Here is a 47,953-nt window from a genome sequence, read left to right as displayed (position 1 = left end):
GAGTCGACGCGGGCGTCGGCGACCGACGACAACGCCGCAGATCGGCGTGCCGGACCCCGCGTCTGCGCCAAGATCCGCCGGACACCCCCTAGGCTCGCCTCCATGTCCGAGTCCGCCCCTGACCCTGGCCCGCACCGCGGGGAAGTCCGCGATCGGGACTGCGCGACCAACCCGCCCTTCGAGCCGTACCTCGACGCGAACGGCAGCCACCACACCTTGCCGGTCGTCCCGGCGCATCAGCCGCCGCGTCGTATCTCCCTTTGCGAGAACGAGCGGAAGCCGCGCGCGGGGCGACCGGCGAGCCGCTGAACGGTGCCGCGCGCGCGATACACCACCTGGGGAGGCACTTGGATTCGCATAGCCGTCGGCATTGTTCGTCCCCGCGTGCGGCACCTGACGAGCCCGCGCGGCCACGGCGACCTGGCCGGTAAGCCGGCCGGTGTCGTCGTCCCCACGGGCTTCCGATCGGGGTGTGCCGGGTCCAGTGTGAACAGGGTGCCGTCGTCAGTGTAGGCAGCTGGTCAGGTGTTACCCCGTTATTGCCCTACCGCCAGTCGGATGACGCGAGGAGCCCGGCGTGCCCGGATCGGTGACCGAATATGGGGTCAGTCAGCTCGGCAGTGCACCGCCGCTTTTCGGGCGGCAGCCCCTGAGGGAGAACCCCGCTCCGAGGGGTTCCGGAGCGGGGTTCACGGTGGGGCTGGGGGTCAGGACTCGGCGGAGGTCTTCGCCTTTCCGTAGCCGTTGCCGTGGCCGCCGTGCTGCTTGCAGCAGTCATCGTGCTTGCCGGCGGTCACCTGGATGGTGGCGGTGGCCTGGTTGCTGGTGACCCGGTTGCCGCCGGGGCCGGTCGCGGTGGCGTGGGCGGTGTTGGTGACCTGGCAGCACACGCCGTTGCCGTAGCCGCCGTCCTTGGCGGTCTTCTTGCAGGGGGCGAGGTGGGTCGTGGTGATCGTGTAGGTGCCGTGGCAGGTGGTGCTCGCCCCCGGGGCCAGGCTGGTCGTGTCGCAGGTGACCGTGGGGACGAGGTCGTCGGTCACGGTCACGTTGTGCAGGGTGGCGTCGCCGGTGTTGGTGACCGTGTACGCGTACTCGACCGTGTCCCCGACCTTGAACGGGCCGCGTGAGACGACCCGCTTGGCCAGGGTGAGTTCGGTGGTCGGCTGCTGTTGCTGGACGGTGATGGTGGCGGTGGCCTGCTCGCTGGCGACCTCCAGGCCGCTGGGCTCAACGGCCGTGGCCTGTGCCAGGTTGGTGAGGAGGCAGCCGCCGGTGGCGGGCTGGCAGGGGGTGATGTCGGCTTCGGTGATGGTGTGGCCGCCATGGCAGGTCGTGCTGTCACCGGGGGTCAGGGTGGCCGTGTCGCAGGTGACCGTGGGGACGAGGTCGTCGGTGACGGTCACGTTGTGCAGAGCGGTGTTGCCCGTGTTGGTGACGGTGTACCTGTACTGGACCGTGTCGCCGATCTGGAACGGTCCGGTGGACTCCACCGCCTTGGTCAGACCGAGGGACGGCTGCGGTACCTGCTCGATGACCACGACGACGGGCTCGGAGACCGAGGCCGGGCAGTCGGCGCTGCCCTGGTAGTGGGCGGTGATCTGGTGCGCGCCCAGGGCGAGGCTGGTGGTGGTGAGGGCGGCATCGCCATCGGGACCGAGCGTGCCGGTGCCGATCGGGGTGTCGCCGTCGCGGAAGACGACCTCACCGGTGGCGGTGGCCGTGTTGCAGGTGACGTGTGCGGTCAGGGTGACCGGCTGGCCGGGGGCGGCCGTGGTCGGGGACGCCGTCAGCGTGGTCGTGCTCGCCGCCCGTACGGCCAGCGCCAGGCTGTACTCGTAGCCGCCGGAGACGGCGGTGGCGTGGATACCGGCGGGAAGGTCCGCCTGGACCGGTGAGCTGTGGTTGGTGTCGGTGCCGTCGCCCAACTGTCCGAACTCGTTGCCGCCCCAGGCGAGGACGCGGCCGTCGGACGTCAGCGCCAGACTGTGGGAGAAGCCTCCGGCGACGGCGGTGGCGTGGACGCCGGGGGGCAGGTCCGTCTCGACCGGGGTGCTGCGGTTGGTGGTGGTGCCGTCCCCCACCTGCCCCAGGACGTTCCGCCCCCAGGCGAGGACGTGGCCGTCGGACGTCAGCGCCAGACTGTGGTAGCCGCCGGCGGCGATGGCGGTGACCTGGACGCCAGGGGGGAGGTCCGTCTCGACCGGGGTGCTGCTGTTGGTGGTGGTGCCGTTCCCCAGCTGCCCGTTGGCGTTGAAGCCCCAGGCGAGGACGCGGCCGTCGGAGGCCAACGCCAGGCTGTGGGCGCCACCCGCGGCGACGGTGGTGGCGTGGACGCCGGGGGGAAGGTGCACCTCGACCGGGGTGCTGCGGTTGGTGTCGGTGCCGTCTCCCAGCTGCCCGGAGTTGTTGATGCCCCAGGCGAAAACACGGCCGTCGGACGTCGCCGCCAGGCTGTAGAAGCCGCCCGTGCTGCCGGCGATGGCGGTGGCCCGGGTACCGGCGGGGAGGTGCGCCTCGACCGGCGTGCTGCGATTGTCGGTGGTGCCGTCCCCCAACTGCCCGTAGAGGTTCTCACCCCAGGCCAGGACCCGGCCGTCGGATGTCAGCGCCAGGCTGTGGTTGATGCCGGCGGCGATGGCTGTGACGTGGGTGCCCATGGGAAGGCGCACCTCGACCGGTGTGCTGCTGCTGGTGGTGGTGCCGTCCCCCAGCTCCCCGAAGCTGTTCCGCCCCCAGGCGAGGACGTGGCCGTCGGACGTCAGCGCCAGACCGTGGTAGCCGCCGGCGGCGATGGCGGTGGCCCGGGTGCCGACGGGCAGGTGCACCCCGACCGGCGTACTGCTGTCGGCGGTGGTTCCGTCCCCCAACTGCCCGTACTGGTTACGGCCCCACGCGAAGGCGATGTCGGTCGGCGGCGACGGCTGCGCGCTCGCGGGCGGGGCGGCGAGCCCGGTCAGGCAGAGTGCGGCGACCAGCGTGGCCAGCACGGCCGTCAGGGCGGCGCGCGCACGGTCCCCCAACTGTGACCCCATGGGATACGAAGAAGCTTTCACGATCCCCGTGTCTACGGGCTGCCCACGGCCCCTGCCGGACGACACCCCGGACCGCAACCCGAGAGCCCCCGGTCGGAGGCCCGCCATACCGCTGCTTGGCCACCGCCCCTACGGACACCAAGCACAACAGCGGGAAGATGGGCAGGTTCAGCCTTCGTACGACTCCCGCGTGGAGGCCCACCGGGCCGGCGCGGCCTGGACCTCACTGGTGACGGTGAGCCGGCGGGGCTCGGGACGCCTGCCCGTGGCCGGACTGATCGCCGTGCGGCCCAGCTCGCGTACCCGGCTGTGCCACCGCGCACCCATGCCTCGGGCGAGGACTGGCGCGGGCGGGTGCCGCGGCATGGACGAGCGCGACGTCATGGTGCTGATCGACGGCACTCATCAGCTCGTCAAGGCGCCGATCACGCTGGTGTGGGACCGCCGGAACACCCATGCCTCCCCGCCCCAAAGTGACTTGACCGCCGAACGGACCCGGCTGACGGTCTTCGCCCAGACCGACCGAGGCTCCCGTCCGGCGTCGCCGCAGCCGCGCGCCACCAGAACAGGCGTCAGCCCGGGAGGGTGGATTGTGAAGGCGATCAGACAGCGCCCCGCGCGTCACGGCGATCTGGGTGTTCTGCGCATGAACACTCAAACCCTCCATTTTTCTCCCGTTGGAGTGGACTCGGATGAAATCCAGCCAGTACGTCGCGGATGCGGCCGTCCCCTGGAAACGACGGCTCGGCAGGGTCGTAAGCTCTGCCGTGGCCTTGACGCTCGTGCCTCTCGGATTGTCGCTGGTCGCGGCGCCGGCGGCGCAGGCCGCCACTCTCCCGGGCGGTCTGGGACCGTGTCTCGGTGATCAGTGTCCGGAGACCTTCCCGCCCGTCAACAACGGTCCCATCGCAGGCCGTGACGCCAACGTCAACATTTTCGTCGGCGGCGACTTCCACCTCAGAGGCACGGCCGCGGAGGCCGAGGGACGCGTGGTGACCCTCGGCAACTTCGACATGAACAAGTCCGGCGGCACCAACGTCTACAACGTCGGCATCGCCGGCGTCGGCTCGCGGGTACCTCCGCCGGAGGGAGCCGACTTCCTCGCCACGGGCGGCGACGTCACTGTCGCCCCCGGGCAGAGACTCATCGCCTACGGCGGTGTCGTACGCCACGCCGGAACGGCCTCGGGAAACATCGCCGGAACGGTCATCCAGGACGACCAGGCGGTCGCCGCGTACACCCCGCTGCGGCGCGAGTTGCAGGAGGCGAGCGAGTGCTACGCCGGGATCGGCACGCCCCGCCCGGCCACCGGAACGGTGGTCAACCTGGGGTACCGGACCCTGTTCAGGGGGGACGGCACCTCGGCGCTACAGGTTTTCAACGTCGACTTCAACCTCACTGCCCCCGGGGGCGGCATCCAGGAACTCGCCTTCGCGGACATCCCCAGGAACGCGACGGTGCTCGTCAACGTGGCGGGCAGTGGCGCACGCACGATCAACACCTGGAGCGGGAGTCACGACCCCGACTACCCGTGGGCCCAGATGCGCGATCACATGCTGTGGAACTTCCCGAAGGCGTCGTCCGTCACGCTCACCGGCCTCGGGCACTTCCAGGGCAGTGTGCTGGTCGGCAACCCGGACAGTTCCGCCCTCGTGAACAAGCCCGGCGTGAACGGGAGGTTCTTCACCACCGGATCACTGACACACTCGTCGGGAGGTACCGGGGGCGAGGGCACCGAGTTCCACAGCTATCCCTTCATCGGTGACCTCCCGGACTGCGGCGAGCCGCCGGGCAGCGAGGGCCCCACCGCGTCCACCAGCGTCACGAAGGTCGACGCCGACACCGGGCATCGCCTGGCCGGAGCCGTCTTCCAGCTGTGGCGCGAGACCAATGGCGTCGCGGGCCTCCAGACCACCGGTGCCAACCCGGACACCACGGTCGGCTCCCGCTGCACCACCCCGGCCAGCGGCGTCTGCTCCGCCGCCGACCTCCCGACCGGCACGTACTACTGGCAGGAGGTCTCGGCGCCCGACGGCTACGAACTCTCCGACCCCGGCGTGATCACCGTCGTGCTGGACACCGACGGGCAGCACGTCGCGGTCACCCGCGAGGACACCAGAATCCCCGGGCCAAACCCGTACCCGCCGGGGCCGGGCAACCCGTATCCGCCGGGTCCGGGCAACCCGTATCCGCCGGGTCCGGGCAACCCGTACCCGCCGGGTCCGGGCACCCCGAATCCGCCGGGGCCGTGCCCACCCAAGCCGGGCAAGCCGAAGCCGGAGCTCCCGACCCACAACCCCCAAGCCGTCTCCTACGGCGCCGCCGGCCGGCCTCCGAGACCACTCGGCGAAACACGGGGCACGAGGAGGAACTGAACACCTGATTCGTTGCCAGCGGATCCAGCACCATCCACCGCCAAGGTGGTTCTGCTGGGTCTGTTCGAGCACGAGGACCGTGACATCTGCTGCCACTCCGGCTGATGAAAAGCTCCGGATAGACCGGTGTACGTCCTGGTGCTTGTGGTGGTGGCGGTTGTGTGGGCGTCGAGCGGAAGTCTTCACGCGACTTGGTCGATACGAGACCTCCCCAGAGAGCGGCAGCGCTCGGCGTCCTCACAACCGCCACCACCAGACGTTGGCGGGCCTGTCGCCTGCTGGTGGATGCCTTGTCAGGACCGGGCAACGATGCCTCTTCGAAGACTGGCAGCGCCTACGGCCGCAGGCCCGTCAACAACCATCGACTTGATCCCTCGTTGGAGTTGGTGGTGCGAGCCCCCCGCACGGTGACCTCTTGATACAACCGAGCCGGTTCCAGCTCCCAAGTAGACCGAGGCCCGTGAGGTGAGCTGGTGGCACGAACACGGCTGATGAGGTGTCGGACCAGCCCCGGCGGCTGAGTCCTGGAATTAGGTCGCTGCGTGGCCCGCATGCGCTCGTGACCAGTGCATGCTGCCGGTTACCAGCTACTGATGGACCTGCTCGTCGAGCATGGCGACACGGAGGAAGCCCCGATCCCGATCGCGATCGAGACCTCCCGCGGCCTGCTGGTCGCGGTGCTGCGGACCGGCAAGCGGCAGGTCTTCGCGATCAACCCGATGGCCGCCGCCCGCCATCGCGACCGCTACTCCGTCTCCCGCAAGAAGTCAGACCCGGGCGACGCCCTGGTCCTGGCCAACATCCTGCGCACCGACATGCACGCCCACTGGCCCCTGCCCCAGGACAGCGGCCTGGCCCGGGCGATCGCCGTCCTCGCCCGGGCTCAGCAGGACGCCACCTGGAACCGGCAGCAGAACTCCAATCAGCTCCGGTCTCTTCTGCGCGAGTACTACCCGTCCGCCCTGGAGGCCTTCGCCACCTGGCAGAACGGCCTCTGCCGCCCCGAGGCGCGAGAGCTGCTCAAGCTCGCCCCGACGCCTTCCCAGGCCGCGCGGCTGAGCCGCACACAGATTCAGGCCGCGCTCAAGCGGGCCGGCCGCAAGCGGGGCATCGAGGCTGAGGCCGACCGACTCCGCGAGGTGTTCCGGGCAGAGTGTGCCCACCAGCCGCCGTTGGTCGAGGACGAGCTCGGCAAGCGGATGCTCGCCCTCCTCATACAGCTCGACGCCGCCTGCACGGCCGCCGACGACCTCGCGAGGGCGGTGGAAGAGGCTTTCCCTCAGCACCCGGACGCGGAGGTCACCCTCAGCTTCCCCGGCCTTGGCGTCCAACTCGGCGCCCGGGTTGGGTGCTGGCCGAGATCGGCGATGACCGAAGCCGGTTCGCAGACACCCGTGGTCTGAAGGCTTATGCCGACGCCTCGCCGATCACCAGGGCTGCCGGCAAGAAGTCGAGCATCATCCGACGGCGAGTGAAGAACGACCGGCTCAACCCGGAGCCAAGGCCCACTACCGTCGCCGACGCGATGTCCACGGAGACTGGCACGCGGCCGCCCTGCGCAACCTCTTCAACCGGATGCTCGGCCAGCGGCGGGGAAGGCAGCAGCCTGATCTCCAAGGGTCGAGAACTCCTTCTGTCAGTACGAGATGGCATGCTCCCCGCCATGAACAAGGAGCAGTTCTGGGAGCTCATCGCGGAGGCCCGCGACCGGGCGATCACCCCACACGACAGCGACGCGGTCGCGCGCGCGAAGCGACCTCGCTGCTGGCCCCCCGGCCGGTCGAGGAGATCATTACTGCGGAGCAGGCGCTGTGGGACCTGATGTCGCTCAGGGCCGTGAAGTCTTCGAGCGCGTCGTCGCTGATCCTGACGCCCTGGCGAAACTGCCCATAGTCCAAGCCGCCGCAGCCGCCGGCAGCGACCTGGAGGGCGAAGACATGCGCACCATCTGCTACCCGCAGCTGGACCCTGCCTGGAACTTCGACTTCTCGGACTCAGACGAGATGGCTCGCCGACTGCCGCGTCTGGTCTTTTTCGCGGCTCCGTCTCAGCCGGGGGAGGTGGGCTTGGGCTGCCACTCGATCAGCAGGATGGTGGCGTCGTCGGTCAGCTTGTTGTTGTGGTGGTCGAGGATGTCGTGGATGAGCAGCCGCAGGATCTCCGCGGGCCGCTGGCCGCCGGCGGCGGAACGGATGATGAAGTCGGCGAACCGGTCGAGACCGAACTCGTCGCCGCCCCGCCGGGCCTCGATGACGCCGTCCGTGTACAGCAGCACCCGGTCGCCGGGCTCCAGGGCCGTCTCGTGCACCGCGCGGGCGACTCCGGGGCCGAGCAAGGCACGCAGACCCATGGGCGGCTCCGGGGGACTGTCCAGCGCCTTGTCCAGGACACGCTGGCCGCGGATCAGCAGGGGAGCGGGATGGCCGCAGTTGCTCCAGCGCAGCACACCGGTGTCGGCGTCCAGTTGGCACACGACGCCGGTGCAGAACTGGTCGGGGAGCCACTGGGCGAGGGCCCGGTCGACGGTCTCGACCATCTCGGGCAGGTCGGCGCGGGAGCGGCGCGCGTTGCGGCAGCATGCCAACGCCACCGCCGTCGTCAGGCCGGAGGCCAGGTTGTGGCCCATGGAGTCGAAGATGCCTGCGTGCAGGACATTGCGGGTCAACGAGTGGTCGAAGGCGTCTCCGCCCAGGTCATAGGCCGGCTCCAGCACCCCGGTGGAGATCACCGACGTGGTGCCGATACTTCGGGGCGGCAGGAAGGCGCGCAGCATCTCGGTACGCGCGTGCATGGTGCGGGTACGGGTGCGGGCCACGAACCAGTCGCTGTAGGTCCGCTTGGTGGTGACCACCATCGAGAGCGTGTGGGCCAGCAGCCGGCAGCGGCGCAGCCGCCCGGCGTCCATCGACCCCGACCGCATGCCCAGCACGCCGAGGCGTTCCGCTCCGTCGACGAGGGGCACCCAGACGACCAGATCGCCCTGGTCCTCCTCGATCCGCACCGAGACGGTGCGGTAGGCCCATCCGGCCATGCTGTCGTCCACCGGCAGCCGGGCGTCCTGCTCGTCGAGCGGGACCAGGATGCGCTGCTGCAGATCGATGAGGTAGATGGCCGCGCCGGTCAGCCCCATCGCCCGGGCGCAGCGGTTCACCAGTCCGGGCAGCTGGTAGGGGGCGATCGCGTGGACGTCGGCGAGCATCCTCTCCAGCAGTTGCTCGTCCATGCCGGGGGCCGCCGCATGGTCGGGTCCGTCCGTCACGACATCACCTCACTCCGTCAGCTCCACTCTCACACCGTTCCGGGCCGCGGGCCCACCGGTCCCGCCACAGACGGTGCAACCATTCCCTCCCCGGGACGGACAAGCTGATGACCCGCCGATGAGTCCCGCGCCCGCCTCATCCACAACACCGCCTACAGACCTCACGACCGCAGCTGATCTTGGCTGCTACGGGGTGGTGATCGCCGACCCAGACGGCCGATTGGCCCGGAGCTCCGGGACGACCAAGCGGCAGCGTGGTGCCCCATGAACCCGAACCAGCTGCGTCATTCGCCTGGACAGCGCCGATGCGGCCATCAGCCCGAACACGATCGAGCTCGAACCGCCGCCGTGCTCCCGCTCCCAGATACGGAATCCGACCAGCAGGACAACGACCCCGAACAGCACGACCTGTATCCACCTGATGGCCACGGCCCGCTGGCCGAGGCCATCAGCGTTGCTGTCTTTTTCGCGCACCGGGATTCCCCTGCTCCTTCAGTTCACCGACTGTACGGCGCAGGGAGCCATCGTTACGGCCCAACCCGGTGAAGATTCACGGTCACAGCACTGGCTGCGGGAAGGTGAGGACGGGGACCGCCACTTCACAGGGGCGGCCCCCGCACAGCCGCTCGGGCCAACACTCGGGGCGGGCGACCATGACCGCGCCGTGCGTCGTCGTCGAAGTCCGCTCCTGCGCCGCATTTGTCCGTTTCGGCCGGCCTGCCTGAGCGGGGCGCCTCACCGAACGCTGGCCGAGAGGGCGGCGGCGTCGAACCGTGGGATCACGCGTTGACCGGGATGCACAGGTTGTAGGTGTTGAAGCCGAGGGGAATGGAGAGCTGGTTGTAGACCGTGACCGTCCAGCCGTTCACGCTCGGGTCCGGGGCGCTGGTGAGGATCCGCATCCTGGAGGCACTGGGCCCTCCCCCGGTCACCGCTGTTCCGGCCGGGCAGTGGGCCGTGACCGTGCTCTCCTCGCCTGGCGCGACCAGCACGACGCCGGAGCTCCCTCTGAAGGTGTAGGTCGGCAGACCCGTCGGTCCCTGCGGGCCCGTCGGCCCTGCCGGTCCCTCAGATCCGCGCGCCCCGGCGGGCCCAGCCTCTCCGAGAGGCCCGGTGGGCCCAGCGGGACCGATCGGCCCGGGCAGGCCCTGGGCGCCTGCGGGGCCCTGTGGTCCGGGTGGTCCTGTCTCGCCCTTGGACCCCGCAGGGCCGTCGGCGCCGGTCGGGCCGTCGGGTCCCTGGGGCCCGGCCGGGCCCGTGGGTCCTTGGGGTCCGGGAGGCCCCGGAGGGCCGGGCCGTCCGGACTCGCAGCCGTAGTCGCAGCCGGTGTTCGGGGGCGTGGGACCGGCGTGGGCCTGAGGCCCGGCCAGCGCGGTGACCAGGACCGCCGCCGCGGTTGTCAGGCCACCGCGGTACATGCGTCGAAGGGGGCGTGTCACGGGTTCTCCTCGTGGAGTGACGGGCGGAGGCGGTCGAAGCGGCTCAGGAGACCGGGATGCAGCGGGCGTACACCGTGAAGGTGATGGGCGTGGTCGCCGGCACGTCCGAATGGACGGAGCCCAGCCATCTGATGTTCGGGGGGTTCTCCGAGAATCCGGCGCTCACGTGCACTGCGGGTCCGGCGCCGCTTGTGACATAGGTGCCGCCATCGGTGAGCACCGTACCGGCGGGACACGTCGCCCCCGTGTAGAACGTGGTGGGGTCCTGTGACCCGACGGGAATGTAGTTGTCCGCGGTGGCCGTGACGGGGGACACGGTGGGTCCGGACGGCCCCTGTTCCCCTGTCGGGCCCTGAGGGCCCGTCTCGCCCATCGGGCCAGGGGGCCCCGTCTCGCCCTGCGGGCCTGCCGGGCCCATGGGGCCGGGTTCGCCCCTCTCGCCCTCTGGCCCGGCGGGTCCTGCCGGTCCGGTGTCGCCCGTGGGACCGGCGGGTCCCTCGGCGCCGGTGGGGCCCTGATTGCCCGGGGGACCGTCAGGCCCGGTAGGCCCGACCGGGCCCTGCGGTCCTGGGGGGCCGGGGATGCCCTGGCAGTGCTGCTTGCAGTGGCCGCCGGCCATGGACAGGGGTGATGCCTGGGCGGGGGACGTCGAGAGGGCGCCGATCAGGGCCACGGCGGGCAGAACGGCGTGCCGGAGGGGGGATGCGGAGCGTTTCAAGGTCTCACCTCGGGGAGGAGGAGGAAACGGGGCGTGGGAACGGGCCGGAGTGTGACGCGCCCCGCCACCGGGCGCTGTGAGGAGTCGTGTGCCGAGGAGCGGCAGGGCCGCCCGGCGACGGCGGCGGTCCGGGAACGCGGCACAGAAACCAAGACCCGGTGACCGGCCCTCGCCGGCGGGCGCTCGACGGGCGGACCGGCAGGAGCCGTCGCGCCGCGGGGTTCGCCCGCTCCGGGCGGCGGGTGGCGCGTCGGAAGCGTCAGCCGGTGGGCGTCACTCGACCCGAAGGCAGACGACCGAGATCTCCACGGCCAGCGGGTCCGTGGCCGTGCTGCTCGCCAGAAACTCCCAGCCGTTGTCGATCGGGCGGTCGCCCTGGTATAGGAAATTCGCAGCGCCGCTTTCGGTGAGCAGGTGAATCCCGCCCCCGGCGGGAGAGGTGCCGGCAGGACAGAGCACCTGGCCGGTGGCCGAGCCGCCGGGCGGAACAGTGAACTGGGTGAACCGGTACAGCGGTGCGCTGGGCCCGGGGAGCCCTTGGGGGCCGGGCAGGCCGGGCAGGCCCTCGGGGCCGTCCGGCCCGGCGGGCCCGGTCTCGCCCTGCGGTCCCATGGGGCCCTGGGGTCCTTCGGGGCCCTGCGGTCCGTCGGGGCCCGCAGGGCCCGTGGGGCCCTCGGGCCCGGTCTCGCCCCGCGGCCCGGCGGGGCCCGTCTCACCGGGAGGCCCGGCCGGGCCGGGAGCGCCCTGCGGACCGGCGGGCCCGGGCAGCCCGGGGGGACCTGGCGGGCCGGGCTTGGCCGAGCAGTGGCTGTAGTGGTGGCACACGGGCCGGGCGACCGCGCCGAGCGGTGCCGTCGCGGCCCGGGCCGGGACCGCCTGCGTGACGGCCGCCGCGATCAGAGCGGCCGTCACCGCCGGCAGACCGGCGGCTCCGAGGGAACATACGCGGCTCTTCAACAGCACCTCCAGTGCGGGAAGTCGACCGGACCGACGACGCCTCGGGTAACTTGGCCGCCGCCCGTGCCCGGACTCGGGCCGATCACAGCATGCCGATACCACCCCGACCGCCGAAGCGCGCCGCGAGCCGGGGGATCGTCGCTCGGACGGTGGGCGTTCCGAGGGCCGAACGCCTCCGCCGCGCCCCCTGCCCGTATGCGCGGGTCCCTGACCTGTCCAGCCGTCGGCCACGACGAACCGGGATCCGTGTGCTGCCGCGGCCGGGAAGCGGACGGCGGAGACCTGGCGCACCCGGCACGGCGTACCCCTTGCCGGAACCACCGCTCTCCGACGATGCCGGTCAACCATCAACGAGCCGACGGCGGGGCCGACTTCCGCCTGCCCGGCCCACCGGTGAAGCGGCGCCCCGGCCGGGATGCCGGCTTGAGAAGTTCCGCCGGGCCGCCTGGTGAGACACCGTGCCGAGTCCTTATCGGCCCTGGGCGGGGGCGCCCGGCGCGGCGACCACGTCGTCTGGCCTGCCGAAACCCTCGGCGTGCCTACGGGCTTGCAGATCATTGACACATCGTCTTGATCTTGTCGTTGGGTTCGCTGATGAGGGCGATGACCTGTGCCTGGAGGGTGGCGAGGGCGACAGGCGACGTGGTCGCCGGTAGGACGCCGATGTCGTGGGCGTCGAGCAGTTTCCTGATCTTCAGCAGGGTGCGGTGCATGGCCGAGCGGCTGCTGCCGAACAAGATGGCGAGGGGCTCCGCTGCCAGGTTGACGCGCAGGTGAAGCACGGTGGCGAGGACCTGGTCGGAGAAAGAGAGCCGGGGCGGACGGCCGCGTCCGGTATCACCGTCCAAGGCCAGGGCCCGAGTCAGCTCGTCCAGTTGGTGCGGGGACAGTCCGGTCATTGCGGGATCGGTCAGCTGAGCCCGGTCCCATGTCGGCGTCGGCATCGGCGGCTGCGGGGCTCCGGCCGCCGGGACTGCCGGGGCCGACTGGGGGTGCAGGACGTAGTTCCGCTCGCCGTGGAAGGCATGGCGGGTCAGCGGCAGCGCTGCCATCCCGCGTCGCTGATGGCGACTCCGGTCGGACAGGTTCCGGTGTCCAGTCGGGCCGTGACGTGCGGTCCGATGCGGGTGGTGGTCGCGGCGATGGACTGGACGATGACTTCGTGGCTGGTCAGCGGGCGGCCGCGCCAGTTCATGGTGATGTGCGAGAAGAGCCGGTGCTCGATCTTGTTCCACTTCGATGTGCCGGGCGGCAGGTGGCAGACGGTGATGGTCAGGCCGGTCTGGGCGGCGAGACGGGCCAGTTCCAGTTTCCAGGCCCGGGTGCGGTAGTTGTTGGAGCCGCCCGCGTCGGCAGTGATCAGCAGCCGTGTCGCCTGCGGGTAGGCGGCATGGCCCCTGACCGTGCCACCGGCGGCGGATCGATTCCACCGCGAACGCTGCGGTGTCGTGGTCGGTGCCGACGTTGACCCAGCCGGTGTTCGCTGCCAAGTCGTAGATGCCGACCGGGAATGGGTATGTGACAAGGCTGCTCACTATGCTCGGCCGGCCACCGACCCGCCGTCCGCATGTCCCTGCATGTTTATGCAGTGGTCATCGGGGTCGGTGCCGGTGTTCGCGAGGGCCTCTCTGCCGGGTCTTGTCGGCGGTCGTGGTGTCGGCCACGAGGTGCCGTCACCCGAAGCCGGCCTGATCCGGAAGAAAGGCCCTCGCTCGGTGCGTCAGACGTTGCGCCGGTACTGGCCGCCCACCTCGAAGAACGCCTCGGTGATCTGCTCCAGGGTGCACACCCGGGCGGCGTCCATGAGCACCGCGAAGACGTTGTCGCCGCCGACCGCCGCCGCCTTGAGGGCGGCCAGCGCGGCGTGCGCCTCCTGCTGGTGCCGGGACTGGAAGTCCCGCACCCGCTCCAGCTGGGAGCGCTTCTCCTCCTCGGTGGCCCGGGCCAGCTCGATGGCGCCCGGCTCGGCACTCTCCGCGTGCGGATTGCGGAAGGTGTTGACACCGATGATCGGCAGCGAACCGTCGTGCTTGCGCTGCTCGTAGAGCATCGACTCGTCCTGGATACGGCCGCGCTGGTAACCGGTCTCCATCGCGCCGAGCACGCCCCCGCGCTCGCTGATCCGCTCGAACTCCAGCAGCACCGCCTCCTCGACCAGGTCGGTCAGCTCGTCGATGACGTACGACCCCTGGAGCGGGTTCTCGTTCATCGCGAGGCCCCACTCCCGGTTGATGATCAGCTGGATGGCCAGGGCCCGGCGGACCGATTCCTCGGTCGGGGTGGTGACCGCCTCGTCGTACGCGTTGGTGTGCAGGCTGTTGCAGTTGTCGTAGATGGCGATGAGCGCCTGCAACGTGGTGCGGATGTCGTTGAAGTCCATCTCCTGGGCGTGCAGGGAGCGGCCCGAGGTCTGCACGTGGTACTTGAGCTTCTGGGAACGCTCGTTGGCGCCGTACTTCCGCTTCATCGCGACCGCCCAGATGCGGCGGGCCACGCGGCCGAGCACCGAGTACTCGGGGTCCATGCCGTTGGAGAAGAAGAACGACAGGTTCGGCGCGAAGTCGTCCACGTCCATGCCGCGCGCCAGGTACGCCTCCACGTAGGTGAAGCCGTTGGCGAGGGTGAAGGCCAGCTGGCTGATCGGGTTCGCGCCCGCCTCCGCGATGTGGTAGCCGGAGATGGACACCGAGTAGAAGTTGCGCACCTTGTGCGCGATGAACCACTCCTGGATGTCGGCCATCATCCGCAGCGAGAACTCGGTGGAGAACAGGCAGGTGTTCTGGCCCTGGTCCTCCTTGAGGATGTCGGCCTGCACCGTGCCCCGCACGCTCGCCAGCGCGTTGGCGCGCAGCCGCTCCGCCTCCTCGGCCGAGGGGTCGCGGCCCTCGGCGGCGCGGAACCGCTCTATCTGCTGGTCGATCGCGGTGTTGAGGAAGAACGCCAGCACGGTGGGCGCCGGGCCGTTGATCGTCATCGAGACCGAGGTCGTCGGCGCGATCAGGTCGAAGCCGTCGTACAGCGCCTTCATGTCGTCCAGGTTCGCGACCGAGACGCCGGAGGTGCCGACCTTGCCGTAGATGTCGGGGCGCTCGCCGGGGTCACGGCCGTAGAGGGTGACCGAGTCGAAGGCGGTGGACAGCCGGGTGGCGGGCTGCCCCTCCGAGAGCAGCTTGAAGCGCCGGTTGGTGCGGAACGGGTCGCCCTCGCCGGCGAACATCCGCGCCGGGTCCTCGCCGTCGCGCTTGAAGGGGAACACCCCGGCGGTGAACGGGAAGTAGCCGGGCAGGTTCTCCCGCCGCCAGAACCGCACCAGCTCACCGTGGTCGGTGAACCGGGGCAGCGCCACCCGGGGCACCTTGTTGCCCGACAGCGACTCGCGGGTCAGCTTGGTGCGGATCTCCCGGTCGCGGATCCGCACGACCTGCTCGTCGCCGGAGTACGACGCCACGACGGCGGGCCAGTTCTCGATCTGCTCGGTGACCTCGTGCGGGAGCTGCCTGCGGGCGTCCGTGAGCAGCGCCGCCACGTTGTCCGCGGTGGAACCGGCCGCGGCGAGTTCGCCCATGACCGCGTCGAGGCGCTGCACCCGCCGGGCCGCCTCGGCGAGCGCCTCGGTCTCGGCGTGGTACGCGCAGACCGTCTCGGTGATCTCGGCGAGGTAGCGCACCCGGTCGGCGGGCACCACCTGGCGGATGCCGGAGGAGTGGCGCACGGCCACCGGCGCGAGGGTGCCCTCCGTCAGCCGCAGTCCCTTCTCGTCCAGGGCCGACTTCAGGTGCTGGAAGAGCGCGGTGACCCCGTCGTCGTGGAACGTGGCGGCCGAGGTGCCGTACACCGGCATGTCCTCGGGCTTCTTGTCGAACGCCTCGCGGTTGCGCACCAGTTGGCGGCTCACGTCGCGCAGCGCGTCCTTGGCGCCGCGCCGCTCGAACTTGTTGACCGCGACCACGTCGGCGAAGTCGAGCATGTCGATCTTCTCCAACTGGGACGCGGCGCCGAACTCCGGCGTCATCACGTACAGGGAGGTGTCGACGAACGGCACGATCGCCGCGTCGCCCTGGCCGATGCCCGGGGTCTCCACGATCACCAGGTCGTACCCGGCGGCCTTGACCACGTCGATCACGTCGGTGAGGTGTTCGGGCAGCTCGTGGCTGCCGCGTGTGGCCAGGCTGCGGAAGAACACCCGGTTCCCGTCCAGGGAGTTCATCCGGATCCGGTCGCCGAGCAGCGCGCCGCCGCCGCGCCGGCGGGTCGGGTCGACCGCGATCACCGCGATGCGCAGCTTGTCCTGCTGGTCCACCCGGAAGCGGCGCACCAGCTCGTCGGTCAGCGAGGACTTGCCGGAGCCGCCGGTGCCCGTGATGCCGAGCACCGGAACCACCCGTCCGGCCGCGGCGGCCCGCAGGCGGGCGAGGAACTCCGGCGGCAGCTTGCCGAGTTCGGCGCCCGTGATGGCGCGGGCGGTGGCGAACCGGTCGCCCGCGAGCACCGCCTCCACGTCGGCGGGCTTGCCCTCCCACAGGTCGAAGTCGCAGTCGCGCACCACCGAGTTGATCATCCCGGCGAGGCCCATCCGCTGTCCGTCCTCGGGCGAGAAGATGGTCACCCCGTGCGTGCGCAGCCGGGTGATCTCCTCGGGCACGATCACCCCGCCCCCGCCGCCGACCACCCGGATGTGCTCCGCGCCTCGCTCGCGCAGCGACTCGACCAGGTACTCGAAGTACTCGACATGGCCGCCCTGGTACGAGGAGACGGCCACACCGTGCGCGTCCTCCTCCAGCGCCGCGTTCACGACCTCCTGCACCGATCGGTTGTGCCCGAGGTGGATCACTTCGGCACCCTGGGACTGGAAGATCCGCCGCATGATGTTGATCGACGCGTCGTGCCCGTCGAACAGGGCGGATGCGGTGACCAGGCGGACGGGGTGCACGGGGGAGTGCAGTTCGCTCATCGGGGGCCTTCCGGGGCAGGTCGAGGGGACGCCGATCAGATAAATAGTAGGACGTCCTAGTAAAACGCAGTAGTCGGACCGGATGTGACCAGGGGCACAGTGGCCGACGTGGCTTTGTGAACCGGGATCAGTGTGCGGGTCGGGCGCGACGCGTCGCTCCGCCCTGCTCCACCCGCCGCCACGCCCCTACTTTCGCCTCAAGTGAATCCCGAGTAGTCTCCGCTGGCGCATTCGGTCGCACGACGGCACCGCCGCGGTTCACGATCCCTCCAAGAAAGATGATCATGAAGCGAACCCTTTTCGAAGCCGAGCACGAGGACTACCGCGAGAGCGTGCGGGCCTTCATCGCCAAGCACGTCGTGCCGCACTACGCGGACTGGGACAAGGCGGGCATCGTGCCCCGTGAGCTGTTCACCGGTCTGGGTGCCCTCGGCGCGCTCGGCATCGCGGTGCCCGAGGAGTTCGGCGGCGCGGGGATCCAGGACTTCCGCTACAACACGATCCTGCACGAGGAGGGCGCGCGGGTGGGGGCCATCCCGGCGATCCTCGGCCCCACGCTGCACGCGGACGTGTGTCTGCCCTACTTCCTCGACCAGACCAACGACGAGCAGAAGGCGCGCTGGCTGCCCGGCATCGCCTCCGGCGAGCTGATCACCGCGGTCGCCATGACCGAGCCCGGCACCGGTTCCGACCTGTCCGGCATCCGCACCAAGGCCGTACGCGACGGCGACCACTACGTCATCGACGGCGCGAAGACGTTCATCACCAACGGCATCAACGCGGACCTGGTCGTCGTCGCCGTGCGCACGGGCGAGCACCCGCACCGCGGGCTCAGCCTGATCGTCGTGGAGCGCGGCACCCCGGGCTTCGAGCGAGGCCGCAAGCTGGAGAAGGTCGGCCTGCACGCCCAGGACACCGCCGAACTGGTCTTCACCGGCGCCAGGGTGCCGGCGGCCAACCTGCTCGGCGAGGAGGGCGAGGGCTTCTTCGCCCTGACGCGCAACCTCGCCCAGGAGCGGATGTCGGTCGCGATCGCCGGTCTGGCCCAGGCGACGGCGGCCTTCGAGTGGACCGTCGAGTACGTGCGCGAGCGCAAGGCGTTCGGCAAGCCGATCGGCTCCCTCCAGGTGATCCGGCACCGGCTCGCCGAGCTGTCCACCGAGATCGAGGTGGCCCAGCACTACCTCGACCGCTGCGTACTGGCCCTGAACTCGGGCGAGTTGACGGTCGTCGACGCGGCCAAGGCCAAGTGGTGGTGCACCGAGCTCCAGGGCCGGGTCATGGACGCCTGCGTCCAGCTGCACGGCGGGTACGGCTACATGCTGGAGTACCCGATCGCGCGGGCCTGGCAGGACAGTAGGGTGAGCCGGATCTACGCGGGCACGACCGAGATCATGAAGGAGATCATCGGCCGTTCGCTGGAACTCGGCTAGGACGCCGGTCCAGGAGGAGCCCGGTCGCCTGCCAGGAGGAGACGGTGAGGGTCGAGGTCGGGACGGAGACGCCGGGCGTCCGCGCGGGGGCGGGCGTCCCCGAGGTCTGTGCGGAGGCGGGCGTCCCCGCGGTCCGTGCGGAGGCGGGCGTCCCCGCGGTCCGTGCGGAGGCGGCGGGCTCCGGTGCGGAGCCGGTCGCCCCGCTCGCGCGGGCCACGCGCCCGCGCAACCGCCGGGAGCTGATCATCGCCGCCGCCCGGGAGCTGTTCTCCCGCGACGGCTACGCCAACGCGGCGATGAGTGACATCGCGGCGGCCGTGGGCATCGGCCCGTCGGCCCTGTACCGGCACTTCGGCGGCAAGCAGGAGCTGCTGCACGCCGTCGTCGCCGAGGCCCTCGACTCCTGTCTGGCCGGTCTGTACCCCGCCGGGCCCGGCCAACTCGACGTCTTTGTACAGGACTTCGCCGCTTCCGCCCTGGCCCGGCGCGAGCTGGGGGTGCTCTGGCAGCGCGAGGCCCGGCATCTGCCCGCCGAGCAGTACGCGGAACTCGCCCGGCGGTTGCACGCGGCCCGGCGCGCCCTCGCCGGACAGCTCACCGCCGCCCGGCCGGGGCTGGATCCCGCCCACACCGAGCTGCTGTCCTGGGCGACGCTCGGCGTGGCGGCCAGCCTCGCCTACCAGCGCGTGGCACTGACGACGCCGGACCTCGTAGCGCGGCTGATGCACCGCGTCGCCACGGCCACCCCGCCCCCGCTCGGTGAACCCCGGCTCGGCGCCCCCCGGGGCACGCTGCGGCACCGCTCCCGGCGGGAGGCCCTGCTCGCCGCCGCGACCGAACTGTTCGCCGAGCGCGGCTACGCCTCGGTCAGCCTGGAGGACACCGGCGCGGCCGTAGGGATCGCCGGGCAGAGCATCTACCACCACTTCGCCAGCAAGCACGAACTCCTCGCCACCGCCGTGCACCGCGGCGTCGAGCGGTTGTGGGTCGACCTGGCCGAGGTGCTCGCCTCGGCGCCGGACCACACCGGAGCGCTGCGCCGCCTGGTGTGGTGCTACACCCGCAACGCGCTGGTCTCCCGGCACCTGGTGACGGTGATCGCCACCGAGGCCGAGCACCTCCAGGAGGCGGACCGGCTGCGCACCCGGCAGTTCCAGCGGGACTACATCGCGGAGTGGCTGCAACTGCTGCACGCGGTCCACCCGGCGATGACGCCGCCCGAGGCACGCGTCCGGGTGCAGACCGTCCTCACCGTCGTCAACGACGTGGCCCGCACCCCCCGGCTCGCCACCCGCCCCGGGATAGACCGAGCCCTGCACGAACTGGGGTGCGAGCTGCTGGAGTTGGAGGCCGGTCCGTTGACGGAGTGACGTCTCCGGGCTGCGGTCACTGCCACGGGGAGCCGGCCGGTGGCCGGACCCGAGCGGGCCCGGCGTCAGGCTCGTGGCAGGATCTGCCGCCATGGAATTCTCCGAGGTGATCCGCCGCAGGCGCATGGTCAGGCACTACTCCGACAAGCCGCTGGCGCCCGAGGTGGTGGAGCGGATCCTCGCCTCCGCCCTGCGCGCCCCTTCGGCCGGCTTCTCCCAGGGCTGGGCCTTCCTCGCCCTGACCGAGCCCGCGGACCGCGCCCGCTTCTGGCCCTTCGTGCCCGTCCGGGTCGAGAAGACGCCGACCATGCAGGACGCCCCGCTCGTCGTGGTGCCGCTGGCCCACAAAGAGGCCTACCTGGACCGCTACGCCCAGCCGGGCAAGGGCTGGGAGGACCGCTCAGAGGCCCGCTGGCCCGCACCGTACTGGTACATCGACACCGGCATGGCCTCCCTGCTCATGCTGCTGACCGCCGTCGACGAGGGCCTCGGCGCCTGCTTCTTCGGCATCATGCCCGAACACATCCAGCCGTTCCGCGAGGAGTTCGGCGTCCCCGACGAGTACGACCCCATCGGCGCCCTCACCATCGGCTACCGCGCCACCGACCTGCCCCCGCAGAGCCCCCGCGTCGAACAGCAGCGCCGGGACGCGATCGAGGTCGTGCACCGGGGAAACTGGGGGCGGCACGGCTGAGCCCGGAGGAATCCGCCACCAAGGAATGTGTACGAGGCCCGAATTCTCGTGCTGATGCAGGGAGTTCCGAACGCGCGGAAACGGGCCCGTCATATTTCCCCGGCATTTCCTGTGAAGATCCTTTGTTCTCGCTGTCGATGACATGCGGGCGGGATGCGAGAATACCAGTAATTTACCTTCACAAAACCTTTCTTTTGGGTGGCCGGAAGGCGCCTTGCTGCGTCAACTCGCCCTGCCTCACAGTGGATTCGTCTACGAGCATCAGGAGTCACAAGCATTGCTTGGCCTGGCCGGCCGACCGCCGCCCGGGCATTGGCGGGGGAATCTGATGCGGGTGCACGTCCAGCGTTGACCGGCCGGTTGCGTGAGGTCGTCTGCCGCGCCGAACCGGAACCTGTCTCTTTGCCGCCTGCCTCTTGGTGCCTTTGTCCGGTGTCCGAGACAGGGACAGGAGGGGGAATGCCGATGAGCGCGGTGAGCGCCGCCAAGCCGACGTATCCCGGCGTCTACGTCGAAGAGCTTCCCAGCAGCACCCGCACCATCTCGACCTTGACCACGTCGGTGACCGCCTTCGTCGGCCACACCCGCCGCGGCCCGCTCAACGAGCCGGTGCGCGTCACCAGCTTCGCGGAGTTCGAACGCCGTTTCGGCGGCCTCAGCGCACACAGCGCGGTCGGCTACGCGGTCCACCAGTTCTTCGGCAACGGCGGCACCGTCGCCGTCGTCGTCCGCGTCACCAGGGCGGGCAGCGGAAAGGCCGCCCACGTCACCCTCAAGTCCACCGAGGGGCACAGCGACAGCGACGTCCTGGCGGTGCACGCCAGGGAACCCGGCCTGTGGGGCAACGGCCTGCGCGTCGCCGTCGACCAGGACACGCCGCACCCCGACGACACCTTCAACCTGCGCGTCCACGACGCCCGGGGCGCGGCCCGCGAGAGCTTCACCGGCCTGTCCATGGACGCCGCCAGCGGACGCTACGCCCCCGCCATCGTCAACGCCGGCTCCCGGCTGATCCGCGTCGACGCGGTCGGCGAGGGCCGCCCCGACCCGTCCGGCACCGTCTCCAAGCCGTTCGGCCACCGGCTGCCCGACCTCGCCGTCGACCTCACCGTCAAGATCGGCGACGTGGAGCGCGAATTCACCCTCTACGACCCCGACACCGACGGCGAGGCCCCCTGCTCCGTCGCCGAGTTGGCGCTGCTGCTCGAACGCAAGCTGCGCGCGCTGCCCGACGCCCCCGGCAAGCACGCCTTCGCCGGCACCGAGGTCACCGTCTTCGGCCGCCGCATCCAGGTGGTCGCCGGCTCCACCGACCCCGAGGACGTCGTCCGCTTCCTCGGCGAGTGCGCCAACGACCTCGGCCTGGAGGCCTCCGTCAACCCGCCCGTCCTCCCCCTGGCGGGCGGCGAGGACGGCGAGGCGCCCGGCCCCCGCGACCTGATCGGCTCCGAGGCCGACAAGACCGGCATCCAGGCGCTGCGCCAGGCCGCCGACGTCAACCTCCTGGTGCTGCCCGAACTCGCCGCCTACGAGAAGACCGAGGACGCCCTCACGGTCGTCTCGGCCGCCCAGCGCCTGTGCGAGGAGCGGCGGATCTTCCTGCTCGTGGACGCCCCCTGCGCCTGGGTCGGCGTGGACAGCGCGCGCGCCGGCGTCGCCGCCTTCGACGCCGTCCGCGGCAACCACGCGGGCCTGTACTTCCCGCACCTCCAGCTCACCGACCCGCTCACCGGACGGCTGCGCGCCTTCCCGCCCTCCGGCGCGGTCGCGGGCGTCATCGCGCGCACCGACTCCGAGCGCGGCGTGTGGAAGGCCCCGGCCGGCACCGAGGCACGGCTCGCGGGCGTGCACTCCCTCACCGTCGACCTGACCGACCGGGAGACCGGACTGCTCAACCCGCTCGGCGTCAACTGCCTGCGCACCTTCCCGCTGACGGGTCCGACCGTCTGGGGCGCCCGCACCCTGGAGGGCACCGACGCCCTCGACAGCGAGTGGAAGTACGTGCCGGTACGCCGGCTCGCCCTGCACGTCGAGGAAAGCCTCCAACGCGGCCTGCAATGGGTGGTGTTCGAGCCCAACGACGAGAACCTGTGGCAGCAGATCAGGCTCGCCGCCTCCTCGTACCTGAACACCCTCTTCCGGCAGGGCGCCTTCAAGGGCGGCACCCCGCGCGAGGCGTACTTCGTCAAGTGCGACCGCGACACCACCACCGACGAGGACATCGCGAACGGCATCGTGAACGTCCTGGTCGGCATCGCGCCGGTCCGCCCCGCCGAGTTCGTGATCGTGAGGATCCAGCAGACGTCCGGCCAGTTCGAGCTGTAGACCCGCGGGAATTCTGGAGAGCTGAAGGAATCCGATGGCAGAGTTCACCGTCAACGCCCATCGTTTCGACCCCTACAAGAACTTCAAGTTCCTGGTCCTGTGGGACGGTCGCACGGTCGCCGGCATCAGCAAGATCAGCCCGCTCAAGCGCACCACCGAGGTCGTCAAGCACCGCCACGGCGGCGACCCCAGCTCCCCGCGCAAGTCGCCGGGGCGCTCCGAGTTCGACGGCATCACGCTGGAGCGCGGCGTCACGCACGACCCCGAGTTCGACCGCTGGGCCAACAAGGTGTGGCAGGTGGGCGCGGGCCTCGGCGCGGAGGTCTCCCTCGCCGACTTCCGCAAGGACATCGTCATCCAGGTCCTCAACGAGGCCGGCCAGGTCGCCGTCTCGCACAAGCTGTACCGGACCTGGCCCAGCGAGTACCAGGTCCTCGGCGAAATGGACGCCAACGCCAACGCGGTGGCCATCCAGTCCCTGAAGCTCGAGTGCGAGGGCTGGGAGCGGGACTACGAGGTGCCCGAGCCGGAGGAGCCCTCCTTCGTCAACCCGGCCTGACGCGACGCGCGGTGAGGTGAGAGGAGCCGGGGGGAACATGGCGAACACCGGGGTGGCCGCGCTGCTGGCCACCTGGGAGGCGGGCCTTGCCGAGGCGTCCGCCGGGCGCGCCCTGCTGCTGCACGGCACGGCGCGCCCGGACCTCGACGCCGCGGCCCTGCCCGCCGTGCCGCTGGGCGAGCGCGAGTACGACCTGCTCGCCCTGCGCCGCGCCCTGTTCGGGGAGCGGATGCAGGTACGGCTGGACTGCCACGCGTGCGGCGCCGACATGGAATTCGAGCTGGACGCCGGGGAGTTCGCCCGGTCCCTGGATCGACCCGGCAGACCGGTCGTACAACTGACCGTGGACGGCTGGGACATCGCCTTCCGGCTGCCCGCCGCGGCCGACCTCACGGCCGCGGCCCGCGCCGCCGACCCGCGCTCGGCGCTGCTCGCCCGCTGTCTGGTCTCGGCGGTCCACGACGGGGCGCCCCGCCCCGCCGACGCCCTCCCGACGGCGGTGCAGCGGCGGATCGCCGAGGCAGTCGAGGCCGCCGACCCGGGCGCCGACGTCACGCTCAGCGTCGGCTGCCCCGAGTGCGGGGCGCCCACCCGCGCGGAGCTGGACATCGCCTCGTACCTGTGGACCGAACTCGACTCCTGGGCACGGGACATGCTGCTCGACGTCCATCTGCTCGCCACCGCCTACGGCTGGAGCGAGCCGGAGATCCTGGCGCTGAGCCCGCTGCGCCGCCGCTACTACCTGGAGCTGTGTGCGGATGTCTGACCCCTCCGTGCCCGACCCCTCCGCGCCCGGCCCCTCCCGGACGCCCGACTTCCTCGACCGGCTGATCGCCCGGCACACCGCCACGGCACCGGACACCGTCCGGGTGCGGCCGCGGCTGCCCGGACCGTTCGAACGCGTCGAGGCCGTCAGGGCCCGCGACGCCGGGCCGGACACCGACGGCGTCGCGGCCCCGCCGCCCGCCACGCCCGCGACCGAGCCGCTTCGGGACGGGCCGCCGTCCGCCACCGAGATCCGCCGGCACACCGAACACGTGCGGACCGTCGTCCCCGCCGAACGCCCCGTCGCGGAGCCCGGGCCGACGCGCCCCGCCCCCGCCGAGGCGCCGCTGCTGCGGCCCGCGGCCCCCCTGACCGCCGGGCCGCACCCGGCGCCCCGCGGACCGGCGCGGGGCACCGGGCGGCCGGGCCCCGACCCCGGTGGGGACCGGGCCGCGGTGTCCGTCCCCGCCCCCCTGGGGACGGGCGCCGCACCGGCCGCCGTCGTGCCCATGGCAGCGCGCCCCAGCGCCGCGGACACGACGGCGGCCCGCACCGCGGCACGGCAGTCCGCCGCGCGCCGCACCGCGCGGGCACCGGAACAGGTGGTGCGAGTGCAGATCGGCCGCCTGGAGGTGACGGCCGCGCGGCCGCCCGCGCCCGGCGGGACCCGGCAGGGTGCCCGCGCCGCCGAGCGAGCGGGGACGACCCTCAGCCTGGCGGAGTACCTGGCACGGGGGCGCGAGTGAACACGAGGGGTGCGAGTGAACGCCGGGCGCGAGTGAGCCGCGCGACGACGACCGGGACAGGGAACTGACGCCATGAGCAACGCACTCGCCATCGCCCATGTCAGCCAGGCCCTCGCCCTGCTGATCGAGTCGCACCTCCAGCCGGAGATCGACATGGCGGTGAAGGTGGAGCCGCGCAAGCCGCCCGCCGAACCGCCGGCCGAGCCCACCATCTCCGTCTTCCTCTACCAGGTCGCCCCCAACCCCTCGCGGCGCAACGACGACCTGCCCACCCGCGCCCCTGACGGCACGCTGGTGCGCCGGGCGAGCGCGGCACTCGACCTGAGCTACGTGATCAGCGCCTACGGCGACGAGAGCGAACTGGTCGGGCAGCGTCTCCTCGGCTCGGTCGTGCGCACCCTGCACGAGATCCCGGTGCTGCCCCAGGACGTCATCGAACTCGCGGGAGAGAAGCCCTACTTGGCGGGCAGCGACCTCGCCCGGGCGGCCCAGCGGGTGCGGTTCACACCGAACGTGATGGACGTGGACGAGACGTCGAAGCTGTGGGGGATGCTCTACCAGACCCCCTACGCCCTGTCCGTCGTCTACCAGGCGTCCCTGGTCTTCATCGACGGCCTGGAGACCCCGACGCCGGCCAGGCCGGTCGAGCGGCCGGAGGTCCGGGTCCTGCCGTTCGGCGCGCCGGGAGCGCCGGTTCCGCCGCGGGCCGGGACACGCGGGCAGGACGGGGCCCCGGCCGAGGATCCCGCGCCGCCGACGGCCCGCGCCGAAGCCGCGGGCAAGCCACCGGCCAAGGCGCCCGCGAAGCCTCCCGCGAAGGCCCCCACGAAGGCCCTCGCCAAGGCGCCGTCGAAGACCCCCGCCCGCTCCCGCAAGAGCACTCCCCGGGCACCCAGGACGGGCCGGCCACCCGCGCGCGGGACGGACGGCGACGCCGGCACCAAGGACGACTGATCAGGCATGGGCGACACGACGGGGGCGGGTGAACACATGGGCACGCACGACGAGCGGCACGCGGAGGGCGCGGACGGCGGCGACTCCGCGCTGACCGACGGGATCAGGCGCGTCCTGGCCCGCGTCGACGCCCACGCGGCCCGGGTCACCGGCCAGGCGACCTCGGAGGGCCGGGCCGCCGCCGTCGTACCCGTGCCCCGGACCCCGGCCCCGCTCGACGCCCTCGTCGCCCTCTTCGGACTCACCCCCTTCGAACGCGACATCGTCCTGCTCACCGCCGCCGACGAACTCGACCCCACCACGGCGGCCCGGTGCGCCGCGGCCGCGGGCGATCCCCAGCGGTCCTACCCCACCTTCTCGCTCGCCCTCGCCGCCCTCGGCGAACCGCACTGGAGCGCCCTGACCCCGGTGGCCCCGCTGCGGCGCTGGCGGATCGTGGAGCCGGCGGACGAGACCCGGCTCACCCTCTCCCGGCTCCGGCTGGACGAGCGCATCCTGCACTTCCTGCTCGACTCGCCCTACCTCGACGCCCGGCTGCACGGCCGGCTCCGCCGCACCACGGCACCGGCGTCCCTGCCGCCCTCCTACGACCTCGCCGCGAGCCGCCTCGCCGAGGGCTGGACCGAGCAGGGCCGGGGCCCCGACGCGCCGCCGGTGGTCGAGGTGACCGGCGGGGACCAGCGCAGCCGCGCCGAGATCGCCGCCGCCGCGGCCGTGCGCCGCGGGCTCGGGCTGTACGCCATGAGCGCCGAGGACGTGCCGGCCGACCCCGCCGAGCGGGACCGGCTCGCCCGGCTGTGGCAGCGGGAGGCGATCCTGCTGCCCGCCGTGCTGCTGGTGGAGGCCGGGGACCTGGACCGCGACCAGCGCGCGGCCACCGAGGCGTTCCTCGGCGGGGCCGCCGTACCCGTCGTCGTCTCCAGCGAGGACCCCCTGCCCACGGGACGCCCGCACGGTACCCGGGTGACGGTGCCGCGCCTGGACGACGACGAGCAACTCGCCCTGTGGACAGGCGCGTTCGAGGACATCGCCGATCTCGGCGACCGCGAACTGCGCTCCCTGGTAGCGCAGTTCCAGCTCCCGCCGCACGTCGTGCGCGCCGCCGCGGCCGCCGTGGGCCGTCGGCTGCCCCACGAGGACGAGGCGGATGCCGCCGAACTCGCCTGGCGGGCCGGGCTCGACGAGGCCCGCATCGGCATGGACGAGCTGGGCCGCCGGATCGAACCGCGGGCCGGCTGGGACGACCTCGTGCTGCACGAGCGCCAGACGGCCGTACTGCGCGAGATCGTCGCGCACGTGCGGCAGCGGCCGACCGTCCACCAGGAGTGGGGCTTCGCCGCGACCCTGCGCCGCGGGCTCGGCGTCACCGCCCTGTTCGCGGGCGGCTCGGGCACCGGAAAGACCCTCGCCGCCGAGGTCATGGCCGGGGAACTCGGCCTGGACCTGTTCGTCGTGGACCTCTCCCAGGTCGTGAGCAAGTACATCGGCGAGACCGAGAAGAACCTGCGGCGCGTCTTCGACGCCGCCGAACGCGGCGGCGCCCTCCTGCTGTTCGACGAGGCCGACGCCCTCTTCGGCAAGCGCAGCGAGGTCAAGGACAGCCACGACCGGTACGCCAACCTGGAGGTCAGCTACCTGCTGATGCGGATGGAGGCCTACCGGGGCCTCGCCGTCCTCACCACCAACATGAAGCAGGCCCTCGACACGGCCTTCCTGCGCCGCATCCGCTTCGTGGTCGACTTCCCCTTCCCGGCCGAGCACGAACGCGCCGCGATCTGGCGCCGCGTGCTGCCCCCGCAGGCCCCCCTCAAGGACATCGACCCGGACCTGCTGGCCCGGCTCACCGTCGCCGGCGGCTCGATCCGCAATATCGCCCTGTCCGGCGCCTTCCTCGCCGCCGAGGAGGGCGACCGGCTCCAGATGCGGCACATGCTCGCCGCCGCCCGCACCGAATACCTCAAGCTGGAGCGCTCACTGACCCCCGCGGAGGTGCGCGGATGGGTGTGAACAAGCCGCCCTCGGCGATCCGCGTGGAGATCGGCGAACTGGTGCTGGACGGCTTCCGCGCGGACCCCGCCCGCGTCCGTGCCGCCTTCGAACGCGAACTCGCCCGCCTGGTACGGCTGCACGGCGTGCCGCTGGCGTCACACGGCCCCCTCGCCGTCGACACCCTGTCCGGCCTCGCCCCGCTGCCTTCCGGACTCTCCGCTCGCCGGCTCGGCCAGGAACTGGCCCGCGCCGTCCACGAGGGGCTCAGCGGCCACGGGGAGGTGACCCCATGACCGCCCACACCCAGGACCCCGGCGCGCGGCAGTCAGCCGAACAGCGCCGCCGCAAACGCAGGGAACGCGCCGCCAGGTCCCGTACCCCCGAACCGAAGAACATCGTCAGCGGCGCCGGGCAGCCCCTCGACCCCGGGGTCCGCCGGGAACTGGAGGAGCAGCTCGGCCACGACCTGAGCCGCGTGCGTCTGCACACCGACCGCGACGCCGCCCGGCTGACCGAAGTCCTCGGCGCCGACGCCGTGGCCGTCGGCCAGGACATCCTCTTCCGCTCGGGCGCCTTCCGACCCGGCACCGACGCAGGCCGCCGCCTCCTCGCCCACGAACTCCTGCACACCGTCCAGAACCCGCACGGCCTGGGCACCCTGCGGGCCGGCCGCGAACCGGGCGCGGTCAGCCTTCCCCAGCAGGCCATCGAGCAGGAGGCCGAGTCCGCCGCCCGCGACCTCGCCCGCCCCGCCACCGGGGAAGCCGCGCCCCAGATCACGGAGAACCAGGCGACTCCGGGCTGGCTGCGGTACGCCACGGCGGACGCCGACCGGATGCGCGCCGAGGCCATCGACCCGGCGACCCTCGTGGACCGGATCGCGGGCAACGTGCTGCGCAGCCTGCGCGGCGACCCGACCGACGCCACCGGCCGCGTACGGCTGCAACTGGCCAGGCTTTCCGACGAGTTGGAGGACGCGGTCGTCGAGCGGCTGGAGAACCGGCTCCTCACCCCCGAATACGACCGGCTCCTGGAGATCGCCGACCAGGCGCGCCCCGGCCCCGTCGGACTCCAGCCCGGCGAAGCCCCGTTGCCGGAGACCGACCTCTTCGAAGAACTCGGTGTCGAACGCATCCGGTGGCAGACGAAGCAGGAGTCCGACCGCCGTTCCGCCGACCAGCGGGCCGCCGACACGCGCGAGGAACAGCGGGACGCCACGGAGCGCGACACCAAGAGCAGCGGCGACCGCAGCCGGGCCCGCGCGGACGCGGCCACCGAGGATGAGGACGCCGCCCAGCGCACGGAGCAGGAGGACGCGCGCGACGCCTCCCGGCAGCGGGCCAGGGAGGAGGAGCAGCAGAAGGACGAGCAGGCGGCCACCGACCGCGAGCGCACCGACCGGACCGCCGACGAACGCGCCCAGGGCCGGCAGGAGGGCACCGAACAGGCGAAGGAGGAGCGCAAGGAGCAGCGCGAGCGTGAGGAGGCCGACCCGCGGCAGGCCACCGAGCCCGGAGCCGACAAGCGCAAGCGCCAGGACGACCAGACCCAGCCGGCCGCCGGTTCCCGGCACGAGGAACCGGATCCCCGCCAGAAGCCCCAGCCCGGCCCGGTACGCCCGGAGAAGGTCGACGAACGGGCCGAGCGTCCCGACTCCGCGCTGTCCGAACACGGCCTCGACGAGAAGGACGAGGACGGCGGCGCCGAGGCCGAACCCCGCGAGGAGGAACGGCCGCTCGGCCTCGAAGCGGGCGCCGACCACGAGATCGGGGGCGGCCAGGACGAGGGCGCCGCGGCGCCGGGCGAGCGGGACGAGCCCTCGCTCAAGCCCGAGGACTACCTGCCCGAGACCGACCTCGACCTGTCCGCCGTACCCACCGCGGACACGACCGGGCCGGGGACGGCCCCGCCGCCGGCGCCCGTCTTCCCCGCCCCGCCGCCGACGAAGGCGGAGAAGGCCGAGCAGGAGCGGGAGCGCGACGAACAGGAGCAGGACGAGGACGACGCCCGGCCCGAGCCCAAGGCCCCCGGGCAGGACGAGGGGCCCGTCGAGGGCGAGGCGGCACAGCCCGAGAACGGGCCCGTCGCACAGGCCCAGGACCAGGGCGCCAAGGACCTGAGGGAGACCGGCAAACCGCTCGACCAGGAGGTCGGCCCCGACCCCGCCACCCAGGACAGGGAACGCCCCGAGCCGGAGAGCGAGCTGCCCGACCCGGAACAGCGGCAGGAGCGCGAGCAGGCCGGGGACGCCGACGACTCCGGCGCCGACGGGCCGGACGACGACGAGCGGCCGGACGCCCGGGACGGGCAGGAGGAGAGGGACCAGCGGCGGGAGCGCCCGGCCGCCGGGTTCCGTACGACCGCCAGGTCCCCGGCGACGGCGACCGCGCCCACCGGGGCGGGCCCGGTCGCGGCCGCCGTGTCCCGGCCCGCCGGCGCACAGACCCCGCGGACCCCGGTCGAGGACCGCGATCCCTCGCCCGCCGCCCGGCGTGACGCCGAACCGCCCCGCTCCGAGCGCGAGGCGCCCCAGGCCAGGAGCCGGGTGCCCAAGGAGTCCGGCCCCGGCGCGGCACCGCGCGGACCGGTCGGCGCCGCGGAGAAGACCGGCCCCGCGGTCGGCGCCGGCCCCGGTGCGGCACCGTCCGTCGCGCAGGCGGCGGTGAGCCCGGCCGCCGAGCAGACCGACGGGCCCGGCCAGAGCGCGGCGACGGACGCGCCCCGGCCCGAGGCCTCGCTGGAGAAGGGCGGCGGAGGCTGCGCGCCGCCCGCGCCCGCGCCCGAGCAGGACGGGGGCGGCCAGGGCGGTTGCGGAGGGGGCGGCGAGGCCGCGCCGGAACAGAAGCCGGAGGAACCGCCGGACGTCTCGGGGCAGGACCCCAAGACCGCCGTGGGGACCGTCGGCAAGCTGGCGCCCGACCAGGCGGCCGCCGCCATGCCCGGGGTGGACAAGGCCGCGGACAAGAAGATCGCCGACGAGCAGAGGCGGCTCGACGCGGCCCCGCCGACGCGTGAACGCCCCTCGGGAGCGCCGCAGACGCGGTCCGCCCCGCCCCAGGCCGCGCCCGCGGCCCCTCAGGTCACCGGCAAGGTGGAGCGGGTCGGGCCCGAGGAGCAGGGCGACGAGCAGAAGGCCAAGGGCGGGGTGAAGGCCGAGGGCAGGCAGCCCGCCGCGAACGTGCCCGCGCCGCCGCCACCGGCCGCGCCCGACAAGGGGCTCAGCGAGGCCGAGGCGAAGCACGTCGAGGCGACGGCCGACTCGATCCCGACGACCGATCCCGCGCTGGAGAACAAGACCGTCGGTCCGGCGCCCCGGATCCGGCTGGAGGGCGCCAGCGATCCGACCCGCACCGACGACCAGGCGAAGGCGCTCAAGGACAAGCAGTCCGACCTGATGACGACGGGCCGCGCGGACGCGGCCACGCCCATGGGCGAGGACCAGATCTTCCCCGACGTGCCGCGGGAGAAGCTCACCGGCAAGGCGTCCGGCGGTGCCGGGGGCGGCAAGGGCGGCGCGCTGGAGGCGACGCCGGCGCCCAAGGCCGGTGTCGGCGCCGTCGCCAAGCAGGAGAAGGGCGCCGAGATCACCGGTGCCGCGGGCAGGGCGCAGGGCGATCTCGGTGCCAGGGAGAAGGAGCACCAGCGGGGCGAGCAGAAGGCCAAGCAGGACAAGCAGGCGGAGATCGACCGCGAGGTCGAGCGCGACACCGCGCAGCAGGCCGCCGAGCGCGGCAGGGTGGCCCAGGAGACGCGCAAACAGCGCGAGGACTGGCGGACCGAGCAGGACAAGACGATCGAGGACGCGGACAAGCGGTCCGGCGACGAGCACGACAAGAAGAACAAGGAGATCGTCCAGGCGCGCGACGACAAGGACAAGGAGATCGGCGCGCGCAAGGACAAGGACAACGCGCGGATCGACACCGAGCGCGAGAAAGCCGAGAAGGACGCCAAGAAGAAGAAGGAGGAGAAGAAGCCCTCCGGAGGCCTGCTCGGCTGGGTCGCCGGCAAGGTCGCCGACTTCTTCAAGGGCCTGCTGGCGGCGGTCACCGCCATCTTCGACGCCGCCCGCAAGGCGGTCAACGGCATCATCGACACGTTCAAGGAGTGGGCCGACCAGGCCATCGACTTCGTACGGGATCTGGCCGTCAAGGCGATCAACGCGCTGGCGGACGTCCTGATCGCGCTCGGGGACACGCTCCTCGCGGCCTTCCCCGCCCTGCGCGACCGCTTCCGCAAGGCGATCGAGGGACTGCGGGACGCGGCCGTCGCGACGGTCAACCGGCTGGCGGACGGCCTGAAGAAGGCGGTCAACGCCCTGCTGGACACCCTGGCCGCCGGCCTGAACAAACTGCTCGACGTCCTGGAGGCGGGCGTCAAGGCGGTCATCAAGGCCTACCAGTCCGTCATCGTGGGCGCGATCAAGTTCGCGCAGGCGGCCATCGAGGCGCTCGGAAAGTTCGCGGCACTGGTCGCCGACATCGCGCCGGACCCGGGCGGCTGGATCTCGAAGGCCGGCAGCTCCGCGAAGACCGGTATCACCGACCACCTCTGGGGCGCCGTCAAGGTGGCGGTCAAGCAGTGGTTCGACACCAAGGTCGAGGGCATCCTCGGGCTCGGCAAGGCGGTCATCGACGTCCTGGTCAAGGGCTGCGTGTCGATCAAGCAGATCGGCAAGATGGCGTGGGACGCGGTCATCGCCTCGCTGCCGATGATGATCGCGTCGCTCGTCATCGAGAAGGTCGTCTCGATGATCGTGCCCGCCGCCGGGGCGATCCTGACGATCGTCCAGGGCCTCATGTCGGCCTGGCAGACGGTCAGTTCGATCCTGTCGGCGTTCAGCAAGTTCTGGGCCTACCTGAAGGCCGTGAAGGCGGGTCCCGCGGCGTGCCTGTTCGCGGAGGCGGTCGCGGCGGGGGTCGTGGCCCTGCTCGACTTCATCACCAACTTCCTGCTCCAGCGCCTGTCCTCGGCGACGAAGGGCGTGGGCAAGCGGCTCAAGGCCATGGCCCAGAAGATCATGGACGGGCTGAAGAAGGTCGGCGGCGGAGCGAAGAAGGCGGCGGGTGCCGCGGTGAACTCCGCCCGGGGCGCGCTGCGCAAGGCCCGGCAGGCGCTGTCCCGCCCCGCCACCGGACACCGGCCGAAGGGCGAGCCGTCCCCCGGACCGAAGTCCCCGGTGAAGCCGAAGGACCACGCGACCCCGAAGGCGCCGGCCAGGAAACCGGACGGGGCGGAGACGAGGCCGAAGGACGCGGAGCCGCGGGCCGGGAGGGAACGGGCACCGGACAAAGAGCCCACGGCCGCTCCGAAGAAGAAACAGAAGGAGATCGAGGGCCCCAAACCGACCAAGCCGAAGAAGCCCAGGTCTCCGGTCGCCAAGGCCCTCTCGAAGGCCAAGGGCGCCGTCAGGTCCGCCCTGAGGAAGGCCCGCAACGCGGCCAGGACCCTCGGCCGGAAGCTGAAGAAGTCCAAGGTCGGCAAGGCACTCAAGAACGGCGCGTCCAAGCTCCGCACCTTCTTCAAGAAGAAGAAGGACCAGCTGCGGGACCACAAGAAGCGCCAGCAGGAACAGAAGAGACGGAAACAGGACCAGCGGAAGAAGGACGAGAAGTCGAAGGAGTCGAAGGAGGCGCGCCTCCAGAAGATCGTCGAGCGTATTCGCCCGCGGCTCCAGAACATGCTCGGGAAGGGCGTGGGCCGGCTGGCTTCAAAGGCGGTGCTCCTCGGGCTTCGCACCTGGTACCGGCTCACGGAGCTCGGCGACACTCCCAGCAGTCCCTTCAAGGTCAATGCCACGCTGAACCCGACCGAAAGCGCCGGCGAGGGGGATCGCGCCAAGGTCGAACTCTCGGACAGACTGGACGAATTCCTCAACAAGGATCCTGAACGGCGGGAGCGACTTGAACGGGCGCTGAACATCTCGACGGTCCACGACTGGCTCATGTTCAAGGGAGCGGAGAACGCCGATCAGTTCATGATGAAGATCCGCAGGATTCTCAAGGATCTGGACAAAGGGGAGCAGCGCAACACCCGGGACAAAGTGCTCGGCACCATCAGGGTGGCGGAGAGTGACACAAGGAAGAAGTTGCGTGCCCAGGATGCCGATAACGGGAGATGGCAGCCGGACAACGGCGAGGTTCCGGACGATGTGGTCAGCCAGGAGGAGGACGCCTTCCACCGCGTACACATGAGCGACGCGATCCAGCGGGCCAAGCCCCCCATCGTGGGCGACCCTCAACTGCCGCGTGGGGTCGCCCGGGTGACTTGGACGCCGGAGAAGATGGCGGACAAGGTGGAGTTCGCACGGAAGGCCCTCGCCCTCAAGAAGGCCGGCGAACGAGGGCAAATCTCCAAGTTCAAGAGCAGTGCGGAGGAAATGTTCCTCGACGACATCGACCGTGAGATGTTGATCGCCCAGTTCGGGGAGACCGCGAAAAGGCTGAGGGGGTCGCAGAAGAAGGGGCCGTCACGAGATCCGGCCCTGGCCACGAGGATCAACGACCTGAGTTTCAGGTTCAGGCAACTGGTCATTATCCGTGCGGACCAGCTGGCCAAGCCCAGGGGCCGGCCGTTTCAGAACGACGTCAAGGAGCGCCTGAATAACATGCAGGCCGATCATACGGTCGAACTGCAGACGGGTGGCCGTGACATCTATGACAATCTGCGGCTTATCGACAAGGGTATGAACCAGAAGATGGGGAAGCAGATCAAGGATTCGGTGAATCATCTGCAATACGGCGCCCTGTATACTTTCGATATTCAAATGTACTGATTGGACAAAGGGTTTCATGGCTTCCCATGCCGAGCTCGCCGAGATCTTCGGCGAACAGAACATAGAGACGATGGATTACAGGGATGCCCTGCGGATCGGCCTCACCGAAGAGGATGCGCTCGTCCTCTCGCACGTGGGTCTCCCACGAAATTGCGGTGCTCTCTTCACGGCCGAAGTGGAGGGGAGCCCCCCGCTGTTCGCCGTCCGGAACTTCTCGGACGACGGCGCCAACCGGGCGGTGATTCTCGGTGGGCCGCGCGATGATCCGAAGATGCGGTACTTCCTCAATGTCCGGGATGGCTTCGTCGGCCTGATCGCCTTTCACGACGAGCCTCGCGGAGAGGTGGTCAACAGTACTCTCGGCGATTTCGTGGAATTCCTGTATCACATTGCCCGGCGTGACGTGTCGCCGGCACCCGGATCGAGCGCCGAAGGGGTGCGGGACGCGGATCGGCTCGCGGAGATCCTCATCGACCGGGACCCGCACGCCTTCCGTGAGCCGGATACCTGGTGGTCGATCGCCATCGCGCAGATCAGAGAGCATGAAGAGGGCTCATGACCCGCTACGCCGACATCCCCAAACCCATCCGCTCCGGTCTCGTCGTCGTCGACCCCGACCACGGCACCCCCCAGCGCGTCATCGTGCTCCAGTTCAACCCGGACACCCTGGAACGCAGCATCGCGCCCCAGGCGGCCGGGGACGGTGGGGATGCCGGTGGTGGGGGGAGTGGGAGCGGGGACCGGAACGAGGCGTTGCGGCTCAAGGGGCCCGCGCAGGAGACCTGGAAGTTCACCGCCGAGATCGACGCCACCGACCAGCTGGAGATCGCCGCGCCGGACGGGATCCATCCGCAGCTCGCCGTGCTGGAGATGCTGGTGCAGCCGACCACCGCGCAGCTCCGGGCGGCGAGCAGGCTGACGCAGCAGGGCAGCATCGAGATCAGCCCGATCGAGATGCCGTTGACGCTGTTCACCTGGGGGAGCAAGCGGGTCATGCCCGTCCGGCTCACCGAACTGTCCGTCAACGAGTCGGCGTTCGACGTCAACCTCAACCCGATCCGGGCCTCGCTCGGCATCGGGATGAAGATCCTGACCGTCAGCGACCTGCCGGCGGGGCACCGGGGCGCGGATCTGTACATGGCACACCTGGCGCAGAAGGAACGGCTCGCCGCCGCCGCGCGGAGCGGGGGCCTCGGCGCGCTGGGCCTCGGCGGCGCCGACCTCGTGACCGGAAGGGGATGAGTGACACCACCATGGCCGACACCGAGCCCTACGAGAGCGCCCTGGACGCGATACCGGGCGCCCACCCCTACCCGCGCACCAGCCGGTACCACGACGCCGAGATCGGCGTGCACCGCAGGGCCGACGGCAGCGAAGTCCGGTACACCAAGCGCCGGTTACTGCCCCCGCTGGACGACGACGCCGAACCGCACGTCGTCGGCGCCGGCGAGCGTCCCGATCTGCTCGGGCAGCGCTACCTCGGCGACCCCGGCCAGTGGTGGCGGATCGCCGACGCCAACCCGGTGCTCGATCCACGGGAGTTGACGGACGAGCCGGGTCGCGTCATCGCCATCCCGCTCGCCGGCGGGTTCCCGCGGGGAGAACGGCGTGTCTGAACAGCCCGTGGGGCAGGGCCCCGTGCACGTGCAGCTCCTCATGGGGCCCAGGCTGGCCCGCCCGGTCCCCCTGGAGGTCGCCGAGGCGCTGCTGTCCGCCCAGATCACCGCCACGGCGGGGGAGCGCAGCGGATTCCAGTTCGCCTTCGACCTCACCAAGAACGGCCTGCTCACCCAACGGCTGCTGCCCGACGGCTACTTCGACCCGAAGACCCGCGTCATCCTCAGCGTCAGCGTCCGCGGCACCCCCGAGGTGCTGTTCGACGGGCTGATCGTGCGGCAGGAGGTCGGGTCCAGCAACGTCCCCGGCCACTCCACCCTCACCGTCACCGGCGAGGACCTGACCCTCCTCATGGACCTGGAGGAGCGCACCGCCCGCTACCCCAACCTGCCGCCGTCCGAGCGGGTGCTGGCCATCCTGCGCCGCTACTCGGACTACGGCATCCGCCCGGACGTCTACCGGGAGCAGATCGCCCAGCCCCCGCACCAGGACCTCCGCGTCCATTACCAGACCGGCACCGACCTCCAGTACGTCACCGAACTCGCCCGCGCCAACGGCTACACCTTCTACCTGGAACCCGGCCCCGGCCCGGGCCGCTCGTCCGCCCGCTGGGGCCCCGAGGTGCGGCTCGGACTGCGCCAGCACGCCCTCAACGTCAACATGGACGCCCAGTCCACCGTCGACCAGCTGACCTTCGCCTACGACGGCACCGCACGCGAGGAGCCGCAGGCACGCTGGCAGGACCCGGGCACCCGCCAGTCCACCCTCCTGCCCCAGCCGCCGATCAGCCCCCTGCGCCCACCGCTCGGCCGCCGGGCCAGCCCCGCGCTCAAACGCAAGACCCTCTCCGGCACCGCCAAACAGCAGCGCGAGCAGGCCGAGGCCGAACTCCTCGCCCGCGCCGCCGTCTCCGCCGACGTCATCTCCGGCTCCGGCTCGCTCGACGTCAACCGGCACGGCTACCTCCTCCAGCCGCGTCGGCTCGTCGGCGTCCGCGGCGCCGGACGGGCGTACGACGGCGACTACTACGTCAAGTCCGTCACCCACAACCTGCGTCCCGGCTCCTTCCAGCAGAACTTCACCCTCTCCAGGGAGGGCCTGGAAGCACGCGGCGACCGCGTCCGGCCGTAGGACAGCCGCGGAGCACCCGACCGACCAACCAGGAGCACCCTCATCATGGCGGCACCCAGCAATCGCTACCTCGGCAAGTTCCGTGGCCGGGTGGTCAGCAACGACGACCCGTTGCGCCTCGGCCGGATCACCGCCGAGGTCCCGGACGTCCTCGGCGACGAGCCGTCCACCTGGGCGTTGCCCTGCCTGCCGTTCACCGGACCGCAGGCCGGCCAGTTCGTGGTGCCGCCGCCCGGCGCCGGCGTGTGGCTGGAGTTCGAGCAGGGGGACCCCAGCTTCCCGGTGTGGACCGGGTGCTGGTACGGCGACGCGAGCGAACTGCCGCCCGACGCACGCCGCGAACTGGAGGCGAACGCGCCGAGCAAACCCGTGGTCGTACAGACCCCCGGAGCCCACAAGATCGTCCTCAACGACACCGCCGGCACCGAACAGGGGATCCTCCTCCAGGCCCAGGGCGGCGCCTTTATCCGCATCACCAAGGAAGCCGTGGTCATCGCCACCGGCGCGGGCGCCCAGATCACCCTGCGCGGCGGCGAAGTCACCATCAACCAAGGCCAGTTGACCGTCCAGTCCAAGCGATAGACAAACGGGGGAGAGAAGTTGTCCGGGAGTCTGCTCCACGCGGCCACCGTGATCGGCTGCCCGCACGGCGGCCGCGCCACACCCGCCACCACACCCTCCGGCGGCGTCCGCGTCGACGGCGCCGCCGTGGCCACGGCCGCCCACCCCTACGTCGTCACCGGGTGCCCGCACACCGTCGACGGCGTGCCCTCGCCGTGCGTGTCCGTGCACTGGACCGCCACCACCACCGGCGTCACGGCCGAGGGCGCGCCCGTGCTGCTCGACACCTGCGCCGCCCAGTGCCTCAGCGCGGCCTTCGTCCCGCAGGGACCCCCCGTCGTCCAGGCCGGCACGCGAAAGGTCACCGTCCGATGAGGCCGATGAGTCAACCAGCCCGCCCCCGCAGCGACATCGCGTTCCCCTTCCGCACCGACCGCCGCGGCCGCACCGCGCACGCCCGCCCCGCCGCGCACGTCCACGACCTCGTCGAACAACTGCTGTTCACCAGCCCCGGCGAGCGGGTGATGCGCCCGGACTTCGGCTGCGGACTGCTCGACCTGGTCTTCGCGCCGTCCAGCCCCGAACTGGTCAGCACCCTCGAACTCTCCGTCCAGGCCGCGCTGCAGCGCTGGCTCGGCGACCTGATCGAGGTGCTGGACCTCGACATCGACGGCGGCGACGACACCGTACGCGTCCAGTTGTCGTACGTCCTCCGCGCCACCGGCACCGTCCAGGAGGACCTCTTCGAGGGGAGGGCGGCATGAGCACCGGAACCACCCGGCGGGCCAAGGTGCGCGCCGCCCGTCTCAACGGCGTCGACGCCGTCGAGGTCGGCGACGACGGGCTGCTGCTCACCGTCACCTTCCTCGGCAAGGCCCCGCACGGTCTCGGCCCCGAGAACGTCCGTATCGACGGCGGCCGGCGCGTCACCGGCCTCACCGCCGTCGACGTCAGCGTCGAACGCGAGGAGGACCCCGAGCTGGACGACCGGCTCTACGTCACCCTCGACCGGGCCGGCGACACCTCCCGCTACCGGCTGTCCCTGGTGGAGGCCGACCCCTACGGCAGGCCGGGCACCGAGCCGTACCGGGGCTTCGACCAGCGCTACCACAGCGCGGAGTTCGGCTTCTGGCCCGACTGCCCGACCCCCTTCGACCGCACCCGTGAACCCGGGCAGGCCGAACCCCTCCCGGCCGCGCCCGTCATCGACTACACGGCCCGCGACCACGACACCATCCGCCGGCTCCTCCTGGACCGGCTCGCGCTGACCACGCCCGACTGGGCCGAGCGCAACCCCGCCGACCTGGGCACCACGCTGGTGGAACTGCTCGCCTACACCGGCGACCAGATCAGCTACCAGCAGGACGCGGTCGCCACCGAGGCGTACCTCGACACCGCCCGCCGCCGGGTCTCGGTGCGCCGGCACGTCCGGCTCATCGACTACGCCATGCACGACGGCTGCAACGCCCGCGCCTACGTGACCGTCCAGACCGCCGCCGACCGCACACTGGCGCCGGGCACCTACCGCTTCGCCTCGGTCGACGTACGCGCCCTCGGCCCGCACGACCGCCCCGGACCCGGCACGGTCATCGATGACGACGACCTCGCCGACCTGGACGAGCGCGGCTCCGTCGAGGTCTTCGAACCCGTCGTGGCCGCCGAGCCCCTCGCCCTGCGCGTCGCGCACAACGCGATCCGGCTGTGGACCTGGGACGGCGAGGTGACCGCCCTGCCCGCCGGGGCCACCGCCGCCACCCTGCGCGACGAGTGGACCGATCCCGAGACCCGCCGGGAACGCCGGCTCGCCCTGACTCCGGGCGACGTGCTGATCCTGGAGGAGGTCAAGGGCCCGCGCACCGGCACCCCGGGCGACGCCGACCCCGCCCACCGGCAGGCCGTCCGCCTCACCTCCGTCACCCCCGGCCTGGACCACATCGAGGACCAGCCCGTCCTGGAGGTCACCTGGGCCGCCGAGGACGCCCTGCGCCTCCCGTTCCGGCTGACCACCCGGGGCGGCCGCGACTGCCTGCTCGTCGAGGACGTCACCCTCGCCCGCGGCAACACCGTCCTGGTGGACCACGGCCGCTCCGGTACGGCGCAGACGGTCACCGTGCCGCCGGTCCCGGCCGTCGTCGCGCCCTGCGGCCCGCCCGGCTCCGGCTGCGACGACCGTACCGAGGGCAACGCCCCGGCACGGCTCATCGCCTCGCTGACGGACCGGACGGCGAGCGGTCGCGCCCTCGTCCCCGGCGACGTCCGCGAGCTGTTCGAGGTCGTGGGGGAACGGGCCGTCCTGCGCGCGGGGATCGGCCTGGAGCGGGCCGGGCAACGGCACGAGAGCGTCGTACCCGGCACCGCGTACGCGCAGGCGGCGGCCCTGCGGACGCTGCTCGCGCAGAGCGTCTACCCGGGCATCCGGCCCCGCTTCCGCCCCGTCCTCGGCCGCGCCCCGGTCACCCAGTCCGTCCCCTTCCCGGACCCGGCGACGGTCGCCGCCGGACAGGCCGAGCGGCTCGCCGCCGTGCCGGGCCGCATCCGGCAGCGGCTGGTCGACCTGTGGCGCAGCGCCCGCGACCGCGACGGACTCGGCGAGGCGGAGATCGCCGAACTCGCCGTGGTCTTCGGCCTGAAGCTGCTGGAACAACTGGAGCTGCGCCGCCATCCCGTCCGCGCCCTGCGGGAACTGCTGCACCGCTGCGACGAGTTGCTCGACACCAAGCTGCGGCGCATCGCGATCCTCACCGCGCGGGCCCGCGCGGGCACCGTCCTCGACCCCCACATCGCCTGGGAGATCGCGCACAGTTGGGGCCCGGCGTACGCCGCCGGACTCCACCCCGAGGAGCCGGTCCTGCGCGGTCCGGCGACCGCCGCTCTCGCCCAGGACCCACGCCGCGCCCTGCCCGCCGTACGCCTGGTCGACGACGACGCCGTGTGGGAGCCGCGCCGCGACCTGCTCGACAGCGCGCCTCGCGACCGGCACTTCGTCGGCGAGCAGGGGGACGACGGGCGGCTTGCCCTGCGCTTCGGCGACGGACGGGGCGGTGCCGAGCCGACGCCCGGGGCCCGCCTGACGGCGCGCTACCGGCTGGGCGGGGGCAGCGCGGGCAACGTCGGCGCCGAGGCCATCAACCACCTCGTCATCAAAGCGGGCGAGCCCGGCGAGCCGGTACCGGCCGCCACGGTCCGCAACCCGCTGCCCGCCACCGGCGGAGCCGACCCCGAACCACTGGAACAGGTACGCCAGTTGGCGCCCCTGGAGCTGCGCCGCACGCGGCTGCGCGCCGTCACCGCCGCCGACTACGCGGCGCTCGCCTCCGCCCTGCCCGGCGTCCAGCGGGCCGCGGCCGACATCCGCTGGACCGGCAGCACCCAGGAGGCCCACGTCGCGATCGACGCGTACGGCGGCGACGCGCCGTCCGAGCGTCTCCTGGAGTCGGTGACCCAGGCCCTGGAGGCGTACCGGCGCATCGGTCATGACCTGGTGGTCGGCCCCGCCCGGCTGGTGCCGCTCGACATCGCCCTGCGGGTGTGCGCGCTGCCCGGCCACCAGCACGGGCGGATCCTGGCCGACCTGTACCGCGTCCTCGGCGGCGGCCGGCTGCCCGGCGGACGCCTCGGCTTCTTCCACCCCGACGCGCTGACCTTCGGCGAACCCGTCCGGCTCAGCCGGCTGGTCGCCGTCGCCGCGGCCGTCCCGGGCGTGGAGAGCGTCGACGTCACCCGGCTGCGACGGCTGTTCGGACCGGACCGGGGAGAGAGGGCGGACGGCGTGCTGCGGCTCGGCCCGCTGGAGATCGCCACCTGTGACAACGACCCCGACCGGCCCGAACAGGGCCGGCTGGAGATCACCCTGGGAGGCGACCGATGAACCAGGCATGCTCCTGCGGCGGCGCGTGCGGCGGCCACGACGAGCGCCTCGCGCCCGCCCCGCCCCACAACCCTCCCGGCCGCACCGCCCTCGACTATCGCGTCGGCGAGTACGGCTCCTTCCTCGCCGCCCTCCTCGACCGGCTCGCCTCACCCGCCTACCCGGCCCTCGCCGGGCTCACCGTGCGCACCCCCGACGATCCGGCCATCGGGCTGCTGGACGCCACCGCCGTCCTCGGCGACCTGCTCACCTTCCACTCCGAGCGGATCGCCGACGAGGCCTACCTCCGCACCGCCGGCGAACACCGCTCGCTGGTCCTGCTGGGCCGGCTCGTCGGACACCGGCCCCGGCCCGGAGTCGCCGCCGGCACCCATCTCGCGTACACCCTCGAACGCGACCCGCGCGCCGAGACCTTGCCCGTGACGATCCCGCGCGGCGCCCGCAGCCACAGTGTGCCCGCCTCCGCCGCCGAGGCGTCGCTCACCTTCGAGACCGTGCGGGACCTCACGGCCCGCTGGGACTGGAACGAGCTGACGGTACGCCGCCGCAGGCCCTCCCTCATCACCCCGGACGACCTCGACCACCGCGTCGAACTGTTCGTTCAGGGCACGGCCAACTCGCTGCGCACCGGCGACCAGCTTCTCTTCCTCTTCGGCGAACAGGCCGGCGGCGAGCGGAAGTTGCTGCCGGTCGCGGGCGTCCGGACCGACCGTGACGAAGACGTCACCGCGCTCACGCTGCCGAAGTCCGCGCCGCCCACGCTCAGGGAACTGGTGGACGAGGTACGGCGCTGGACCGCCGAACCGGCCACCCCCGGCGACCAGGGCGACGAGCCGCCGACCCCCGAGGTCCCCGACCCGCGCCCGGTCAGCCGTCTGATCGAGGACTTCGACGACCAGGTCCTCGCGCCCCTGCGCACCGACCTCGACGCGATCGACACCCCCGAACGCCTCGCCGCCCGCCTCGCCGGGCCCGTCGCCCGGCTCCGCGAGGCCGAGGTCCTGGCGGAGCCGTACGCGGAGGTGTCGGCGTGGTTCGAGCGACTGGAGGCGGTGCTGGCGGAACTGGTCCGGCGAGCACGGGAGCTGGCCCCGGCGCAACCCGCGGCCGGTGCCACCGTGGCGGCACCCACGGGGCGCGCCGCCCCCGCCCGGCCGCGGCGGAGGACCCCGGAAGAAGACCCCGACCCCCGCCAAGCCGCCCTGCACGCTCTGAACACGGTCCTCCCCGCCCTGCGCACCGCCCCCGCCGGCCCCCGCCCAGGGAGCGGCGACCGCCGCCCCGGCACCGACACCGCCCGCCTCCTGACCGCCCTCGACCCCGGCCTGCACGGCCTCTACCCGGCCTGGCGGACCGCCGCCACCCCCGGCACCGGCCCCCTGCTGCGCGCGCTGCTCGCGATGCGCGTCACCGCCGCCCCCTTCGGCGCGGGTGCCCCGCTCAAACCGGTCCAGGACGCCCGCGGCCGCGTCATCCGCACCGCCGACTGGCCACTGACGGGCGCGGCGCTGGCGAGCATGCGCGTGGTGTACGACCCGGCGGGCAAGGTGCCGGTGCGCGCCGAGTTCCAGTACGCCGAGGGCAGCAGCTCCGACCAGCGCGCCGAGAACCTGCCCACCACCCGGCAGGTCACCTTCACCCTGGGCCCCGGCCAGGTCGACCTGTCCACGCGAGCCGCCCGGGACCACGAGCTGAACTGGCTCACCCGCCGCCCGGCCGCCGCCGAGGAACCCGGCGTCACCGCCCGCCTCCACCCCGGCCTGCCCGAGGGCGGCCTGTTCGTCTCGCGCCCGGAGGACGACGGCACCGTGCACATCGCCCTGACCGACGGCACCACCGAACAGTTCTCCCTGAAGCCCGGCGGCAGCAGGCAGTTCGCCCACGGCGACTACCAGGTGAGCGCCACCTACACGGTGGGCAGCACCGAGCCCGGCGTGGAGATCGCCATCGCGAGCAAGCCGGCGCCGCCCAACCGCCGCGTCCTGCAACTGGACAGCGTCCAGGACGGCATCACCGTCGGCAGCTGGGTGGCGATCCAGCGCCCCGCCAAGGGCACCGACGTGCCCGGCGACGCCGGGCTCGCCTTCGTCACCACCCAGGTGGTGGCGGCCCGTACGGCGGCGTACGCCGACTACGGCATCACCGGCCGCGGCACCGAACTCACCCTCGCCGACCCGTGGCTGGACGAGTTCGACGTCCTGCTCTCCCACATCCGCGACACCACCGTCCACGCGGCGGGCGAGGAACTGCGCCCGGCCGACGAGCCGCTCGGCGAGGACGTGCACGGCGACGAGATCGAACTCGCCGAACTGTACGACGGGTTGCGTCCCGGCCGGACCCTCGTCGTCAGCGGCGAACGCACCGACGTGCCCGGCGCGGCCGGGGTCACCGGCAGCGAGGTGGTCACCATCGCGACCGCCGACCCGGCCGTCGACCCGCGGCTCCCCGGCGACCACGTCCACACCCGCCTCACCCTCACGAGCGCCCTGGCGCACCGCTACCGCCGGGCGAGCGTCCGCGTCCTCGGCAACGTCGTGGCGGCCACCCACGGCGAGAGCCGCGAGGAGACCGTCGGCAGCGGCGACTTCGACCGCGTCAACCAGACCTTCGCCCTCTGGCAGTCCCCGCTGACCTGGCTCGCCGCCGACAACCCCCTCGGCGCCACCCCGGTCCTGGAGATCCTGGTGGACGGCGTGCGCTGGCACGAGGTCGACAGCCTCGCCGGGCGCGGCCCCACCGAACGGGTGTACATCACCGGTACCGCCTCCGACGGCCGTACCACGGTGACCTTCGGCGACGGCGTCCACGGTGCCCGGCTGCCCAGCGGCCACGAGAACGTCCGCGCCCGCTACCGCTTCGGCACCGGTAAGGCCGCGAACGTCCCCGCCGAGCGGATCACCCAGCCGCTCACCCGCCCCCTCGGCGTCACCGCGGTCACCAACCCCCTCCCGGCTACCGGCGGTTCGGACGCGGACGGGCCCTCGCTCACCCGCCGGACGATCCCGCTTGCCGTGTCCGCCCTGGACCGGCTGGTCTCCCCGGCCGACTACGAGGACTTCGCCCGCTCCCGCGCCGGCATCGGCCGGGCCGCCGCCCGCGAACTCTTCGACGGGCGGCGGCGCGTCCTGCACGTCACGGTCGCCGGTACCGACGACGTGCCGCTGACCGACGACGACCTCCGGCCGCTGCGCGGGGCGCTGACCGAGTACGGCGACCCCGATCTGCCCCTGCGGGTGGACGCGCGCGAACTCGTCCTGCTGCTGATCGCCGCCAAGGTGAAACTCGCCCCCGACCACGTCTGGGAGACCGTCGAACCCCGGCTGCGGCAGGCGCTGCTGAACCGGCTCGGCTACGAAGGACGCGAACTGGCCCGGCCCGCCCGGCTGTCCGAGGTCCTCGCCACCGCCCACTCCGTGCCCGGCGTCGACCACGTGGACGTGGACGTCTTCACGGGCGTACCCGCCTCCGCCACCCCGGACCAGCTCACCGCCCTGCTCGCCGGCCCCGGCACCCCGCGGGCGTCGGTCCCCGCGCACCCGGCGTCGTACGACGAACAGACCTACACCGTCGGCGACGCGAACGGGGAGACGCTGTCCTCGGTCTGCGCCCGCCACGGCATCTCGCTCGCCCGGCTGCTGCGCCTGAACCCCGGCATCACCGACACCCGGCCCCTGGCCAAGGGCCGGACGGTGCTCGTCTTCCGCGGTGTCCGACCGGCCCAGCTCGCCATGCTGTCGGCGAGCGCCGCGGACACCGTCATCCTGACGGAGGTCAAGTGATGTCCCGCGACGTCGAGTCGGAGATGCCGGCCGGCCGGAATCCCGACGCGCTCGCCGAACTGCTGCCCCGCTGGCACCGGTTGCGCGACGCCGAGGAGGGCGAGCCGCTGCGGGCCCTCCTCGCGGTGATCGCCGAACAGCTGGACCGGGTCCGCGACGGCGTGCGGCAGGGCTACGAGGACCTGTTCGTGGAGACCGCCGCGCCCTGGGTGCTGCCGTACCTCGGCGACCTGGTCGGCTACCGGATCCTGCCCGGCTACGAGCGAGTCCTCACCACCGGCCTCGGCGGCGGTGGCCGCGCGGCGCTCGCCGAGGCCGTCGCCCCCCGCCGAGACGTGGCCGCCACGGTCGGCCACCGGCGCCGCAAGGGCACCCTGCACCTGCTGGAGGAACTCTCCGAGCGGGTCGCCGGCTGGCCCGCGCGCGCCGTCGAGCTGTCCCGGCTCGTGTCCCACACCCAGCCGGTACGGCTGGGCGTCACCGGCCGGCGCGGGGACCGGGGCCGGCTGCCGGACCTGCGGGACGGTTCGGCCCTCGCCCTCGCGGGCGGCCCGTTCGAGACGACGGCCCGCACGGTCGACGTACGCCGGGCCGGCTCCGCGCGGAGGCAGGGCGGCCGGTCCCCGGCCGGGGTCGGCCTCTTCGTCTGGCGGCTGGGGCCGTACCCGCTCACCGGCTCCCCGGCCTACTGCGTCGACCGGGCCCGCAACCTGTACACCTTCTCCATCCTCGGCAACGACACCCCGCTGCTCACCCGCCCGGTCCCCGAGCCCTCGCCCGCGCACATCGCCGCCGTGGACAACGTGCCGGCGTTCATCACCCGCCGGCTGCTGCACGACCGGCTCGCCGACTACTACGGCCCCGGCAAGAGCCTGTGCGTCCGGCGCGACGGCGAGGACCGGCCGGTCCCGCCCGCCGACCTCGTCGTGGCCGACCTGTCGGACTGGCGCTACCGGCCCGCGCGCGGCCAGATCGCCGTCGACCCGGAGCTGGGCCGCATCGCGTTCGGGTCCCGCTCCGCGCCCCGGCAGGGCGTCTGGGTCGACTACCACCACGCGTTCGCCGCCGACCTCGGCGGCGGCGAGTACGAGCGCCCCGACCGCGGCCCCCGCCCCGACGCCGACTTCTACCGGGTGGGCCCCGGACAGCCGTACCGGCGGATCATGGACGCCTACCGGGCCTGGCAGGACGACCGCAGCCCGGGCCGCACCGGCATCATCGAGATCACCCACAGCGGCGCCCACCAGGAACAGCTCGACTTCGACCTCGACCCGGGCGACCGTCTCGAACTGCGGGCCGCCGAGGGCACCCGGCCGGTGATCCGGCTCCTCGACTGGTACAGCAACCGGCCCGACGCCCTCAACATCCGTGCCGTACCGGCGGATCGCGCCCCGCACGAGCGGCCGCGCGTCGTCCTCGACGGACTCCTCGTCGCCGGGCGCGGCATCAACGTCACCGGCCCGATGGGCGCCGTCGTCCTCCGGCACTCCACACTCGTCCCCGGCTGGTCCCTGGAGCCCGGGTGCGCACCGCACTCGCCCGACGAGCCCAGCATCGTCCTGGACCGCACCACCGCCTGCCTGCGCGTCGAGCACAGCATCCTCGGCACCATCGAGGTCATCGGCGACGAGGTGAGCGAGGACCCCCTCGACATCCATCTGAGCGACAGCGTCCTGGACGCCACCGGCGACGACCGCGAGGCACTCTCCGCCCCCGACTGCCGCCACGCCCACGCCGTCCTGCACCTGCACCGCGCCACCGTCATCGGCGAAGTGCACACCCACGCCGTGGAGATCGCCGAGAACTCCCTCTTCACCGGCCGGCTCCACGTCGCCCGGCGCGGCATCGGCCGCCTGCGGTACTGCTACGTACCGCCCGGCTCGCGCACCCCGCGCCGCCACCGCTGCCAACCCGACCTCGCCGGGCCCGAACAGACGGACACCGTGAGGCCGTTGTTCGCCTCGAAGCGCTACGGGACGCCCTGGTACGCCCAGTTGGCGGACCAAGGCCCCGAGCGGATCCGGCGCGGCGCCGACGACGGCGGTGAACTCGGCGCCTTCCACGACCTGTACCGGCCGCAGCGGGAGGACGGACTCAGGGCACGGCTCGCGGAGTACACGCCCGCGGTCGCGGACGCCGGGATCTTCTTCGTGACGTGAGCGGTGCCGCCGGACGACCACCCGCAGACTTCCGAACCAGGGGGACCCCCTTCATGCACGCTGATCTCTCCCGCGCCACCTTCCGCCCGGAGCGGCACTACTCGGCGGTCCTCGCCCAGCAGGGCCGCGTCCAACTGGACGCCGACCTCAACGAACAGACCGCCATCCAGCTCCACCAGGCCCGCACCCTCGCCGCCGACCTCATCGGACGGCACGGCGGGCCCAGCGGCGCCACCGGCTTCCGCATCGAGTACGTGGGCGGCAAGCACGACATCGACACCCTGTACATCCACGGCGGCCGCTACTACGTCGACGGCATCCTGTGCGACGCGGACCTCCCGGCACCGGGCGTCCCCGTACCGGACGACGACACCGAGGCACCGCGGAGCGCCGAGACGGACGCCCACTGGGACTACTGGAACCAGCCCGACGGCTTCCGCGACCCGGAGCGGCCCGGCGACCGGCTGCCCTCACCCGCACAGTCGCCGTTCCTCGTCTAC

At 72.3% G+C, this 47,953-nt stretch carries 31 protein-coding genes and 2 pseudogenes (1 of these 33 only partly in view); 24 read left to right on the top strand and 9 right to left on the bottom strand.

From position 1 onward, the window contains the following. Positions 1 to 707 precede the first annotated feature (707 nt). Positions 708 to 3,020, bottom strand: a complete 2,313-nt coding sequence (locus AB0927_RS29140) for an Ig-like domain repeat protein (protein ID WP_366670725.1) — start codon at positions 3,018 to 3,020, stop codon at positions 708 to 710. 180 nt (positions 3,021 to 3,200) lie between these two features. Then, positions 3,201 to 3,416 (bottom strand): hypothetical protein, encoded by a 216-nt coding sequence (locus tag AB0927_RS29135; protein WP_366670724.1) that lies wholly within the window; start codon positions 3,414 to 3,416, stop codon positions 3,201 to 3,203. A 398-nt stretch (positions 3,417 to 3,814) separates the two neighbouring features. Here AB0927_RS29135 and AB0927_RS29130 point away from each other — a divergent pair, with 398 nt between their 5' ends. Both AB0927_RS29130 and AB0927_RS29125 read left to right on the top strand, forming a co-directional pair. Further along, a complete protein-coding gene (locus AB0927_RS29130; protein WP_366670723.1) occupies positions 3,815 to 5,407 on the top strand; it encodes a choice-of-anchor A family protein in 1,593 nt (530 codons plus the stop codon). 575 nt (positions 5,408 to 5,982) lie between these two features. Beyond that, positions 5,983 to 6,994: pseudogene (locus tag AB0927_RS29125) on the top strand (transposase); the annotation flags it as partial. 460 nt (positions 6,995 to 7,454) lie between these two features. On the opposite strand, the gene AB0927_RS29120 reads toward AB0927_RS29125, so the two are convergent. The 7 genes and pseudogenes from AB0927_RS29120 to icmF form a co-directional block, all read right to left on the bottom strand. Then, complete coding sequence (locus AB0927_RS29120) at positions 7,455 to 8,630, bottom strand: PP2C family protein-serine/threonine phosphatase (protein ID WP_366670733.1); 1,176 nt, start codon at positions 8,628 to 8,630, stop codon at positions 7,455 to 7,457. Between the two features lie 222 nt (positions 8,631 to 8,852). Next, positions 8,853 to 9,140 carry a hypothetical protein gene (locus tag AB0927_RS29115; RefSeq protein ID WP_366670722.1) on the bottom strand — a complete coding sequence of 96 codons (288 nt, stop codon included), beginning with the start codon at positions 9,138 to 9,140 and terminating at the stop codon, positions 8,853 to 8,855. Positions 9,141 to 9,445: 305 nt separating this feature from the next. Beyond that, positions 9,446 to 9,658, bottom strand: coding sequence for a hypothetical protein (locus AB0927_RS29110; RefSeq protein ID WP_366670721.1), 213 nt, complete (start codon positions 9,656 to 9,658; stop codon positions 9,446 to 9,448). Between the two features lie 490 nt (positions 9,659 to 10,148). After that, entirely contained in the window at positions 10,149 to 10,421 is a 273-nt protein-coding gene (locus AB0927_RS29105; protein WP_366670720.1) for a hypothetical protein, read from the bottom strand. Positions 10,422 to 11,096: 675 nt separating this feature from the next. Beyond that, positions 11,097 to 11,780 (bottom strand): hypothetical protein, encoded by a 684-nt coding sequence (locus AB0927_RS29100; protein ID WP_366670719.1) that lies wholly within the window; start codon positions 11,778 to 11,780, stop codon positions 11,097 to 11,099. 554 nt (positions 11,781 to 12,334) lie between these two features. Further along, positions 12,335 to 13,288: pseudogene (locus tag AB0927_RS29095) on the bottom strand (ISAzo13 family transposase); the annotation flags it as partial. A 212-nt stretch (positions 13,289 to 13,500) separates the two neighbouring features. After that, positions 13,501 to 16,731 carry a fused isobutyryl-CoA mutase/GTPase IcmF gene (gene icmF, locus AB0927_RS29090; RefSeq protein WP_366670718.1) on the bottom strand — a complete coding sequence of 1,077 codons (3,231 nt, stop codon included), beginning with the start codon at positions 16,729 to 16,731 and terminating at the stop codon, positions 13,501 to 13,503. 284 nt (positions 16,732 to 17,015) lie between these two features. Here icmF and AB0927_RS29085 point away from each other — a divergent pair, with 284 nt between their 5' ends. From AB0927_RS29085 to AB0927_RS28980, 22 genes are all read left to right on the top strand, one after another. Then, positions 17,016 to 18,164, top strand: a complete 1,149-nt coding sequence (locus tag AB0927_RS29085; RefSeq protein WP_366670717.1) for an acyl-CoA dehydrogenase family protein — start codon at positions 17,016 to 17,018, stop codon at positions 18,162 to 18,164. A gap of 44 nt (positions 18,165 to 18,208) precedes the next feature. Continuing rightward, positions 18,209 to 19,534 carry a TetR/AcrR family transcriptional regulator gene (locus AB0927_RS29080; RefSeq protein WP_366670716.1) on the top strand — a complete coding sequence of 442 codons (1,326 nt, stop codon included), beginning with the start codon at positions 18,209 to 18,211 and terminating at the stop codon, positions 19,532 to 19,534. A gap of 91 nt (positions 19,535 to 19,625) precedes the next feature. Then, entirely contained in the window at positions 19,626 to 20,228 is a 603-nt protein-coding gene (locus AB0927_RS29075) for a nitroreductase family protein (RefSeq protein WP_366670715.1), read from the top strand. Between the two features lie 459 nt (positions 20,229 to 20,687). After that, on the top strand, positions 20,688 to 22,553 hold the full coding sequence (locus tag AB0927_RS29070) for a phage tail sheath C-terminal domain-containing protein (RefSeq protein WP_366670714.1): 1,866 nt from the start codon (positions 20,688 to 20,690) through the stop codon (positions 22,551 to 22,553). 34 nt (positions 22,554 to 22,587) lie between these two features. Continuing rightward, a complete protein-coding gene (locus AB0927_RS29065; RefSeq protein WP_366670713.1) occupies positions 22,588 to 23,112 on the top strand; it encodes a phage tail protein in 525 nt (174 codons plus the stop codon). Between the two features lie 37 nt (positions 23,113 to 23,149). Further along, the gene (locus tag AB0927_RS29060) at positions 23,150 to 23,878 is read left to right on the top strand and encodes a hypothetical protein (protein ID WP_366670712.1); all 729 of its coding nucleotides are present in this window, start codon (positions 23,150 to 23,152) and stop codon (positions 23,876 to 23,878) included. After that, positions 23,871 to 24,623 (top strand): hypothetical protein, encoded by a 753-nt coding sequence (locus AB0927_RS29055; RefSeq protein ID WP_366670711.1) that lies wholly within the window; start codon positions 23,871 to 23,873, stop codon positions 24,621 to 24,623. The genes AB0927_RS29060 and AB0927_RS29055 overlap by 8 nt, the downstream gene beginning before the upstream one ends. Positions 24,624 to 24,695: 72 nt before the next feature. Beyond that, positions 24,696 to 25,577, top strand: coding sequence for a DUF4255 domain-containing protein (locus AB0927_RS29050; protein ID WP_366670710.1), 882 nt, complete (start codon positions 24,696 to 24,698; stop codon positions 25,575 to 25,577). A gap of 36 nt (positions 25,578 to 25,613) precedes the next feature. Beyond that, positions 25,614 to 27,584, top strand: a complete 1,971-nt coding sequence (locus AB0927_RS29045) for an ATP-binding protein (protein WP_366670732.1) — start codon at positions 25,614 to 25,616, stop codon at positions 27,582 to 27,584. Then, positions 27,575 to 27,859, top strand: coding sequence for a hypothetical protein (locus tag AB0927_RS29040; RefSeq protein WP_366670709.1), 285 nt, complete (start codon positions 27,575 to 27,577; stop codon positions 27,857 to 27,859). The genes AB0927_RS29045 and AB0927_RS29040 overlap by 10 nt, the downstream gene beginning before the upstream one ends. After that, complete coding sequence (locus AB0927_RS29035; RefSeq protein WP_366670708.1) at positions 27,856 to 34,338, top strand: DUF4157 domain-containing protein; 6,483 nt, start codon at positions 27,856 to 27,858, stop codon at positions 34,336 to 34,338. Before AB0927_RS29040 ends, AB0927_RS29035 begins: the two co-directional genes overlap by 4 nt. A gap of 16 nt (positions 34,339 to 34,354) precedes the next feature. Then, complete coding sequence (locus AB0927_RS29030; protein WP_366670707.1) at positions 34,355 to 34,897, top strand: SUKH-4 family immunity protein; 543 nt, start codon at positions 34,355 to 34,357, stop codon at positions 34,895 to 34,897. Beyond that, complete coding sequence (locus AB0927_RS29025) at positions 34,894 to 35,580, top strand: hypothetical protein (RefSeq protein ID WP_366670706.1); 687 nt, start codon at positions 34,894 to 34,896, stop codon at positions 35,578 to 35,580. The genes AB0927_RS29030 and AB0927_RS29025 overlap by 4 nt, the downstream gene beginning before the upstream one ends. Before the next feature lie 11 nt (positions 35,581 to 35,591). Continuing rightward, positions 35,592 to 35,954 carry a hypothetical protein gene (locus tag AB0927_RS29020; protein WP_366670731.1) on the top strand — a complete coding sequence of 121 codons (363 nt, stop codon included), beginning with the start codon at positions 35,592 to 35,594 and terminating at the stop codon, positions 35,952 to 35,954. Then, entirely contained in the window at positions 35,947 to 37,086 is a 1,140-nt protein-coding gene (locus AB0927_RS29015) for a hypothetical protein (protein ID WP_366670705.1), read from the top strand. Before AB0927_RS29020 ends, AB0927_RS29015 begins: the two co-directional genes overlap by 8 nt. 45 nt (positions 37,087 to 37,131) lie before the next feature. Next, entirely contained in the window at positions 37,132 to 37,668 is a 537-nt protein-coding gene (locus tag AB0927_RS29010; protein WP_366670704.1) for a phage baseplate assembly protein V, read from the top strand. 18 nt (positions 37,669 to 37,686) lie between these two features. Next, a complete protein-coding gene (locus AB0927_RS29005; protein WP_366670703.1) occupies positions 37,687 to 38,022 on the top strand; it encodes a hypothetical protein in 336 nt (111 codons plus the stop codon). Positions 38,023 to 38,027: 5 nt separating this feature from the next. Further along, the gene (locus AB0927_RS29000; protein ID WP_366670702.1) at positions 38,028 to 38,411 is read left to right on the top strand and encodes a GPW/gp25 family protein; all 384 of its coding nucleotides are present in this window, start codon (positions 38,028 to 38,030) and stop codon (positions 38,409 to 38,411) included. Next, a complete protein-coding gene (locus AB0927_RS28995; RefSeq protein WP_366670701.1) occupies positions 38,408 to 41,515 on the top strand; it encodes a putative baseplate assembly protein in 3,108 nt (1,035 codons plus the stop codon). Before AB0927_RS29000 ends, AB0927_RS28995 begins: the two co-directional genes overlap by 4 nt. After that, entirely contained in the window at positions 41,512 to 45,294 is a 3,783-nt protein-coding gene (locus AB0927_RS28990) for a putative baseplate assembly protein (RefSeq protein WP_366670700.1), read from the top strand. The genes AB0927_RS28995 and AB0927_RS28990 overlap by 4 nt, the downstream gene beginning before the upstream one ends. Next, positions 45,294 to 47,453, top strand: coding sequence for a hypothetical protein (locus AB0927_RS28985; RefSeq protein ID WP_366670699.1), 2,160 nt, complete (start codon positions 45,294 to 45,296; stop codon positions 47,451 to 47,453). Before AB0927_RS28990 ends, AB0927_RS28985 begins: the two co-directional genes overlap by 1 nt. Before the next feature lie 53 nt (positions 47,454 to 47,506). Further along, positions 47,507 to 47,953, top strand: partial view of a DUF6519 domain-containing protein gene (locus tag AB0927_RS28980; RefSeq protein ID WP_366670698.1) — the beginning only. The gene runs 1,104 nt beyond the window's last position; the window shows 447 of its 1,551 coding nt (coding positions 1–447); the start codon lies at positions 47,507 to 47,509; its stop codon lies beyond the right edge, outside the window.

Origin of the sequence: Streptomyces sp. NPDC048106, from assembly GCF_040706415.1 — a bacterium.
Classification (GTDB): domain Bacteria; phylum Actinomycetota; class Actinomycetes; order Streptomycetales; family Streptomycetaceae; genus Streptomyces.
This window is presented reverse-complemented; position numbering and strand designations above follow the sequence as displayed.

Excerpts from the sequence above, each read along its gene's own strand:
- AB0927_RS29135 (WP_366670724.1), bottom strand. The coding sequence starts at position 3,416 with ATGACGTCGCGCTCGTCCATGCCGCGGCACCCGCCCGCGCCAGTCCTC.
- AB0927_RS29120 (WP_366670733.1), bottom strand. The coding sequence starts at position 8,630 with ATGGACGAGCAACTGCTGGAGAGGATGCTCGCCGACGTCCACGCGATC.
- icmF (WP_366670718.1), bottom strand. The coding sequence starts at position 16,731 with ATGAGCGAACTGCACTCCCCCGTGCACCCCGTCCGCCTGGTCACCGCA.
- AB0927_RS29085 (WP_366670717.1), top strand. The coding sequence starts at position 17,016 with ATGAAGCGAACCCTTTTCGAAGCCGAGCACGAGGACTACCGCGAGAGC.
- AB0927_RS29075 (WP_366670715.1), top strand. The coding sequence starts at position 19,626 with ATGGAATTCTCCGAGGTGATCCGCCGCAGGCGCATGGTCAGGCACTAC.
- AB0927_RS29070 (WP_366670714.1), top strand. The coding sequence starts at position 20,688 with ATGCCGATGAGCGCGGTGAGCGCCGCCAAGCCGACGTATCCCGGCGTC.
- AB0927_RS29065 (WP_366670713.1), top strand. The coding sequence starts at position 22,588 with ATGGCAGAGTTCACCGTCAACGCCCATCGTTTCGACCCCTACAAGAAC.
- AB0927_RS29060 (WP_366670712.1), top strand. The coding sequence starts at position 23,150 with ATGGCGAACACCGGGGTGGCCGCGCTGCTGGCCACCTGGGAGGCGGGC.
- AB0927_RS29055 (WP_366670711.1), top strand. The coding sequence starts at position 23,871 with ATGTCTGACCCCTCCGTGCCCGACCCCTCCGCGCCCGGCCCCTCCCGG.
- AB0927_RS29050 (WP_366670710.1), top strand. The coding sequence starts at position 24,696 with ATGAGCAACGCACTCGCCATCGCCCATGTCAGCCAGGCCCTCGCCCTG.
- AB0927_RS29045 (WP_366670732.1), top strand. The coding sequence starts at position 25,614 with ATGGGCACGCACGACGAGCGGCACGCGGAGGGCGCGGACGGCGGCGAC.
- AB0927_RS29040 (WP_366670709.1), top strand. The coding sequence starts at position 27,575 with ATGGGTGTGAACAAGCCGCCCTCGGCGATCCGCGTGGAGATCGGCGAA.
- AB0927_RS29035 (WP_366670708.1), top strand. The coding sequence starts at position 27,856 with ATGACCGCCCACACCCAGGACCCCGGCGCGCGGCAGTCAGCCGAACAG.
- AB0927_RS29030 (WP_366670707.1), top strand. The coding sequence starts at position 34,355 with ATGGCTTCCCATGCCGAGCTCGCCGAGATCTTCGGCGAACAGAACATA.
- AB0927_RS29025 (WP_366670706.1), top strand. The coding sequence starts at position 34,894 with ATGACCCGCTACGCCGACATCCCCAAACCCATCCGCTCCGGTCTCGTC.
- AB0927_RS29020 (WP_366670731.1), top strand. The coding sequence starts at position 35,592 with ATGGCCGACACCGAGCCCTACGAGAGCGCCCTGGACGCGATACCGGGC.
- AB0927_RS29010 (WP_366670704.1), top strand. The coding sequence starts at position 37,132 with ATGGCGGCACCCAGCAATCGCTACCTCGGCAAGTTCCGTGGCCGGGTG.
- AB0927_RS29000 (WP_366670702.1), top strand. The coding sequence starts at position 38,028 with ATGAGTCAACCAGCCCGCCCCCGCAGCGACATCGCGTTCCCCTTCCGC.
- AB0927_RS28995 (WP_366670701.1), top strand. The coding sequence starts at position 38,408 with ATGAGCACCGGAACCACCCGGCGGGCCAAGGTGCGCGCCGCCCGTCTC.
- AB0927_RS28990 (WP_366670700.1), top strand. The coding sequence starts at position 41,512 with ATGAACCAGGCATGCTCCTGCGGCGGCGCGTGCGGCGGCCACGACGAG.
- AB0927_RS28985 (WP_366670699.1), top strand. The coding sequence starts at position 45,294 with ATGTCCCGCGACGTCGAGTCGGAGATGCCGGCCGGCCGGAATCCCGAC.